Annotated in this window: 52 protein-coding genes, 5 tRNA genes and 1 pseudogene (2 of these 58 cut by a window edge); 35 read left to right on the top strand and 23 right to left on the bottom strand. The window is 59.1% G+C overall.

Features of this window, described 5'->3' with window-relative positions:
- Together tal and dusA are read right to left on the bottom strand one after the other, a co-directional pair.
- Positions 1-99: the beginning of a transaldolase gene (tal, locus tag PMI01S_RS03535; RefSeq protein WP_084318046.1), read on the bottom strand. 828 nt of this gene lie to the left of the window's left edge; the window shows 99 of its 927 coding nt (coding positions 1-99); it begins with the start codon at positions 97-99; its stop codon lies off the left edge, out of view.
- A gap of 178 nt (positions 100-277) precedes the next feature.
- A complete protein-coding gene (gene dusA / locus PMI01S_RS03530) occupies positions 278-1,273 on the bottom strand; it encodes a tRNA dihydrouridine(20/20a) synthase DusA (RefSeq protein WP_084318045.1) in 996 nt (331 codons plus the stop codon).
- A 319-nt stretch (positions 1,274-1,592) separates the two neighbouring features.
- Between dusA and PMI01S_RS03525 the strand changes: the two genes are divergently transcribed.
- On the top strand, positions 1,593-2,897 hold the full coding sequence (locus PMI01S_RS03525; protein ID WP_084318044.1) for an SIR2 family NAD-dependent protein deacylase: 1,305 nt from the start codon (positions 1,593-1,595) through the stop codon (positions 2,895-2,897).
- 209 nt (positions 2,898-3,106) lie between these two features.
- Here PMI01S_RS03525 and PMI01S_RS03520 read toward each other — a convergent pair whose 3' ends face one another.
- Positions 3,107-3,376, bottom strand: a complete 270-nt coding sequence (locus tag PMI01S_RS03520) for a short-chain dehydrogenase (RefSeq protein ID WP_084318043.1) — start codon at positions 3,374-3,376, stop codon at positions 3,107-3,109.
- 326 nt (positions 3,377-3,702) lie between these two features.
- On the opposite strand from PMI01S_RS03520, the gene PMI01S_RS03515 reads away from it, so the two are divergent.
- Positions 3,703-3,921, top strand: coding sequence for a hypothetical protein (locus PMI01S_RS03515; RefSeq protein WP_084318042.1), 219 nt, complete (start codon positions 3,703-3,705; stop codon positions 3,919-3,921).
- A gap of 108 nt (positions 3,922-4,029) precedes the next feature.
- Here the strand turns inward: PMI01S_RS03515 and PMI01S_RS03510 are convergent, their stop codons facing one another.
- The 8 genes from PMI01S_RS03510 to PMI01S_RS03475 form a co-directional block, all read right to left on the bottom strand.
- Positions 4,030-4,815, bottom strand: coding sequence for a transporter substrate-binding domain-containing protein (locus PMI01S_RS03510; RefSeq protein ID WP_084318041.1), 786 nt, complete (start codon positions 4,813-4,815; stop codon positions 4,030-4,032).
- An 84-nt stretch (positions 4,816-4,899) separates the two neighbouring features.
- Positions 4,900-5,169: a heavy-metal-associated domain-containing protein gene (locus PMI01S_RS03505; protein ID WP_084318040.1), complete on the bottom strand. Its 270-nt coding sequence runs from the start codon at positions 5,167-5,169 to the stop codon at positions 4,900-4,902.
- Between the two features lie 91 nt (positions 5,170-5,260).
- Positions 5,261-5,683 (bottom strand): hypothetical protein, encoded by a 423-nt coding sequence (locus tag PMI01S_RS03500; RefSeq protein ID WP_084318039.1) that lies wholly within the window; start codon positions 5,681-5,683, stop codon positions 5,261-5,263.
- A gap of 282 nt (positions 5,684-5,965) precedes the next feature.
- On the bottom strand, positions 5,966-6,901 hold the full coding sequence (gene copD / locus PMI01S_RS03495; protein ID WP_084318038.1) for a copper homeostasis membrane protein CopD: 936 nt from the start codon (positions 6,899-6,901) through the stop codon (positions 5,966-5,968).
- A gap of 3 nt (positions 6,902-6,904) precedes the next feature.
- Positions 6,905-7,276: a copper homeostasis periplasmic binding protein CopC gene (copC, locus tag PMI01S_RS03490; RefSeq protein ID WP_084318037.1), complete on the bottom strand. Its 372-nt coding sequence runs from the start codon at positions 7,274-7,276 to the stop codon at positions 6,905-6,907.
- Between the two features lie 55 nt (positions 7,277-7,331).
- On the bottom strand, positions 7,332-8,219 hold the full coding sequence (locus tag PMI01S_RS03485; protein ID WP_084318036.1) for a copper resistance protein B: 888 nt from the start codon (positions 8,217-8,219) through the stop codon (positions 7,332-7,334).
- An 11-nt stretch (positions 8,220-8,230) separates the two neighbouring features.
- Positions 8,231-9,928 carry a copper resistance system multicopper oxidase gene (locus PMI01S_RS03480; RefSeq protein ID WP_084318035.1) on the bottom strand — a complete coding sequence of 566 codons (1,698 nt, stop codon included), beginning with the start codon at positions 9,926-9,928 and terminating at the stop codon, positions 8,231-8,233.
- Between the two features lie 114 nt (positions 9,929-10,042).
- Positions 10,043-10,747 (bottom strand): murein L,D-transpeptidase catalytic domain family protein, encoded by a 705-nt coding sequence (locus PMI01S_RS03475; RefSeq protein WP_084318034.1) that lies wholly within the window; start codon positions 10,745-10,747, stop codon positions 10,043-10,045.
- Positions 10,748-10,828: 81 nt separating this feature from the next.
- Between PMI01S_RS03475 and PMI01S_RS03470 the strand changes: the two genes are divergently transcribed.
- Positions 10,829-12,568, top strand: a complete 1,740-nt coding sequence (locus PMI01S_RS03470; protein ID WP_084318033.1) for a L,D-transpeptidase family protein — start codon at positions 10,829-10,831, stop codon at positions 12,566-12,568.
- Positions 12,569-12,618: 50 nt separating this feature from the next.
- Here PMI01S_RS03470 and PMI01S_RS03465 read toward each other — a convergent pair whose 3' ends face one another.
- Positions 12,619-13,461, bottom strand: a complete 843-nt coding sequence (locus PMI01S_RS03465) for a LysR substrate-binding domain-containing protein (RefSeq protein ID WP_084318032.1) — start codon at positions 13,459-13,461, stop codon at positions 12,619-12,621.
- A gap of 108 nt (positions 13,462-13,569) precedes the next feature.
- On the opposite strand from PMI01S_RS03465, the gene PMI01S_RS03460 reads away from it, so the two are divergent.
- From PMI01S_RS03460 to PMI01S_RS03450, 3 genes are all read left to right on the top strand, one after another.
- Positions 13,570-14,274 (top strand): haloacid dehalogenase type II, encoded by a 705-nt coding sequence (locus PMI01S_RS03460; RefSeq protein WP_084318031.1) that lies wholly within the window; start codon positions 13,570-13,572, stop codon positions 14,272-14,274.
- A 16-nt stretch (positions 14,275-14,290) separates the two neighbouring features.
- The gene (locus PMI01S_RS03455; protein ID WP_084318030.1) at positions 14,291-15,082 is read left to right on the top strand and encodes an aldolase; all 792 of its coding nucleotides are present in this window, start codon (positions 14,291-14,293) and stop codon (positions 15,080-15,082) included.
- A 65-nt stretch (positions 15,083-15,147) separates the two neighbouring features.
- Entirely contained in the window at positions 15,148-16,719 is a 1,572-nt protein-coding gene (locus PMI01S_RS03450; RefSeq protein WP_084318029.1) for a sensor domain-containing diguanylate cyclase, read from the top strand.
- A gap of 34 nt (positions 16,720-16,753) precedes the next feature.
- On the opposite strand, the pseudogene PMI01S_RS03445 reads toward PMI01S_RS03450, so the two are convergent.
- A pseudogene (locus tag PMI01S_RS03445) lies at positions 16,754-17,032 on the bottom strand (GNAT family N-acetyltransferase); the annotation flags it as partial.
- A gap of 173 nt (positions 17,033-17,205) precedes the next feature.
- On the opposite strand from PMI01S_RS03445, the gene PMI01S_RS03440 reads away from it, so the two are divergent.
- Positions 17,206-18,000 carry an exodeoxyribonuclease III gene (locus PMI01S_RS03440; protein ID WP_084318028.1) on the top strand — a complete coding sequence of 265 codons (795 nt, stop codon included), beginning with the start codon at positions 17,206-17,208 and terminating at the stop codon, positions 17,998-18,000.
- A 111-nt stretch (positions 18,001-18,111) separates the two neighbouring features.
- A complete protein-coding gene (locus PMI01S_RS03435; RefSeq protein ID WP_084318027.1) occupies positions 18,112-18,939 on the top strand; it encodes an arylamine N-acetyltransferase family protein in 828 nt (275 codons plus the stop codon).
- Here the strand turns inward: PMI01S_RS03435 and PMI01S_RS03430 are convergent.
- On the bottom strand, positions 18,936-19,253 hold the full coding sequence (locus tag PMI01S_RS03430; RefSeq protein WP_084318026.1) for a BrnA antitoxin family protein: 318 nt from the start codon (positions 19,251-19,253) through the stop codon (positions 18,936-18,938). The two genes, PMI01S_RS03435 and PMI01S_RS03430, sit on opposite strands and share 4 nt — an antisense overlap.
- Before the next feature lie 3 nt (positions 19,254-19,256).
- Positions 19,257-19,538, bottom strand: coding sequence for a BrnT family toxin (locus PMI01S_RS03425; RefSeq protein WP_084318025.1), 282 nt, complete (start codon positions 19,536-19,538; stop codon positions 19,257-19,259).
- A gap of 246 nt (positions 19,539-19,784) precedes the next feature.
- Here PMI01S_RS03425 and PMI01S_RS03420 point away from each other — a divergent pair, with 246 nt between their 5' ends.
- On the top strand, positions 19,785-21,302 hold the full coding sequence (locus PMI01S_RS03420) for a nucleobase:cation symporter-2 family protein (RefSeq protein ID WP_084318024.1): 1,518 nt from the start codon (positions 19,785-19,787) through the stop codon (positions 21,300-21,302).
- Between the two features lie 307 nt (positions 21,303-21,609).
- Here PMI01S_RS03420 and PMI01S_RS03415 read toward each other — a convergent pair.
- Positions 21,610-21,685, bottom strand: a tRNA-Asn gene (locus tag PMI01S_RS03415).
- A gap of 227 nt (positions 21,686-21,912) precedes the next feature.
- Between PMI01S_RS03415 and PMI01S_RS03410 the strand changes: the two genes are divergently transcribed.
- Positions 21,913-22,143 carry a hypothetical protein gene (locus PMI01S_RS03410; RefSeq protein ID WP_084318023.1) on the top strand — a complete coding sequence of 77 codons (231 nt, stop codon included), beginning with the start codon at positions 21,913-21,915 and terminating at the stop codon, positions 22,141-22,143.
- Here PMI01S_RS03410 and PMI01S_RS03405 read toward each other — a convergent pair.
- Entirely contained in the window at positions 22,140-22,349 is a 210-nt protein-coding gene (locus tag PMI01S_RS03405) for a hypothetical protein (RefSeq protein WP_084318022.1), read from the bottom strand. The two genes, PMI01S_RS03410 and PMI01S_RS03405, sit on opposite strands and share 4 nt — an antisense overlap.
- 225 nt (positions 22,350-22,574) lie before the next feature.
- Positions 22,575-23,771 carry an amino acid aminotransferase gene (locus PMI01S_RS03400; protein ID WP_084318021.1) on the bottom strand — a complete coding sequence of 399 codons (1,197 nt, stop codon included), beginning with the start codon at positions 23,769-23,771 and terminating at the stop codon, positions 22,575-22,577.
- A gap of 338 nt (positions 23,772-24,109) precedes the next feature.
- Between PMI01S_RS03400 and uvrB the strand changes: the two genes are divergently transcribed.
- Positions 24,110-26,125, top strand: a complete 2,016-nt coding sequence (gene uvrB / locus PMI01S_RS03395; RefSeq protein ID WP_084318020.1) for an excinuclease ABC subunit UvrB — start codon at positions 24,110-24,112, stop codon at positions 26,123-26,125.
- Positions 26,126-26,257: 132 nt separating this feature from the next.
- Here uvrB and PMI01S_RS03390 read toward each other — a convergent pair whose 3' ends face one another.
- A complete protein-coding gene (locus PMI01S_RS03390; protein ID WP_084318019.1) occupies positions 26,258-27,808 on the bottom strand; it encodes an MDR family MFS transporter in 1,551 nt (516 codons plus the stop codon).
- Positions 27,798-28,847: an HlyD family secretion protein gene (locus tag PMI01S_RS03385; protein ID WP_084318018.1), complete on the bottom strand. Its 1,050-nt coding sequence runs from the start codon at positions 28,845-28,847 to the stop codon at positions 27,798-27,800. Before PMI01S_RS03385 ends, PMI01S_RS03390 begins: the two co-directional genes overlap by 11 nt.
- 220 nt (positions 28,848-29,067) lie before the next feature.
- Between PMI01S_RS03385 and gltX the strand changes: the two genes are divergently transcribed.
- From gltX to PMI01S_RS03335, 10 genes are all read left to right on the top strand, one after another.
- Entirely contained in the window at positions 29,068-30,549 is a 1,482-nt protein-coding gene (gltX, locus tag PMI01S_RS03380; protein WP_084318017.1) for a glutamate--tRNA ligase, read from the top strand.
- A 236-nt stretch (positions 30,550-30,785) separates the two neighbouring features.
- Positions 30,786-30,861: transfer RNA gene (locus tag PMI01S_RS03375), tRNA-Ala, on the top strand.
- A gap of 79 nt (positions 30,862-30,940) precedes the next feature.
- A tRNA-Glu gene (locus tag PMI01S_RS03370) sits at positions 30,941-31,016 on the top strand.
- A gap of 53 nt (positions 31,017-31,069) precedes the next feature.
- Positions 31,070-31,145 (top strand) — tRNA-Ala (locus PMI01S_RS03365).
- Positions 31,146-31,225: 80 nt separating this feature from the next.
- Positions 31,226-31,301 (top strand) — tRNA-Glu (locus PMI01S_RS03360).
- Between the two features lie 184 nt (positions 31,302-31,485).
- Positions 31,486-32,025 (top strand): TetR/AcrR family transcriptional regulator, encoded by a 540-nt coding sequence (locus PMI01S_RS03355; RefSeq protein ID WP_084318016.1) that lies wholly within the window; start codon positions 31,486-31,488, stop codon positions 32,023-32,025.
- Between the two features lie 32 nt (positions 32,026-32,057).
- Positions 32,058-32,891 (top strand): alpha/beta fold hydrolase, encoded by an 834-nt coding sequence (locus PMI01S_RS03350; RefSeq protein ID WP_084318015.1) that lies wholly within the window; start codon positions 32,058-32,060, stop codon positions 32,889-32,891.
- Between the two features lie 48 nt (positions 32,892-32,939).
- Complete coding sequence (locus PMI01S_RS03345) at positions 32,940-33,377, top strand: acyl-CoA thioesterase (protein WP_084318014.1); 438 nt, start codon at positions 32,940-32,942, stop codon at positions 33,375-33,377.
- A gap of 88 nt (positions 33,378-33,465) precedes the next feature.
- On the top strand, positions 33,466-34,425 hold the full coding sequence (locus PMI01S_RS03340) for a tRNA dihydrouridine synthase (protein WP_084318013.1): 960 nt from the start codon (positions 33,466-33,468) through the stop codon (positions 34,423-34,425).
- A 121-nt stretch (positions 34,426-34,546) separates the two neighbouring features.
- The gene (locus PMI01S_RS03335; protein ID WP_084318012.1) at positions 34,547-34,993 is read left to right on the top strand and encodes an Hsp20 family protein; all 447 of its coding nucleotides are present in this window, start codon (positions 34,547-34,549) and stop codon (positions 34,991-34,993) included.
- 157 nt (positions 34,994-35,150) lie between these two features.
- Here PMI01S_RS03335 and PMI01S_RS03330 read toward each other — a convergent pair whose 3' ends face one another.
- The gene (locus PMI01S_RS03330; RefSeq protein ID WP_084318011.1) at positions 35,151-38,429 is read right to left on the bottom strand and encodes a bifunctional diguanylate cyclase/phosphodiesterase; all 3,279 of its coding nucleotides are present in this window, start codon (positions 38,427-38,429) and stop codon (positions 35,151-35,153) included.
- Positions 38,430-38,495: 66 nt separating this feature from the next.
- Positions 38,496-39,386 carry a LysR family transcriptional regulator gene (locus PMI01S_RS03325; RefSeq protein WP_084318010.1) on the bottom strand — a complete coding sequence of 297 codons (891 nt, stop codon included), beginning with the start codon at positions 39,384-39,386 and terminating at the stop codon, positions 38,496-38,498.
- Positions 39,387-39,532: 146 nt separating this feature from the next.
- Here PMI01S_RS03325 and leuC point away from each other — a divergent pair, with 146 nt between their 5' ends.
- The 7 genes from leuC to PMI01S_RS03290 all read left to right on the top strand — a co-directional run bounded on the left by leuC (position 39,533) and on the right by PMI01S_RS03290 (position 48,906).
- On the top strand, positions 39,533-40,951 hold the full coding sequence (leuC, locus tag PMI01S_RS03320) for a 3-isopropylmalate dehydratase large subunit (RefSeq protein ID WP_084318009.1): 1,419 nt from the start codon (positions 39,533-39,535) through the stop codon (positions 40,949-40,951).
- Positions 40,952-40,961: 10 nt separating this feature from the next.
- Positions 40,962-41,606, top strand: coding sequence for a 3-isopropylmalate dehydratase small subunit (gene leuD / locus PMI01S_RS03315; RefSeq protein ID WP_084318008.1), 645 nt, complete (start codon positions 40,962-40,964; stop codon positions 41,604-41,606).
- An 89-nt stretch (positions 41,607-41,695) separates the two neighbouring features.
- Complete coding sequence (locus PMI01S_RS03310; protein WP_084318007.1) at positions 41,696-42,463, top strand: class I SAM-dependent methyltransferase; 768 nt, start codon at positions 41,696-41,698, stop codon at positions 42,461-42,463.
- Positions 42,464-42,514: 51 nt separating this feature from the next.
- Positions 42,515-43,597 (top strand): 3-isopropylmalate dehydrogenase, encoded by a 1,083-nt coding sequence (leuB, locus tag PMI01S_RS03305; RefSeq protein ID WP_084318006.1) that lies wholly within the window; start codon positions 42,515-42,517, stop codon positions 43,595-43,597.
- A 68-nt stretch (positions 43,598-43,665) separates the two neighbouring features.
- Positions 43,666-44,778 carry an aspartate-semialdehyde dehydrogenase gene (gene asd / locus PMI01S_RS03300; protein WP_046026895.1) on the top strand — a complete coding sequence of 371 codons (1,113 nt, stop codon included), beginning with the start codon at positions 43,666-43,668 and terminating at the stop codon, positions 44,776-44,778.
- A 266-nt stretch (positions 44,779-45,044) separates the two neighbouring features.
- Positions 45,045-46,055 carry an aspartate-semialdehyde dehydrogenase gene (locus PMI01S_RS03295; RefSeq protein WP_084318005.1) on the top strand — a complete coding sequence of 337 codons (1,011 nt, stop codon included), beginning with the start codon at positions 45,045-45,047 and terminating at the stop codon, positions 46,053-46,055.
- A 208-nt stretch (positions 46,056-46,263) separates the two neighbouring features.
- Positions 46,264-48,906, top strand: a complete 2,643-nt coding sequence (locus tag PMI01S_RS03290) for a FimV/HubP family polar landmark protein (RefSeq protein ID WP_084318004.1) — start codon at positions 46,264-46,266, stop codon at positions 48,904-48,906.
- A 108-nt stretch (positions 48,907-49,014) separates the two neighbouring features.
- Here PMI01S_RS03290 and PMI01S_RS03285 read toward each other — a convergent pair whose 3' ends face one another.
- Positions 49,015-49,674 carry a M24 family metallopeptidase gene (locus tag PMI01S_RS03285; RefSeq protein WP_084318057.1) on the bottom strand — a complete coding sequence of 220 codons (660 nt, stop codon included), beginning with the start codon at positions 49,672-49,674 and terminating at the stop codon, positions 49,015-49,017.
- 188 nt (positions 49,675-49,862) lie between these two features.
- On the opposite strand from PMI01S_RS03285, the gene truA reads away from it, so the two are divergent.
- The 7 genes from truA to purF all read left to right on the top strand — a co-directional run.
- Complete coding sequence (gene truA, locus PMI01S_RS03280) at positions 49,863-50,687, top strand: tRNA pseudouridine(38-40) synthase TruA (protein ID WP_084318003.1); 825 nt, start codon at positions 49,863-49,865, stop codon at positions 50,685-50,687.
- 63 nt (positions 50,688-50,750) lie between these two features.
- Positions 50,751-51,374, top strand: a complete 624-nt coding sequence (locus tag PMI01S_RS03275) for a phosphoribosylanthranilate isomerase (RefSeq protein ID WP_084318002.1) — start codon at positions 50,751-50,753, stop codon at positions 51,372-51,374.
- Positions 51,375-51,680: 306 nt separating this feature from the next.
- Positions 51,681-52,601: an acetyl-CoA carboxylase, carboxyltransferase subunit beta gene (gene accD, locus PMI01S_RS03270; RefSeq protein WP_008028281.1), complete on the top strand. Its 921-nt coding sequence runs from the start codon at positions 51,681-51,683 to the stop codon at positions 52,599-52,601.
- Positions 52,598-53,905 (top strand): bifunctional tetrahydrofolate synthase/dihydrofolate synthase, encoded by a 1,308-nt coding sequence (folC, locus tag PMI01S_RS03265; protein WP_084318001.1) that lies wholly within the window; start codon positions 52,598-52,600, stop codon positions 53,903-53,905. Before accD ends, folC begins: the two co-directional genes overlap by 4 nt.
- On the top strand, positions 53,889-54,554 hold the full coding sequence (locus PMI01S_RS03260; protein ID WP_084318000.1) for an SPOR domain-containing protein: 666 nt from the start codon (positions 53,889-53,891) through the stop codon (positions 54,552-54,554). Before folC ends, PMI01S_RS03260 begins: the two co-directional genes overlap by 17 nt.
- A 98-nt stretch (positions 54,555-54,652) precedes the next feature.
- Positions 54,653-55,213, top strand: coding sequence for a CvpA family protein (locus PMI01S_RS03255; RefSeq protein WP_008028275.1), 561 nt, complete (start codon positions 54,653-54,655; stop codon positions 55,211-55,213).
- Between the two features lie 41 nt (positions 55,214-55,254).
- Positions 55,255-55,689, top strand: partial view of an amidophosphoribosyltransferase gene (gene purF / locus PMI01S_RS03250; RefSeq protein WP_007935163.1) — the beginning only. The gene runs 1,071 nt beyond the window's last position; the window shows 435 of its 1,506 coding nt (coding positions 1-435); its start codon is at positions 55,255-55,257; its stop codon lies beyond the right edge, outside the window.

The raw sequence follows: 55,689 nt of genomic DNA, 5'->3' as shown, positions 1-55,689 counted from the left end.
GGTAGCGTCCACCGGTTTTACGCGAGCAATTGCTTCGAAGTCGCCGGTGTCGGCAACCACGGTGGTCATCTGTTTGAGTTGTTCCAGCTTGGAAGTCATGGGCGTGCTCTGTCCTATGGGTCTAATGACATTACCCGAGCGCTGACAGCCACTCAAGGGCGCATGTACGTATCGAAGTCCCCAGCGGCAACAACCTGAAAACGGCTGTTTGAATGGCGGGGCGCGGTGTCCGTAAATACGATGCCAAATCCGGGCGCAGGTTCAACCGGGGTGACCGTTAGCGTCCTTCAAGCAACTCCGCCGCCTGATCCAGCAACACCAAAGGCTCTTTAGCCTTATGAATATCCACCGACAACAACTGCCGAAACTTGCGCGCCCCCGGAAACCCGGTACCCAGCCCCAGCACATGCCGAGTGATGTGGTGCATCGAGCCGCCTGCATCAATATGCGCCGCTATATAAGGCCGCAGCTGCGCCAGCGCCTCGGCCCGGCTAATCACCGGCGCCGTGCTGCCGAACAGTTGCTGATCCACCTCAGCCATCACATAAGGATTGTGATACGCCTCACGACCGAGCATCACGCCATCGAACGTCTGCAAATGCTCGTGACAGGCCTCCAGCGTCTTGATCCCGCCGTTGAGAATAATCTCCAGCTCCGGAAAATCCTTCTTCAACTGCGCCGCCACGTCATAGCGAAGGGGCGGGATGTCGCGGTTCTCCTTAGGCGACAACCCCTCCAGAATCGCGATCCGCGCATGCACCGTAAAACTGGTGCACCCGGCATCGCGAACCGTGCCGACGAAATCACACAACTCCTGGTAACTGTCCCGCCCGTTGATCCCGATCCGGTGTTTCACGGTCACAGGAATTGACACCGCATCGCGCATCGCCTTCACACAATCAGCCACTAACTGCGGATGCCCCATCAACACCGCGCCAATCATATTGTTCTGCACCCGATCACTCGGGCAGCCGACATTCAGATTCACCTCGTCGTAACCATGCTCCTGCGCCATGCGCGCGCAAGCGGCCAGGTCCAGCGGGACGCTGCCGCCGAGTTGCAGGGCGAGCGGGTGTTCGGCTTCGTTGTGACGCAGGAAGCGGTCGTGATCGCCGTTGAGCAGCGCGCCGGTGGTGACCATTTCGGTGTAGAGGAGGGCGTGCTTGGAGAGCAGGCGCAGGAAGAAACGGCAGTGGCGGTCAGTCCAATCCATCATCGGGGCGACGGAGAAGCGGCGGGAGAGTGGGGCGGGTACTGCGTCGGTCACGGACATTGGGAATCTGGAATCGGTGGGGCTGGGAGGTGGGGAGTTTATCAGGATTGAGTCAGCGTGGTTGAGGCGAGTCTTGCTACGATTGGTTAATGCAATAGCTTTGAGGCATTAGAGGAGTGAGGTTGAATCGCGGTAATTAAAATTGGTCTGTTTTTCCCAAAGTGCGAGGGTGGGTTGGGACGGCTCTCTTTTAATGTGTGGGCTGATTAGGCTGGAGTGAATCGTCAGTGGGATGGCATTATGCCTGCATAGGCGATATATTTTAATTCTACGCATTAGTATGATTCTTATATTTGGACAGGATTGACAAGGAAGACGTATGAGTGAGTTTTTTGAAATTGCATATGCAGCGGCATCAAATCGGCTTTGTTTACTCACAGGAACTGGCTTCTCAAAAGCAGTATCCGACAAGAAAGCTCCAGGCTGGCAGGAGTTGTTAGAGGAGGTCTGTCAATTAACCAGAGAACCAGAAAAACTCATAAAGGCACTATTTCCGGAAAAAGACAAAGCGTTATTAAGTCTGGAGGAGGCAGCTCAAGTTATTTCAATTGAGCTGACGAGGGTGGGTAAAGATATTCACGAAGAAATTGCTGCAATTATCTCGAAGTTAAAGCTTGCAGGTAATACTGGGGAGATTTCTGCATTTCTAAAAAAATACTCACTCAGGGTAGTGACAACGAACTATGATAAGTTGATAGAGGAGCTGGTAGGGAAGAGTGAGTGTCACTCAATTACTCCAGGTTTACCTGTTCCAAGATCTCAGTCAAGAGTAAAGGTCTACCATGTGCATGGGTCTGTCGATTCTCCTCAAAATATGGTAGTGACTTCGGATGATTATTTTAAGTTTATTAATACTGAGTCGTATTTTTCAAGAAAGTTAAGTACGGTGCTGCATGAGAATACTGTTGTAATTCTAGGTTATTCTTTAGGGGATACAAACTTAAAAGCTATTTTGAGCGATTATAAGGGCTTTTCAAGAAATCATTTTATAGGGTCCAACATATTCTTTGTTTCGAGGCAAAAGGTTAGTCAGCCAGTAAAGGACTATTATGCGCACTGCTATGGTATTCGGGTGCTTGATGGGACGGAAGTGGAAAGTTTTTTTGCTAGTCTAAATAAAGCAATGCCAAATGCAGAGCTGAAAGCAAAGACTTCGGTAGAAAATATTAATAAGGTTATTTTTGAAGGAAGATCTTTCACAGATAGCTATTTACAGATTGAGAATTCTTTTTTCGAAATAATCTCATCTCTTGCAGCGATCGGTTTGAGTATCAATGATAAACGAGTTGTGATAGCACTAGAAAAAATAATAGCCACCAAAATCGAGTTAACTCAAGTGCCTAGTGCGTGGGCTCAATACGAGCACTTAGCCCGCTGGTTGATCTACTTGGGAAGTATTCTTGAACTTAAAGGGACGGCGTTAGAGGAGACTTACTTAAAGGCAGCGCTGCGGTCAATGGAAACGATGAGTAAGGAATATACTTATGGTTACTCATGGCATGCTTTTAAATCTTGGGACGCCCGCTGGCACGGGATTGTTTCACCGAATAGAGCGTTGATTCGGCAACATGTTGAGCTCAAGGGAACTAGAAGTGATGCATTGGCTATAGTGAACAAAGGGTAGCGCAGATGTCTATTTTCTAGAGTAGAAACGTAAAGGATCTTTTTTCCGTTATAAAAGTCCGTTGTGCGGGGTTATCGTTTTTGTTGGCGGTCGGAACGGAGATGCAGAAGTGTGTGTGTTCATGCAGATCAGCTAAAGTGACTGAAAGTCAGTTTTTTCTACCAGCCCTAGGGCGAAAGGGCGCTCGAGAAGGGCGCCCATTTGTCACGTCAGGACCGCTCAGCATCCATACGTCGAGCAACAACATCCAGCACATCACAACCATCACGCAACGGTATGCAGCAAAGCATTGCGAAATCGCTGAGTATCACCGAATCCGTAGTGATGTCCCCGCGCATTGCGAGGTTTTCCAGGATCTGCGTTACCGCGCCAATTCGGTAGCGTGCGGTGCTAAGCAGTGAATGCAACGGTTGGGTGGTGTTTACATACAGCGAGGGAAGGTCGTCGGCGTTGCTGGTTAAAGCCATATATTCGTTCATAAGTGAAGCTCCGTTAATTCAAGGGATCTATCACTCCAATTGCAACGAGTCGCCAAACCCGCACGCCATTTTGGCGTTGGTTGGACTATAGGCTTCATGAGAAAAACGCAGCAATGGCCAGACGTACGGACCATTCCGAGTGTTGTGTAGGACTTTGCTCTTTTGACAGTTTTTCAAGGGGCGCGCTTTTCTAGCATCAAGAAACCGCAGTAGCTGAACCAAGGCTGTCGTCCTGCGAAGTTTCATAATCCCCCGTGGCTTCCCGGCCTACGATGACGATTAGAGCTCGCATCACCACGCCCCCAGCCCACAGGGAAACCGAAAAAATGATCTCAAACCTCTACAAAGTCTTGCTGGTCGCCGGTGCGTTGCTATTGAGTGCCTGTTCGGGCGCGAGCACCCATAGCAACTATTCAGAAGACCTCGAGCCGTCTGCCGGCTTTGGTCCGGGCCCTACCAATAATCACAGTCAGTTGAATTTCCATGGCAGTGCGCTAGGTAACAGTTTCGGCGAGTACAGCTCGGGGTTGTTGCACGACGACTAAGGTGTGACGCAACGGCGCGGTATTCCTGCCGTTGCGTGTTCTCCGAGGAGGCGGGGCGACTGCTGCGCATTCAAACGCAGGATCCGCCAGCAACTACAGGAGATACGACTATTTGGTCTCAGGCGTAGCAATCCACTCACCCAAAACCTTCTGGTACTTCCCCGTCACCTTGGCCAGGTGCAGCCACTGATCCACATACAACTTCCAAGTCATGTCATCACGCGGCAACAGGTAAGCCTTCTCCCCATACTGCATGAACTGCCCCGGATTCACCGCGCACAAACCAGGCTTGAGCTTCTGCTGATACAACGCTTCCGACGCATCCGTGATCATTACGTCCGCCTTCTTGTCCAGCAGCTCCTGAAAGATGGTCACGTTGTCGTGAAGGCTCAATTGCGCTTTGGGCAGGAAGGCGTGAACAAAGGCTTCATTGGTGCCGCCGGCCGGTTCGACCAAACGAACCGAAGGCCGGTTGATTTGCTCGACGGTCTGATACAGCGCCTGATCCTCGCAGCGCACGAGGGGGACTTTGCCGTCGACATCCAGCGTGGTGCTGAAGAAGGCTTTTTTCTGCCGCTCAAGCGTGACCGAAATCCCGCCCATGCCGATGTCGCATTTGCCCGCCAGCATGTCGGGCATCAGGGTTTTCCAGGTGGTCTGCACCCATTCGACCTTGACGCCCAGGCTGTCGGCCAGTGAACGGGCCATGGTGATGTCGATGCCCGAGTATTCGCCGTCCTCGGCTTTAAACGTGTAGGGCTTGTAATCACCCGTGGTGCACACGCGCAGTTGGCCTTGCTGGATGACGCTGTCCAAATGCGATTGCTCTGCCTGAGCGGCAAACGATAGAGCGAGCAGGCCACCGAGCATCATTGCGATGTTTATGTTTTTCATTGTTATCCGGCTTCCATGATGGAGTGGGGCTGAGAGTACCTACTTTCTGCCGCACCGCTCAACTTCATCCTCGCCGGGGTGGACTCAGTGACAGCAGCAACTTGACCCGCCGCAGCCAGATTTCTTCTTTACGCCTTGATGTTTGTCTTCTGTCAGTACGCTGGCTGGATACCCTGCCTCCTTCAATGCCGATAGCAGAACTTCGCTCTCGGCATCTCCAGCCACCTTGACCCGACTGGACGCCAGATCGACAGTCACTTCACCCACCCCGGCGAGCGGCTGCAGCGCGGCGTTAATGTGTTTGACGCAGCTCCCGCAGTTCATGCCTTCGACTTGCAGTTCAGTGCTGTTCATTGTGTAAGCCTCTTTTACTGTGAGTGGCAGGTGGCGTGAGTCGATCGTTGACCTTGCCGCGATGGCAAGGCGAAGCGCGTCTTTGAGGGCGTTAGTTGCTCATCGGCATCTTCATCATGCTCGACTGCTCATCCATCATTTTCATCATCATGCCCATCATCTGGTCCGAGCGATCCTTGCCGTCGGACATGCCTTTGCCCATTCCCATTCCCATGCCTTGGCAGTGGTTGTGCATCATGCCCAGGCTATCCTTCATCGTGGCCAAGCCTTCTTGCATGGCGGCCCGGCGTTCGGCCGGGGTTTTGGCGGCGATCATTTTTTCGTGGGCCGCCTGCATTTTTTTCATCTGTTCGCTCATGGCCTTGTCTTGTGTCGCAGCGGCGGGGGCGGGGGTTGCGGCGGCGGTGGTCGGTGCGGTTGACGGTGTGTCGGGGTGATGTTCCTCGACGGCCAGAGCAACCAATGGGCTACTGATGAGCAGTGCGGCGACGAGTGCTTTGAGGTGCGTATGCATGGCAATCTCCAGTGAGTCAGGGACGTACAGGAATTGAGCTGAGCTTAAGAGGCGAAGCCACAGGGAGCGTCCGGAATTCCGGACGCTCGGAGGATTGTTTTAATTGTTGAAACGAACGAAACGCAGGCGTACTGGCGGCCAAGGTGCGAGTACTTGGCGGATCAGCAGCGGTAGGTGAGTGCGGAACCAGAGCATAGTGTGTACCCGATCCGAGGGAGTTTTTTGAGCTTAGTCCCGAGCAAGAGGCAATCGTTGATCCATATCAACTGGAGCCCCTTTACGTTATTCCGCGCTCATTTCCATCTCTGGACTCAATGTCCCCAGCCAGGCCACCAACCCTACAATCAACACCGCCGCCACCAACTCCACGACCACACTGCGTCGCAATGCATTCGCCGCTACCCGGTATTGCCTGTCCCGCAGCGACCGTTCCAAAAGTGGCCCGAGTTGAAACCGATTCAACGCGGCCAGCACCAGCATCCCGGCAAATAACACTACTTTGATAAATAGCAAAATCCCGTAGGTACTGAGAAACACCTCGTCCAGTTCAGGGCCGACGATGAACAGGTAGTTCACGATTCCCGTTACGGTGATTACGACAACAATCACCGCGCCCACCCATTCAAACCGTTTGACAGCACGGACGAGCAGCCGGATGCGCGCTTCGCTTTGCAGTGAGTTGATCCTCGCTAACAAGGCAAATGCGATCAACCCACCCAGCCACGCCCCCGCCGCCAGCAGATGCAAGATGTCGGTGATGAAATGCCAATACCGCAGGCTTCCTTCATCCATCGCGCCATGACCGTTCCAGGCCAGGCTGGCGAGGGCGATGCCTCCAGCAGCGGACGCGATCAGCAGACTGACGCCGGGGGCTCGTTGGTTGAACATAACCGCCAAGCCGCCGACAACCAGCGCGACAACGCGAACCGTCCAGGCCAGTCCCACGTCTGTCTCAAACACCATCATCTCGATATGCGGACGCAGCTCGGCAAAATCCGACTCGCCGCTCATGGCGCTGGCCATCATCACCATGCTGGCGACGGAAAACAGCACGCCCAGCAACGCTGCCCCCGTCAACATCGACCGAAACGGCAGCGCCGCCCCTGACACCCGTTCCTGTTCTTTCAGGCTATAGAGCCCAAACAGCGCCAAGCCAAACAGCAACATCAAATCCACATACAACCCAAAGCGCAGTGCAATGCTGACCGAGTCGCTCATCAATCACTTCACTTTGAACGTAACGTTGCCGGTGATCGGGTGAGTGTCCGACGACACCGCGCGCCATTCGACTTTGTAGGTGCCGGCAGGCAGTGGCGAAAGCGGTGTGATGACCATGGTTTTCGGGTCGCTGCCACCGGACACTTTGGCTTTCATGGGCATGGGGGAGTGCGCCATGCCGGGCATTTCGGTCATGACCAGTTTCGCGCCGGAAAACTGGGTCATGAGGCTTTCGGAAAAGTGCAGTTCAATTTTGCCGGGTGCTGCGCCATCCGCACCTTCTGCCGGAGTGGAGGAAAGCAGTTTTGGGTGCGCTTGAGCGAGTGCGCTCATGAGCAGTCCAATGGCAACAGCGGTCGTTTTAATCATGCGCATGCGAGGCCTCTTACCGCTTCAAGCGGTTGTTTTTTTGGTTGTTGAGTGAGTGCGTTCAGAACCACAAGCGAACACCGAGGACCAGGCGTGCTTCGCTGCGATCCTCACCTTCATCGTTGGCGTAGTCGGCGGTTTTACCGTAGGTGCGGTTCCAGGTCACGCCGATATAGGGCGCGATCTCCCGGCGAATTTCATAGCGCAGCCGCAGCCCGGCTTCGGTGTTGGACAGCCCGGAACCGATACCCCGTTGCGGATCGTTTTTGCCATAGACATTGAGCTCGGCGGTCGGCTGCAGGATCAGCCGATTGGTCAGCAGGATGTCGTAGTCACCTTCCAGCCGCACGGCGGTCTGGCCGCCTTCGCCGATGAATGCCGTGGCCTCGGTTTCAAAGTTGTACAACGCCATGCCTTGCACGCCGAACGCGGCCCATGTCTGTGGGGCGCCGGGTTTGAAATCCTGGCGCACGCCGGTTACCACGTCCCACCATGGGGAGATTGCATGCCCCCATAGGGCCTGGATTTCGGCGTCTTCGGTTTTGCCGTTGGTGCGTTCGCCTTCGGAGCGCAGCCACAGGCGGTCGATGTCGCCGCCGATCCAGCCGGAGAGATCCCAGGCCAGAGTGCTGCCGTTGTCAGCGTCCTGCCATTCGAGTTTGTCGGCGAGGAAGTAATAGTTGAGCGCGGTGTCATGCACGCCGTGGCCGGTCGGGCTGGCATACACGGCGGCCCGGTCGGCATCGGTTAGCACCGGGATCGGCGTGCGGCTTTCGGTCGGCGCGGCGGGCTGCATCTGGCCGTCGTCCATGCTTTGCATTTGGCTATGGTCCATGCCCTGCATCTGGCTGTGATCCATGTTCTGCATGTCGTCGGTGGCGGCCATCGCCGAAGAAAGGGTCAGGCTCGCGGTCACGAGTGCCAAAGAGAGGGGGGTGAGTCTGGTCATGGGTAGGCGTCTCATTCTTCCACGCGAACTTCACGGAACATGCCCATTTCCATGTGGTACAGGAGATGGCAGTGATAGGCCCAGCGGCCGAGCGCATCGGCGGTTACCCGATAGCTGCGCCGGGAGCCGGGGGGCATGTCGATGGTGTGTTTGCGCACCATGAACTGACCGTTCTCGTCTTCGAGGTCGCTCCACATGCCATGCAGATGGATCGGGTGGGTCATCATCGTGTCGTTGACCAGCACCACCCGAACCCGCTCGCCATATTTGAGGCGCAGAGGTTCGGCGTCGGAGAACTTCACACCGTTGAACGACCAGGCAAATTTTTCCATGTGGCCGGTAAGGTGCAGTTCAATCGTGCGGCTCGGGTCGCGGCCGTCCGGGTCTTCGAAGGTGCTACGAAGGTCGGAATAGGTCAGGACGCGGCGGCCGTTGTTGCGCAGGCCGAGGCCGGGATCGTCGAGTTTGGGGGCGGTGGTCATGGCTTGCATGTCCACCAGCGGGTTGTCTTTTTCTGTCTCTGGATGAGACTGCATACCGGGCATGGCCATGGCGCTGTGATCCATGCCCGCCATGCTGCCGTGGTCCATCCCGCCCATGCCCATGTCATCCATGGTCACCAGCGGTCGAGGGTCCAGCGGTGGTACCGGCGCGGATAAACCAGCCTTCGCTGCAAGCGTGCCGCGTGCAAAGCCAGTCCGATCCATTGACTGGGCGAACAAGGTGTAAGCCGCTTCGGTCGGCTCGACAATCACATCGAAGGTCTCCGCCACCGCAATGCGAAACTCATCGACACTCACCGGCTTGACGTGCAGCCCATCTGCAGCGACCACCGTCATCTTCAGCCCCGGAATGCGCACGTCGAAATACGTCATGGCGGAGCCGTTGATGAAGCGCAGGCGCAACTTTTCGCCCGGCCGGAACACGCCTGTCCAGTTCGAGTCCGGCGCCTGGCCGTTCATCAAGTAGGTGTAGGTGGCACCGCTGACGTCGGCGAGGTCTGTGGGATTCATCTTCATTTCGGCCCACATCTTTCGATCGGCGACCGTGGAAGCCCAACCTTTCTCGCTGACGTCGTGGATGAAATCGCCCACGGTGCGCTTGTTGTAGTTGTAGTAATCGGACTGCTTTTTCAGGGTGTTCATCAAGCTGGCCGCGTCTTCGTCGGTCCAGTCGGTCAGCATTACCACGTAATCGCGGTCGTACTGGAAAGGCTCCGGCTCCTTGGCGTCGATCACCAGCGGACCATAAACGCCCGACTGTTCCTGAAGACCCGAATGGCTGTGATACCAATAGGTGCCGTTCTGCCGGAGCTGGAATGTGTAAACGTACACGCCGCCGGGTTCGATGCCGTGAAAGCTCAGCCCCGGCACGCCGTCCATGTTGGCTGGCAGCAAAATGCCGTGCCAGTGAATGGAGGTGTTTTCCTTGAGTCTGTTTTTCACCCGCAGCGTGACCGTGTCGCCTTCACGCCAGCGCAGCAATGGGCCGGGGATACCGCCGTTGATGGTTATCGCGGTGCGCGGATTGCCGGTGATGTTGACCGGGGTTTCGCCGATGAACAGGTCGAAATCGGTGCCGGCCAACACCTGCGGTTCGCCAGGGCTGGTGATCGCCCACACAGGCGTGCGCCATAAACCGAGGCCGCCGAGCAGCCCGCCCGCAGCGAGCCCTTTCACGAAGGTGCGTCTTGAAGTGGTGGAGTGCATGCTGTTTTTATTCCCGGTCCGTCAGTTGGGAGACAACTTGACGACGAGTCTAGCGAGCGATGCCTTTCAGCAGACTGAGGCGCGGATTACAGTTTTGACAGGTTCATGTTGTATTCAGCGGTTGCTCGTGGATTTTGATGCCGTGGCCACGGTCCCACTGCCACAGTTGATAAACGAAGATTTCTTCAACCAGCGCTGATCCGGGTAGTACGAAAACAACAACTGCCCGCCTTTCATCGAATCAATCAGCTTGTGCGCAATCGCCGGTCGCACGGCCGGGCAGCCCAGGCTTCGACCAATCCGCCCGTTCGCCCGCGCCAGCACCGGGCTGACATAAGGCGCGCCATGAATCACGATTGCCCGGTCAAACGCATTGTCGTTGAAACCCGGCTCCAGGCCTTCCATGCGCAGCGAATAACCGTTTTGCCCGACATAGCTCTGCTGCGTGCGATACAAGCCGAGGCTGGTGGCAAAGCTTTCATTTTGATTGGAGAAGTTGACGGCCATGTTTTCGCCGCTGTTGCGACCATGGGCGACCAGTTCATGAAACAGCAACTTGCGCTTCTTTAAATCGAACACCCACAGGCGCTGTTCGGTCGAAGGCAGGGAATAATCGATCACCGCAAGTCTTTGGACAGGAGCAGCACCTTGCGCGATGCTGCATTGCGAGGCACGAACGGCGAGGTCGATGACCTTGGCGTTGGCTTTCGGGGCCGCTTTGATGAGGGCGGCCGCGAGCGAATCGGCGTAGGCTAACGGTACGGACATTGCAGTCAAAAGCAGGGCCGGCAGCAGATAGCCAATACGTAGTGGCGCCATATAGATGTCTCATCATGTTAAGTTCGAGTCTAGCAGTGCTTTGAAAGCCAGGCGTTGAATGCGGGAGATTAAGGATTATCCATGGTGCTTTTAACAAGGTTATTCGTCATAAGCCGCATATTTTTTATGGGCTTTCTGATCAGCGGCACGGCGCTAGCGGAAACTTCGCCGATTGAGCCGACAATTGCGCCTAGCTCCGTTATCGACGCTGCAGTGGAAGATAACGTCGGACAAGCGATTCAGGCATCGCTTGAGCCGCTGAAAACCGCGTTTCCACCGTTGCTGACCGCGCCGCGTCATCGTCGGGTGGATGTCAGTCGTCTGGTCATGGATTTCTATACCCATCGCGCTTATCGCGCAGCGTGGACGGATGACCGCGACGTCGCACAATTGATCGCCAGCCTGAGCGCGACTGACGCCGATGGTTTGAACCCGGCGGATTTTCATATTGATGAGCTGGTCCGATCCCAGGCCACGATGCAGACCACGCCGGTCACGCCCGAGCAACGGGCGGCCTTTGATCTGGCGACGACGCATACCTTTATTACTGCGCTGCTGCAGTTGCGGCGGGGCAAGGTCGATCCGTCGCGGCTCGATATTCATTGGAATTTTGACGCCAATGGCGTCGACCCGCGCGACGACGTCAATGCGTTCTTCGCTGCGCTCGACCAACACGATGTAGCAAAGGCTTTTGCCCTGGCTCCGCCGCAAGAAGCGGTGTACGGGGGCTTGCGTCAGGCGCTGGCGCAATTGCGCGGTATTCGCGATCGGGGCGGCTGGCCGAAGGTGGTTGTGGACCATTCGCTCAAACCTGGCATGGACGAACCGGCTGTCGCGCAGTTGCGCGCGAGGTTGGTCGCGGCAGGTTTTCTCGATCCGCGATTGATCCACGGCACAAAGTACGACGGTGCCGTCACCGCTGCGGTGAAAAAATATCAGAACGAGCAATACCTCGGTGTGGATGGCATGGCGGGGGCGACCACGCTGGCAGCGTTGAATGTGCCGGTTGACGCACGCATCGACCAGGTGCGGGTCAACATGGAGCGGGCGCGTTGGCTGCTTTATAAACTTCAAGGCACGTTCGTGATCGTCGATATCGCCGGTTATAAAGTGGCGATGTACCGCGATGGTCAGCCGATCTGGCGCTCTCGGGTGCAGGTCGGTAAAGCGGCGCGCAATACACCGATCTTCCAGGCGCAGATTACCTACATCACTTTTAATCCGACCTGGACAGTACCGCCGACGATCCTCAAGGAAGACGTGCTGCCGAAGATCAAGAGCAATCCCGGTTACCTGGCCGCCAACCATATTCGCGTGATCGACCGCGAAGGCAACGAGCTGGATCCTGCGGGTGTCGACTGGACCAACCCGCGGGGCATCAGCTTGCGACAGGATGCCGGGCCCGAGAGTTCGCTGGGTCAGGTGGTGATCCGCTTTCCCAACGACTATGCGATTTACCTGCACGACACGCCGCATCGCGAGTTGTTTGCCAAGACTGTCCGCGCAACCAGTTCGGGCTGCATCCGGGTGGAGAATCCGCTGCAACTGGTGGAGTTGTTGTTCAACGACCCGGTCAAGTGGAACAGCGCCGGTATTCAGAAACAGTTGGCCAATGGCAAGACCGAGAACATTCGGCTGCCGGTGAAAGTGCCGGTGTTGTTGGCCTATTGGACAGTCGATCTGGGCAGCGACGGGCGGGTGGCGTTCAAACCTGATGTGTATGGCTACGATGAGCCCGTGCTGCGGGCATTGAATCGACCTGCGCAAATGCCGGTGTTGAATCTGCATGCGGCGACGGCCTCGGTGGGGACTGGGCCGTAACAGGGTCGAATCCGGGAGCGGGGCGTTCATGGCGCGCCCATTCCTCCTGATCAAGCCCGGCCCAACTCCTCCCGCAAAAACTCCACCAGCCCTCGCTGCAGTCCAGTCAGTGCGCCTTCGCGACTGATCAGCGCCAATTCCGTCGGCGGTAATTCGGGCAGATCGGTGCACACGGTGTGCTCTGGCAGCACCGCCGAAACGGGCAGCACCGAGAGGCCCAATCCGGAGGCCACCGCCGCTTGAATCCCCGTCAGGCTGTGGCTGCCAAACGCAACCCGCCACGGCCGCTGAGCCACATCCAGCAGGCGGATCGCCCGTCGCCGGTAAATGCACCCCTGGGGGAACAGCGCCAATGGCAAAACGCCCTGGGCGGAGTCGACCCCCGCACCTTTGACCCACACCAGCGCTTCCGGCCACGCTGCCCAGCAGGGGCCGCTGTCCGGTTCACGCTTGACCAGTGCAATGTCGATGGCGCCCGTTGCGAGTTTCTGTTTGAGATCGGTACTCATGCCGCTGACGGTTTCCAGCCGCGCTTCAGGTCGGCTGCGGTTGAAGCCGGCGAGGATCGCGGCCATGCGCCGTGCGTCAAAGTCCTCCGGTACGCCAATACGCAGGATCTCCAGGTCGAGGTCGCTGGCGAGGGCTTCCACCGCCTCCGAAGACAGGGCCAGCAGGCGCCGGGCATAGTGAATCAGCATCTCGCCGTGCTCGGTGACGCTGATGTTCTGCCCGGTGCGATCGCGAAGCAGCAGCGCATGGCCGACCAGTTCTTCCAGTTTGCGAACCTGTTGGCTCACGGTGGACTGGGTGCGGTGTACGCGTTCGGCGGCGCGGGTGAAGCTGCCTTCGTCCACCACGCAGACGAAGGTCTTGAGCAGTTCGAGATCGAGCATGGCGGCTTCCTTGATATTCGATTTATCACTGACAAGTCGATATTAATTTAATTTCACACTATCACTGTTGGCTCGTAACCTGAAGATCACCTTTCAAAGGACACGACCATGACACTCAAAAACTCTCCACGCCCCCAGTGGCTGACCTTCGATTGCTACGGCACGCTGATTCAATGGGATGAAGGTTTGAAAGCCGTGGCCGCGCAGATCCTGCGCGACAAGGGTGATCACCCTGTCGATGTCAATCGCCTGATCGAGGTGTACGACCGGCACGAACACCGGCTGGAGCAGACTCCGCCGCATCGTTCGTTCCGTCAGTTGAGCACCCTTGGGTTGCACATGGCGCTGGAGGAGTTGGGGTTGGCGAGTTCGGCCGAAGACAGTCAACGGCTGGCGGCGGCTATCCCGAAGATGCCGCCGTTTCCCGAGGTGATCGACACGCTCGCCCGGCTCAAGACGATGGGTTTCAAGGTGTGCATCGTGTCCAACACCGATGACGACATCATCGCCGGCAACGTCGCGCAACTCGGCGGGCACATCGATCGGGTCATCACCGCCCAGCAGGCCGGCGCCTACAAGCCGAATCCGCAGCTGTTCGACTACGCTCACGCGCAACTGGGCGTCAGTCGCGATCAGGTGGTGCACATCTGCGCAAGCCCGACGCTGGACCACACCGCCGCGCGCGATATGCATTTTCGCTGTGTATGGATCGATCGCGGCACCGGTCGTCAATTGCTGCCCGACTATCAACCCGATGCGATATTGAGCACGCTGGACCAAGTCGTGCCCCTGTTCGAATCCCTTGGCTGGTAACCCCGGAGTCATTGCCATGGCACACACCCTTGAAGGCGGTTCCCGTTCTGCGCGTTACACCAACCTGAACCTGGACTCGCCGGCTGTCATCACGGCGCGCACGGAACTGGCGGCGTGCTTTCAACTGGCGGCGCTGCATGGGCTGGAGGAGGGGATCTGCAACCACTTTTCCGCCATGGTGCCGGGGCGCGATGATCTGTTTTTCGTGAACCCCTACGGCTACGCGTTTGCAGAGGTCACCGCAGACAACCTGCTGGTCTGCGACTTCCACGGCAATGTCGTGGCCGGCGAAGGCCAACCGGAGGCGACCGCGTTCTACATCCACGCGCGCCTGCATAAACAGCTGCCGAGGGTGAAAGTGGCGTTCCACACGCACATGCCCCACGCCACGGCGTTGTGTTTGCTGCAAGGCCCGCCGTTATTGTGGCTGGGGCAAACAGCGTTGAAATTCTACGGGCGTACGGCGGTGGACGAGGACTACAACGGCCTGGCTCTCGATGAGTCCGAAGGTGACCGGATTGCCCGCGTCATGGGCAATGCCGACGTCCTGTTCCTGAAAAACCACGGCGTGATCGTCGCAGGGCCGACCATCGCCGAAGCCTGGGACGATCTGTATTACCTGGAGCGCGCCGCCCAGGTGCAATTGATGGCGATGGCGACCCAGCGCGATCTCAAGCCGGTGCCCCCCGACATTGCGCAACGTGCCTACGAACAAATGCGCCTGGGCGATGCAGACAGTGCGCAAGCACATTTGCGCAGTGCGATGCGACGCCTGTCCAAAGGACAATTGCCCCGCACCATCCCGTAGACTAAGCTCGCAAACATTAAGGGTTTTGGGCCTTTGCCCATGCCTTACCCTTGCAGGACGAGCGTTTGCCTATCTCCCATGACGACCCGCGCCACGCCAGTGGCGTCACTTTGAAACGGTTACCCCTGCGCAAAGCGGCGGTGCTGTTTATTGTGGTGGTGTGTCTGTGCCTGTGTGGTTTGCTTTATCTGCAACTGGAGCAATCGCGCCGGCACGATCTGGCGGTGGCCGAAGTGGCGTCATCGAACCTCACGCGCGCCATGGCGCAGCAGGCCGAAGACACGTTCATGAAAGCCGACCTGGTACTGACCAGCCTGGCGGACTGGATTCAGGTTGATGGGTTCGTGCCGGCGCAGATCCCGCGTCTGCAAAAAACGTTTGCCCGACGGGTGCAGGCGCTCAGTCAGTTGCACGGGATTTTCCTGTTCGATCGAAAGGGGCAATGGGTTGTCACCTCATTCGAGGATTTACCCCGTGGTCCCGGCGTGGCGGACCGCGATTACTTCCTGTTTCATCAGCAGAACGTATCGTCCCTGGCGCACATCGGCCCCGCGATTCGCAGTCGCGTGAATGGCGAGTGGATCATTCCGGTTTCCAAGCGGGTGAATGACAAGGACGGCCATTTTCATGGCGTTTTGCTGGCCGGCATCAAAATGTCCTACTTCGATCAGTTTTTCAAAAGCTTCAGCATCGATGACGACGGCTCCATTTTCCTGGCGCTGACCGACGGAACGCTGCTGGCGCGACGGCCGTTTGTGGAATCACAGATTGGCCAGTCACTGGCCAAAGGGGAAATTTTCAGCAAGTACCTGTCGGGCTCAATGTCCGGCAACGCCATGATCGGTTCTTTACTCGATGGCACCGTTCGCTTGCATGGCTACCGGCAACTCGACGCCTATCCGCTGGTAGTGTCCGCGGCCTCATCCAGGGATTCGATTCTCAAGGGCTGGTATGACACAGCGTTTAAATCCAGCGTCATTGTGGCGCTGGTTGTGCTGGGCGTGGGGCTGTTCGGTTGGGTGTTCGTGCGCCAGGTGCGCCTTGGTGAACGGGTCGAGAAGGATTTGCGCAAGGCCAAGGACGCGCTGAATCTGATCGCGACCCATGACAGTCTCACCGGCCTGGCCAATCGCCGCCTATTCGAACAGGCGCTGGACCTCGAGTTTGGCCGTGGCATCCGACAGTCGAGTTCGTTGAGCCTGATCATGCTCGATATCGATTACTTCAAGCGCTACAACGATGCTTACGGCCACGTCGCGGGTGACCATTGCCTGGCCGAAGTGGCGAGAGTGGTGAAAAGTTGCTGCCATCGAGCCACTGATCTGGCTGTGCGTTATGGCGGTGAGGAGTTTGCTGTGTTACTGCCGAATACGGATATTCATGGCGCGATGGTCATTGCCGAGCAGATCCGCCGCAGCATCATGACCTGCAACATCAACCACAGCGGTGCGCCCAGCGGTTACTTGACGGTCAGCCTCGGTTGTCATGCCTTCGTACCGACGCGCCTGGACAGCACCGAAGTGTTCATCGAGCGCGCCGACGCGGCGTTGTATCAGGCCAAGCATTCCGGGCGAAACCGTTCGGCGGTGCTGTCGATGGACGGTAGTGTCGGGGAACTGATGCGCTCTGATCGTTGAGGTGGCTTGAGGTTCGGGGAAGTGACCGTTGATTTCAGGTGACGGGCCGTCCCTGCGTATTCGCCGCCAGTTTCTGTTCGAGCCTCTGCTGCACTTGCGGCCACTCATCATCGATGATGCTGAACCGCACCGAGTTGCGCTTGCGACCGTCCGGCATGATCCGTTCGTGGCGCACGATACCTTCCTGCTGCGCCCCTGGCCTGAGGATTGCGTTGCGTGATTTCTGATTGTTTTCGTCGGTGGTGAATTGCACCCGCACACAGTCCGGCACGTCGAAGGCAAAGCGCAGCATCAGGTATTTGGCTTCGGTGTTGCAGCGGGCGCAGGCTGATTCCGTGGCCTTTCAGCATGGTTTCCATGAGAGCGGTTTTCTCGGCAGATCGGGTGGGCGTCGTGCGTCTATTACGCCGTACTTGAGATAGCCGACGCAACCACCGGAATGCCAGGATGTTACACACTGAAGACACATGTCCGGAGCGCTGGCCCATGAAGAATCTGCGGATCGCAACGTTCAACGTCAATGGCATGCGCGCCCGGCTGCCTAACCTGCTGGCCTGGCTGGAGCGGGAGAAACCGGACATCGCCTGCCTGCAGGAACTCAAGTCGGTGGACAGTGCATTTCCTGCCGCAGAACTTGAGGCTGCCGGCTACGGCGCGATATGGCAGGGGCAGTCATCGTGGAACGGGGTGGCGATTCTGGCGCGGGATGCGCAACCACTGGAGAGTCGCCGTGGTTTGCCAGGCGACGACAGTGATACCCACAGTCGGTATCTGGAGGCCGCCGTGCACGGTGTCCTTGTGGGCTGCCTGTATCTGCCGAACGGCAATCCGCAGCCGGGGCCGAAGTTCGATTACAAGCTGGCCTGGTTCGAGCGGCTGATCGCCTACGCCAAGGATCTCCAGAGCAGCGAACACCCGGTGGTGCTGGCCGGCGACTATAACGTGGTGCCGACAGACCTGGACATCTACAACCCGAGGTCCTGGCTCAAGGATGCGCTGCTGCAACCGCAAAGCCGCGAGTGTTATCAACGATTGCTGGATCAGGGGTGGACCGATTCCCTGCGTCATCTGTATCCGGAGGCTCGGCTTTACACCTTCTGGGACTACTTCCGACAACACTGGCAGAAAAATTCCGGGTTGCGCATCGATCATCTGTTGCTCAACCCGGCACTGAGTCCTTACCTGCAAGAGGCCGGTGTCGATGCCTGGGTGCGCAACGAGCCGCATGCCAGCGACCATGCACCGGCGTGGATTCAACTGGGCTCGCGCAAGCGCCGTTGATTGTCCGTGAGTGGCGATTGGCGAAATCAATTGTCGGTCGAACCGCTTTATCCCTTATACATGGCGGCCATCGGCGGAAAGATCCGCGGCCCAGTTCATAAGGACCGAGCAATGAGCGAGCCACGCCTGAACAATCTTGCGTTGTACCTGCAACGTCTGGGTTTCGACGCGCCACCGGCGCCAACCCTGGAAACCCTGCGTCAGTTGCAGTTTCGTCACACCGGAGTGTTCCCGTTCGAGAACCTCACCACCCTGTCTGGCGAGCCGGTACTCATCGATTTACCGTCCATCGAGCAAAAAGTCCTGCACGATGGCCGCGGTGGTTACTGCTACGAACTCAACAACGTGTTCCTGGCCCTGCTTCAGGCGTTGGGCTTCGACGCCCGCGGCATCTCCGGCCGCGTGGTCATGGGCCAGCCCGAGGGCGCCTGGACCGCGCGTACGCACCGCTTGAGCCTGGTCACCCTGGAGGGCGTGCGCTACATCACCGACGTCGGCTTCGGCGGCATGGTCCCGACCGCGCCACTGCTGCTCGACACTCCGGACGAGCAACTCACCCCTCACGAACCCTATCGAATCGAACACCACGCAGACGGCTACACCCTGCGCGCCAACGTCGCCGGTGAATGGCGACCGATGTACATCTTTGACCTGCAACGCCAGGAAGACATCGATTACACCGTCGGCAACTGGTATGTCTCAACCCATCCTGAATCATCCTTTGCCAAACAGCTGATGGTGGCGCGGACGGGGGAAGGTTGGCGGCGCACGCTGAACAACGGCAGTTTTGCGATCCACCGGATCGGCAGCGAGAGCGAGCGGCGGCAGATCACGGCGGTGGCTGATCTGGTCCGGTTGCTGGAGAGCGAGTTCGGCATTCGAGTGCCTGAACACGCACATTTGAAGCAGGTGCTTGGGCGGTTGATCGAACCGGATTAGGGGCGAGCGTCAGGCTCCATCACTCGATGGATTTCGCTGACGGCGTCCAGCAACGTTTTCTCCAGGTTTTTCAGGTCGGAGGGCGTTATCCCTTTTTTGAGCTGCCCGGTCTCTGCAGTTTTGTTTTTGTCACTGAGCAGCGCGTGCCGCAGTGTGTTGTTGATCACCGTCTGGTACCCATATCCCTCGTTTTCCGCGAGCGCACGAGCGGCGTCTATGACCGCTTCATCCAGCATGATGGTAATGCGGGTTTTGCCTTTGCCGGGGGCAACTGCCCCACGCTTGGCATTGCTGAAGTCGTATTCATCTTTCATCTCTCAAGCCTCCAGATATTGGCGACGCTCGTTTTTTGTGGCGAGGCGCGCAGAAATGATTCGAACGAAATTCGGATCGCGGTAGGTGTACGCGACGACCAGCAAGCGGGCTTTGGCGTCCAGCCCCATGATGATCCATCGTTGCTCGTCATGAAGATCATCCTGGAGCGCCAGCGCTCGTTCGTCATGGAACACGGCCTCAGTCTCTGCGAGGCTGATGCCTTGATGCTTCAGTTTGTTCGCCGCGTTCTTTGCCTTGTGGTACTGAATTTCGAATGGCTTCATTATGCATACTTTATACGTATAAAAAAGAGGGCGACCACTACCGATGGTCGCCAGGAACTCAAAAGACTAGCGGGGGATACGAGGAGGGCTGGGACGGATATATTTCAGGGTTTATTGAACGATGCTGTGGGTGTGGATGGACACATGTCCATAATCTGACTGATTAGTTGTATACAACTCTATAGACATTTGTCCTGAGTCTTGCATACAGTGTGCGCATAACAAAAACCAGGGAACCCCCCAACCATGAAAACGCCCCATGTTTCACACCAACGGCCTGAGGACGAAAACCTCGGGGTCGGCGCGAATATGGCTTACGGCCTGCAACATGTTCTGACCATGTATGGCGGTATCGTCGCGGTGCCTTTGATCATCGGCCAGGCGGCCGGGCTCTCGCCAGCGGACATCGGTTTGTTGATTGCTGCTTCATTGTTTGCGGGGGGCTTGGCGACATTGCTGCAGACCCTCGGTTTACCGTTTTTCGGCTGCCAGTTGCCGCTGGTGCAAGGCGTGTCGTTCTCCGGCGTCGCGACCATGGTGGCGATTGTCAGCAGTGGTGGGGAGGGCGGGTTTCAGTCGATTCTCGGGGCGGTGATTGCCGCGTCGCTAATCGGTTTGTTGATCACACCGGTGTTCTCGCGAATCACCAAATTCTTCCCGCCGCTGGTGACGGGCATCGTGATCACGACCATTGGCCTGACGCTGATGCCGGTGGCCGCGCGCTGGGCCATGGGCGGTAACAGCCATGCGGCGGATTTCGGCAGCATGGCGAACATCGGTCTGGCGGCGGTGACGCTGGTGCTGGTGCTGTTGCTGAGCAAGGTCGGCAGCGCGACGATCTCCCGTTTGTCGATCCTGCTGGCGATGGTCATCGGCACCGTTATCGCGGTGTTTCTCGGCATGGCAGACTTCTCGTCCGTCACCCAGGGCCCGATGTTCGGCTTCCCGACGCCGTTCCACTTCGGCATGCCGACCTTCCACTTTGCTGCGATTCTGTCGATGTGCATCGTGGTCATGGTGACGCTGGTGGAAACCTCGGCGGACATCCTCGCCGTCGGTGAAATCATCGGCACCAAGGTCGACTCCAAACGCCTGGGCAACGGCTTGCGCGCCGACATGCTGTCGAGCATGATCGCGCCGATTTTCGGCTCCTTCACCCAAAGCGCGTTCGCCCAGAACGTCGGGTTGGTGGCGGTGACCGGGATCAAGAGCCGTTTCGTGGTGGCCACCGGCGGTTTGTTCCTCGTGATCCTGGGCTTGTTGCCCTTCATGGGCCGGGTCATCGCCGCCGTGCCGACTTCGGTGCTGGGTGGTGCCGGTATCGTGCTGTTCGGTACCGTGGCGGCCAGCGGTATTCGTACATTGTCCAAGGTCGACTACCGCAACAACGTCAACCTGATCATCGTCGCCACCTCCATCGGTTTCGGCATGATTCCCATCGCCGCCCCAAATTTCTACGACCAGTTCCCAAGCTGGTTCGCGACGATCTTTCACTCGGGTATCAGCTCCTCGGCGATCATGGCCATCGTGTTGAACCTGACCTTCAACCACCTCACTGCCGGCAATTCGGATCAGCAATCGGTGTTTGCGGCGGGTACTGAGCGGGTCCTGCGTTATCAGGATCTGGCCGCGTTGCGCGAGGGGGATTATTTCAGCGAAGGTAAATTGCATGACTGCGACGGGAAAGAGATCCCGGTGGTGGAGGTGGATCATGGGCATGGAGAGCCGCGGGCGATGCCTGCGAAAAGCAGTGAACATGTCTGACGGCTGGAAAGGCCGGAGCGAGTGACAGGTTGACACTCGCTCCGACGTAAATTCAAAGGGTGTCCTTCGGGGCGCCTTTTTCGTGCGGCTTTTACTGGGGCAAGGCCCACTTGGGCACGGTCCCTTGCAGGAGCCGGCTTGCTGGCGATGGTCGTTAACGATAACGCGTGAAACCAGGCTCACCGCAGCGCACTTGCGTCCATCGCCAGCAAGCCGGCTCCTACAGGCTTGCGGATCAGCCAATTTTTCATCGGCCACAAAAAAGCCCCTGAACCTTTCGATTCAGAGGCTTTTCGTTATTGCTGTCTGGCTCCACGACCTGGACTCGAACCAGGGACCCAGTGATTAACAGTCACTTGCTCTACCAACTGAGCTATCGCGGAATGGCGTGTATGTTACTGATTCAAAAAGAGAAGTCAAGCACCTGTTAACAACGCGAGGGATTCATCGGGACGGGCGGTGGTTTATCGGCGATTGGCGGTTACCAGAACAGCGCCAGAGGTCTACCATGGCCGCCCGGAAGTGGTTGCACGCGCTGCCGGCCATTCGCCGAAAAGGTACGCGCCATGAATTACCCAGCCCTCGCATTCCGACGCAACGAGGTGTTCGCATGAGCATCGCACAGATCAGCCTGCCCAAAGGGGTTGGCCCCCACGCCGAAAAACTGTTCGACGCCATCACTCAGGCCAGCACCGCTGACGAATTGAACCGCGCTGGCGGCAAGGCCGAAGGTTTTGTCCTGGGTCTGGAAAGCACCAAGGCCATCAAAAGCCAGATCGCCGAATCGCTGTACGTCGCCTATGACGATGCGGCCAGCCAGCGCGCGACCGAACTGGCTTAACCGCCGAACGTCACGGTGGCGAGCATCAGTTTGGCGTAAAGCAACGTCGCGCCCAGTTGCACCAGCCACAAGGCCAGTCCGCCGAGAAACACACCCGCAGCCACTTGCAGCACCAGGTTATTGCTGCGTTTGGCCGGGACGCGGGGGATGAAGTCATTCAGGTCATCCAAGTCATCGCGCTCAGCGCGCAGGTCATCGTTTTTCATTTGGGCTCTCGTCAGAATTCTCGGGTGTACATAAAACGTTGTAGGAGCCGGCTTGCTGGCGAAGAGGCCATCACAGTCAACATTGATGCTGGCTGGTCTACCGCTATCGCCAGCAAGCCGGCTCCTACAAGGTCGATGTGTGCAGTCTAGAGGGGTTGGGATTTATCTGAGCCAAATAAAAACGGGAAGCCTCATGGCTTCCCGTTATGTTTAGTGCTCGACGACTCAGATCACCGCAACGATGGCCTTGGTCACGACGTCGATGTTGCTCTGGTTCAGCGCGGCAACGCAGATGCGGCCGGTGTCCAGGGCGTAGATGCCGAACTCGCTGCGCAGACGGGTCACTTGCTCAACCGTGAGGCCGGAGTAAGAGAACATGCCGCGCTGACGACCCACAAAGCTGAAATCACGCTGTGGCGCGTTTTTCGCCAACAGGTCAACCATCTGGGTGCGCATGCCGCGAATCCGCAGGCGCATTTCGGCCAGCTCTTCTTCCCACTTGGCCCGCAGTTCCGGGCTGTTCAACACCGCGGCGACGATGCTTGCACCGTGGGTCGGCGGGTTGGAGTAGTTGGTGCGGATCACGCGTTTGACTTGCGACAGCACGCGCGCGCTTTCTTCTTTCGACTCGCTGACGATCGACAGGGCGCCAACGCGCTCGCCGTACAGCGAGAAGGATTTGGAGAACGAGCTGGAGACGAAGAAGGTCAGGCCCGATTCAGCGAACAGACGCACGGCGGCGGCGTCTTCGTCTATGCCATCGCCGAAACCTTGATACGCCATGTCGAGGAATGGCACGTGGTTTTTCGCTTTCACTACTTCAAGAACGTTTTTCCAGTCCGCCGGGCTGAGGTCTACGCCGGTCGGGTTGTGGCAGCACGCGTGCAGCACAACGATCGAGCCGGACGGCAGGGCGTTCAGGTCTTCCAGCAGGCCGACACGGTTAACGTCGTGGGTGGCGGCGTCGTAGTAACGATAGTTCTGCACCGGGAAACCGGCCGTTTCGAACAGCGCGCGGTGGTTTTCCCAGCTTGGGTCGCTGATCGCCACGACGGCGTTCGGCAGCAGTTGCTTGAGGAAGTCGGCACCGATTTTCAGTGCACCAGTACCGCCAACGGCTTGAGTGGTGATGACACGGCCAGCCGCGATCAGCGGCGAGTCATTGCCGAACAGCAGTTTCTGAACGGCCTGGTCGTAAGCAGCGATGCCGTCGATCGGCAAGTAGCCACGGGAAGCGTGTTGAGCGACGCGAATCGTCTCGGCTTCGACAACGGCGCGCAGGAGTGGAATTCGCCCCTCCTCGTTGCAGTAAACACCGACCCCCAGGTTGACCTTGTTGGTACGGGTATCGGCGTTGAATGCTTCGTTGAGGCCCAGGATTGGATCGCGTGGTGCCATTTCGACAGCGGAGAACAGGCTCATTTTTGCGGCGGCTCTGAATGGAGAGTGGAGGGACGTGTCGCGCTCCAGCCGAATGCACTAGAGCGGTGCACAAACGGGGAGCTAGTATAGAGGCCATCTGCGATTGATGGCGACAGTCGATTCGGCTTTTACTGTAAGTTTTTCCGATTATTTTTCGACCGTTAGTCGATTGATCCCGTCAAAGACTTCAAGGGATGTAGGACGTTTGCCTTGAAAGCGCGGGCAATCGACTCCACATTGAGCACAATCCAGTTTTTTCCTCGGGCGACGTCGGTCGTTTGTGGTCTTTTTCGTTGCTGTCCGGTTTGCCCGGACGGGCGCGACCCAGAGGGTATTTCATGTCTGAATTCCAGCTAGTCACCCGCTTCGAGCCCGCCGGCGATCAGCCGGAAGCCATTCGCCTGATGGTCGAGGGCATCGAAGCCGGGCTGGCACACCAGACGTTGCTCGGTGTGACCGGCTCGGGCAAGACATTCAGCATCGCCAACGTCATCGCCCAGGTTCAGCGCCCGACGCTGGTGCTGGCCCCGAACAAGACCCTGGCCGCGCAGTTGTACGGTGAATTCAAGGCGTTTTTTCCGAACAACGCCGTCGAGTACTTCGTTTCCTACTACGACTACTACCAGCCCGAAGCCTACGTGCCGTCCTCGGACACCTTCATCGAGAAAGATGCCTCGATCAACGATCACATCGAGCAGATGCGACTCTCGGCGACCAAAGCGTTGCTGGAGCGCAAGGACGCGATCATCGTCACCACGGTGTCGTGCATCTACGGTCTGGGCAGCCCGGAAACCTATTTGAAAATGGTGCTGCACGTGGATCGGGGCGACAAGCTCGATCAGCGCGCCTTGCTGCGTCGCCTGGCGGACCTGCAATACACCCGCAACGATATGGAATTCGCCCGCGCGACCTTCCGCGTGCGCGGTGATGTGATCGACATTCACCCGGCAGAATCCGATTTCGAAGCGATCCGCATCGAACTGTTCGATGACGAAGTCGAGAGCCTGTCCGCCTTCGACCCGCTGACCGGCGAGGTGATTCGCAAGCTGCCGCGCTTCACCTTCTACCCGAAAAGCCACTACGTAACGCCGCGAGAAACCCTGCTCGATGCCATCGAAGGGATCAAGGTCGAGTTGCAGGAGCGTCTGGAATACCTGCGCTCCAACAACAAACTGGTGGAAGCGCAACGTCTTGAGCAACGCACGCGTTTCGACCTGGAGATGATCCTCGAACTGGGCTACTGCAACGGCATCGAAAACTACTCGCGCTACCTCTCGGGCCGTGCCTCCGGTGAGGCGCCGCCGACCTTGTTCGATTACTTGCCGGCCGACGCCTTGCTGGTGATCGACGAATCCCACGTCAGCGTGCCGCAGGTCGGCGCCATGTATAAGGGCGACCGCTCACGCAAAGAAACGCTGGTGGAGTACGGCTTCCGTCTGCCCTCGGCGCTGGACAACCGGCCAATGCGCTTCGACGAGTTCGAAGGCATCAGCCCACAGACGATTTTTGTCTCGGCCACGCCGGGCAACTACGAGGCGGAACATGCTGGACGGGTGGTCGAGCAACTGGTGCGCCCGACCGGCCTGGTGGACCCGCAAATCGAAATCCGTCCGGCGCTGACCCAGGTCGACGATTTGCTGTCGGAAATCACCAAGCGCGTCGCCCTCGAAGAGCGGGTGTTGGTCACCACATTGACCAAGCGCATGTCCGAAGACTTGACCGATTACCTGGCCGACCACGGCGTGCGGGTGCGCTATCTGCACTCGGACATCGACACCGTGGAGCGCGTGGAAATCATCCGTGATTTGCGCCTCGGCACGTTCGATGTGCTGGTGGGGATCAACCTGCTGCGCGAAGGCCTGGACATGCCGGAGGTGTCGCTGGTGGCGATCCTCGATGCGGACAAGGAAGGCTTCCTGCGTTCCGAGCGTTCGCTGATCCAGACCATCGGTCGCGCGGCGCGTAACCTCAACGGCCGGGCGATTCTCTATGCAGACCGGATCACCGGCTCCATGGAGCGGGCGATCGGCGAAACCGAGCGTCGTCGCGACAAGCAGATCGCCTTCAACCTGGCCAACGGCATTACACCGAAGGGTGTGTTCAAGGACGTTGCCGACATCATGGAAGGCGCCACCGTGCCCGGCTCGCGCAGCAAGAAGCGCAAAGGCATGGCCAAGGCCGCCGAGGAGAGCGCCAAGTACGAAGCCGAATTGCGTTCGCCGGGAGAAGTCGCCAAGCGTATCAAGGCGCTGGAAGAGAAGATGTACCAATTGGCGCGCGACCTGGAATTCGAAGCGGCGGCGCAGATGCGTGATGAGATTACCAAGCTTCGGGAGCGGTTGATCGCTGTTTGATCTCTAGCGCCTGACTGGCCTCATCGCGAGCAAGCCCGCTCCCACAGTTGACCGAGTTGCTTGGGCGGACGCGGTCTAGTGTGGGAGCGGGCTTGCTCGCGATGAGGCCAGTCAGGGCGATACAAATATCAACTAGTGCGCCTCGCCAGCCTTCAACCCCGCCGGCAGCTTCCTGGTCAGCAACACCGCCAGCATGCTGATCCCCAACGCAATCCCGACAAAATGAAACGCATCGTTGTAAGCCATGATCGACGCCTGCTGATGGGCGATCTCACTGAGCTTGCCCAGCGCCGCCGTTTCGCTGCCCAACCGGTCCGTCAGCGACGCCATACGCTCGGCGACCTGCGGGTTGCTCGGCACGATGGATTCACGCAAATAATCAAAGTAGGTCTTGGTCCGGGCATCCAGCAGCGTGGCGAGGAGGGCGATGCCGATCGCGCCGCCGAGGTTGCGCAGGATGTTGAACAGGCTCGACGCCGACCCCGCATCCTGCGGCAGGATGTACGCGGTGGCGATCAGCGAGATTGTCACCATGATCAACGGCTGCCCCAGCGCGCGGATGATCTGGATCTGATTGAACTGCGGCCCGGCAAAATCCGGGTTCAGCACACCCGAGGAAAAACTCGCCAACCCGAATAGCCCGAACCCCAGCGTGCACAGCCATTTCGGCGAAATGACCTTCATCAGTTTCGGCACCAGCGGAATCAAAAACAGCTGGGGCACGCCCATCCACATGATCACTTCGCCGATCTGCAGGGCGTTGTAATTCTGGATCTGCGCCAGGTACAGCGGCAACAGATAGATCGAACCGTACAACCCGACCCCCATCCCGATGCTGGAAATGCTCGATAAGCCGAAGTTTCGATTACCGAGGATACCGAGGTTGATCAGCGGGTTGGGCTTGGAAAACTGCACGATCACAAAGGTGATCAGGCTGACCAGGGCGATACTGCCGAGCCCGACGATCAGGTCCGATTCCAGCCAGTCCTTGCGGTGGCCTTCCTCCAGAAACACCTGCAAACAACCGAGGCCGATACCAAGGGTGACAATGCCCGTGTAGTCAGTGCTTTTCAGCAGTTCCCAGTGCGCTTCTTTCTTTTCCAGGCCATACATCAGGCCGGCGATCATGATCAGGCCCGGCGGGATATTGATGTAGAAAATGTATTCCCAGCCCCAGTTTTCCGTCAGCCAGCCGCCGAGCGTCGGGCCGATGGAGGGCGCGAACGTTGCGGTCATGGCGAACATCGCCATGCCTTTGGCGCGGTGGTGTTCGGGAAGTTTGATCAGCGTCAGGGTGAACGCCAGAGGGATCAGCGCGCCGCCGGTGAAGCCCTGCAGCGCGCGGAAAATGATCATGCTTTCCAGGCTCCACGCCATGGAGCAGAGCAGGGAGGCTGCAAGAAACCCGAGTGAGACCCACACGGCCAGACGGCGTGCCGAGAGCAGTTGCACGAGCCACGCCGTCAGCGGAATCATGATGATCTCCGCGACCAGGTACGACGTGGAAATCCATGAGCCTTCTTCCAGGGTCGCCGACAGCGCGCCCTGAATATCCTTGAGCGACGAGTTGGTGATTTGAATGTCGAGCACCGCCATGAACGCGCCGAGCATCACGCTCATCACCGCGATCCAGTCCCGCCGGGTCGGTTCGCCGGCGGGGCGGATCAGTTGATCACCGGCCATCGTCAGGGGCGTCTTTGATGTTCACTTTGGCGGTGACCGACATGCCCGGACGAATCTTGCCGTGCAGCGGGCTGTCCGCGGCGAAGGTCAGTTTTACCGGAATCCGTTGTACGACTTTGGTGAAGTTGCCGGTGGCATTGTCCGGCGGCAACAGGCTGAACTGCGCGCCTGAGGCCGCGAACAGGCTGTCGACCCGCGCTTCAATCGGCGTGTCGCTGTAGGCGTCGAACGTCAGTTCGGCTTTCTGGCCGGGCTGCATGCGGCCAATCTGGGTTTCCTTGAAGTTGGCCTGAATCCAGATGTCCTGGTCGGGGACGATCGACATCAGATACGCACCGGGCTGCACATATTGGCCTTCGCGAGCGGCACGCTGGCCGATCAGGCCGCTGATGGGGGCGTGGATTTCGCTGCGGGTCAGGTTCAGTTCCGCTTGGGCCAGATCGGTTTTGGCGTTGGCGATCATAGCGTCGAGGCGTTTGATTTCCGCGCTCAGGGAATTGACTTGCTGGCGCTGACTTTGAGCGTCCGCCTGGGCCTTGGTCACCTGCGAGCGGGCGATGTGGTTGTCGGCGGAGAGGGTGGTTACCCGCTCTTCGGAAACGTAGCCCGGTTTGCGCAGGGTTTGCGCGCGGGACAAATCGATTTGCGAGCGACCGAGGCTGGCCTGGCTGGACGCCACTTGCGCTTCGCTTGCGGCAATCAGGCTGGCCTGCTGGGTCAGTTTGCTCTGGGCTTGCAGGCGTTCGGCCTGGCGGGTGGCGAGAGCGGCGTTGGCGCGGTCGACGGCGAGGTGGAAGTCATCGCCTTCGAGCTTGATCAGCAGCTGACCTTTCTCGACGTGCTGGTTGTCCTGCACCAGTACCTGATCGATGCGCGCGCCCAACTGGCTCGACACACGGGTGATCTCGCCCTGAACGTAGGCGTTGTCGGTGCTTTCATAAAACCGTCCCTTGAAGAACCATTGGGCAAAAAAGCCCCCGGCAATCAGCAGGACGATCAACAGGAAAATAAACAGGCGACGCTTGAGTTGGGCAGGCATGGGGCAAACTGTAGTCGAGAAATTGTAAGGAAAGTTATCAGCAGGCGAATTTGGCATACAGTCGATAGTGGGTAAATGCCATCGGCTGATAATCCATCATTCACCCCGGCCCGAGCCCGTTGTAGACGCAAACTTGGCTTAAATGCCCTGCTCACTGGAGCCGGGCGGGCAACGCCTGTTACCATTCGCCCTTTGTTTTATCTTCATTTCGAGACTTGCCATGACCACCGTCCGCACGCGCATCGCGCCATCGCCTACCGGGGACCCCCACGTAGGTACCGCTTACATCGCTTTGTTCAACTACTGCTTTGCCAAGCAGCACGGCGGTGAGTTCATCCTGCGGATCGAAGACACCGATCAGTTGCGTTCGACCCGCGAGTCCGAACAGCAGATTTTCGACGCCCTGCGCTGGTTGGGCATCGACTGGAGCGAAGGCCCGGACGTCGGCGGCCCGCACGGTCCGTACCGTCAAAGCGAGCGCGGTGACATCTATCAGAAGTATTGCCAGCAACTGGTCGAGATGGGTCACGCGTTCCCGTGCTTCTGCACCGCCGAAGAGCTGGATCAGATGCGCGCCGAACAAATGGCTCGCGGCGAAACCCCGCGTTACGACGGTCGTGCACTGTTGCTCTCCAAGGAAGAAGTCGCGCGCCGTCTGGCCGCTGGCGAGCCGCACGTGATCCGCATGAAAGTGCCGAGCGAAGGCGTGTGCGTGGTGCCGGACATGCTGCGTGGCGACGTCGAGATCCCGTGGGATCGCATGGACATGCAAGTGCTGATGAAGACCGACGGCCTGCCGACGTACTTCCTGGCCAACGTGGTGGATGACCACCTGATGGGCATCACCCACGTTCTGCGCGGTGAAGAATGGCTGCCTTCGGCACCGAAACTGATTCTGCTGTACGAATACTTCGGCTGGGAACAACCGGAGCTGTGCTACATGCCGCTGCTGCGTAACCCGGACAAGAGCAAGCTGTCCAAGCGCAAGAATCCGACCTCGGTGACGTTCTACGAGCGCATGGGTTTCATGCCGGAAGCGATGCTCAACTACCTCGGGCGCATGGGCTGGTCGATGCCGGACGAGCGCGAAAAGTTCTCGCTGCAGGAAATGGTCGACAACTTCGACCTGAGCCGCGTCTCCCTCGGCGGGCCGATTTTCGACATCGAGAAGCTGTCCTGGCTCAACGGCCAGTGGCTGCGTGACTTGCCGGTGGAAGAATTCGCCTCGCGCTTGCAGACCTGGGCACTGAACCCTGAATACATGATGAAGATTGCACCGCACGTGCAGGGCCGCGTTGAAACCTTCAGCCAGGTCGCACCGCTGGCCGGTTTCTTCTTCGCCGGTGGCGTGAACCCGGATGCCAAGCTGTTTGAATCGAAGAAGCTGTCGGGTGATCAGGTTCGTCAGTTGATGCAGTTGATCCTGTGGAAACTGGAAAGCCTGCGTCAGTGGGAAAAGGACAGCATCACGGCGACGATTCAAGCGGTGGTCGAATCCCTGGAGCTGAAGCTGCGTGACGCCATGCCGCTGATGTTCGCTGCGATCACTGGGCAGGCGAGCTCGGTGTCGGTGCTCGATGCGATGGAAATCCTCGGCCCGGACCTGACGCGTTTCCGTCTGCGTCAGGCTATCGACTTGCTCGGTGGCGTGTCGAAGAAGGAAAACAAGGAGTGGGAAAAACTGCTGGCGAATATCGCCTGATTCCTTGATGTCCCGAAAAGATTGCAGGCTACGCCAGCTCCTGCATTTGAAATGCAATCCCCCTGTAGGAGCTGCCGAAGGCTGCGATCTTTTGATCTTGCTTTTGGCAGCATCCCCGTTTTTCGGGGAGAGGCGGTAAGTGATTGTTATGTCGGCAAAAAACTTTGAAATATTTTAAAAATAAGTTTGACAGCCTTTCGAAGCGCCATTAAGATTCGCCCCGTCCTCAGCGATGAGGGGCTATAGCTCAGCTGGGAGAGCGCTTGCATGGCATGCAAGAGGTCGACGGTTCGATCCCGTCTAGCTCCACCAATTTACACTTCAAGGTCTGGCCACACTGGCCTTGAGGCGATCAACACTCAGTGTTGATCTGTTGTATAGAAGGGTTTGCGTCCCCTTCGTCTAGTGGCCTAGGACACCGCCCTTTCACGGCGGTAACAGGGGTTCGAGTCCCCTAGGGGACGCCAGTTTTACAGAAGCGATGTTGCAAGATGTCGCTCCGCCGCGAGGCGAAAAATCCGGGGCTATAGCTCAGCTGGGAGAGCGCTTGCATGGCATGCAAGAGGTCGACGGTTCGATCCCGTCTAGCTCCACCAATTTTACAGTTCAAGGTCTGGCCACACCGGCCTTGAATCGATCAGCTCTCAGCACTGATCAGTTGTATAGAAGGTTTTGCGTCCCCTTCGTCTAGTGGCCTAGGACACCGCCCTTTCACGGCGGTAACAGGGGTTCGAGTCCCCTAGGGGACGCCACGATTACCCGCTCTGCGGGATTTTATAAGGGTCATTCAATTATTGAATGGCCCTTTTGTTTGTCTGGCGTTTGGCCAAACCCCCTCATTTCTTTCAAACTGTGCTTCAGACCAGCGGTCACACTCACGACTTGCGTAAAATTATTATGAGAATAATATTCTAGTCGTAATATTCGGAGGCAACGATGAACGATAAAAAAGCTCAAACCCGCGAACGCATCCTCAAGGCCGCCAGCGCAGCGCTGATTCAGCGCGGCCCGGCCGAACCGAGCGTGGGCGAAGTGATGGGCGCAGCCGGCCTGACGGTTGGCGGCTTCTATGCGCACTTCGAAAGCAAGGACGCGATGATGCTGGAAGCGTTCAAGCAACTGCTCGGTCATCGCCGTGGCCTGATCGCCGACATGGACGCCGAATTGACCGGCGAAGAGCGTCGCGCCTTGGTGGCGGCGTTTTACCTGTCACGCAAACACCGTGATTCCTCTGAGTCGGCGTGCCCGATCCCGGCGTCTGTCGGCGAGCTGGGGCGTCTGCCGGACGCGTTTCGTGTGGCGTTGAATGAGCATGTGGAGATGATGGTCGCGCAGTTGGCGGCCAGCCCGGAAGACACCGACAAAGCCTTGGCCGACATGGCTTTGATGGTGGGTGGTTTGGCTCTGGCGCGGGCGTTGGGGCCAGGAGATTTGTCCGATCGATTGCTGCGTGCCGCCAAGTCGGCGGTGTTATGACCTGAAGGCAAATGGCTTGAGGAGTGAGAGCGATGAGCACGTTAAAGTGGGTTCGTGGCGTTAATGGCACCTTGGGCTGGTTTGCACCGAAACTGGTCGCGAGCAAAATGCGACTGGCCTTCATGACGCCGCGGGATCTGCCGCCGCGTGACTGGGAACTGCCGCTGCTGGCGAAATCCGAGCGCATCACTTTACGCTTTGGCCTGTCGGCGTTGCGCTGGGGACAAGGTCCTGCGGTGTTGCTGATGCACGGTTGGGAAGGGCGGCCGACGCAGTTCGCCAGCCTGATCACTGCGCTGGTTGATGCCGGTTACACCGTCGTTGCGTTGGACGGGCCTGCGCATGGTCGTTCGCCGGGCAACGAAGCAAACGTCGTGCTGTTCGCCCGAGCCATGCTCGAGGCTGCCGCCGAGCTGCCACCGCTGCAGGCGGTCATCGGACACTCGATGGGCGGTGCCAGCGCCATGCTCGCCGTCCAGTTGGGTTTGCGCACTGAAACCCTGGTGACGATTGCGGCTCCGGCGCGGATTCTCGGGGTGCTGCGTGGTTTTGCCCGCTATGTGCGACTGCCGCCCAAAGCCCGCTCGGCGTTCATTCGCCAGGTTGAAAAAGACGTTGGCATGCGTGCCGCTGCGCTGGATGTCTCGCACTATCAACTCGACATGCCTGGCCTGATCGTTCACGCCGAAGACGACTGCTTTGTTCCGGTCAAGGAATCCCAGCTGATTCACGAAGCCTGGTTCGACAGCCGTCTGTTGCGACTGAAAGAAGGCGGTCATCAGCGGGTACTGGCTGACCCTCGGGTGATTGATGGCGTGTTATCACTGCTGGCCGGCCGCAGCCTGCAATCGCGCCAATCGGCCTGAGCATCCGTTACACTGCCCCGGTCGACATAATCTGACCGGGAGTGGGGCATGGGCTGGGATCGGGCAACGCCATTTATCATTGATCTGGAAGTGGGCGCCGAGGACATCGACGGGTTGGGTCACGCGAATAATGCGGTGTACGTGACCTGGCTCGAGCGCTGCGCCTGGCGCCACTCTCAGCGGCTCGGCCTGGATCTGGTCGAGTACCGGCGGCTTGATCGGGCGATGGCGGTGGTGCGGCACGAGATCGATTACCTGGCTGCGGCCTACGAGGGCGATGAGTTGCAATTGGCGACCTGGATCGTCGATTGGGATCAGCGCCTGAAAATGACCCGGCACTTCCAGCTGAAGCGCCCGAGCGACAACACCACATTGCTGCGTGCGCAGACCACGTTTGTCTGTATCGAACTGTCCACGGGCAAACCCAAGCGCATGCCGGCGGAGTTTATCGAAGGTTACGGCCCTGCGTTGCAGCTAACGAACTGACCCGATCCCGGCAGCTCCTACAGGTGGTTATCTTTTCGATTGTGAAACCCAGTAAACTGCCGCACGTTTTTCGTCGAGTGTGTTTTTCATGCAAATTGCTTTGGCACCCATGGAGGGGTTGGTCGACAACATCCTGCGGGACGTGCTGACCCGTGTGGGCGGTATCGATTGGTGCGTGACCGAGTTCATCCGGATCAACGATCAGTTGCTCACGCCTGCCTACTTCCACAAGTTCGGTCCTGAACTGCTGACGGGTGCGCGCACCGCGTCTGGCGTGCCGTTGCGCGTGCAGCTGTTGGGTTCCGATCCGGTGTGCCTGGCGGAAAACGCCGCGCTGGCCTGCGAATTGGGTTCTGAAGTCATCGACCTGAACTTCGGTTGCCCGGCCAAAACCGTCAACAAATCGCGCGGTGGTGCGGTGCTGCTCAAAGAGCCCGAGCTGCTGAACCAGATCGTCGAGCATGTCCGTCGCGCCGTTCCAGCGCACATTCCAGTCACCGCGAAAATGCGTCTGGGCTTCGACAGCCCGGACGGTTCGCTGGTCTGCGCCACCGCCTTGGCCGAGGGCGGCGCGGCACACATCGTGGTGCATGCGCGGACCAAGATGGACGGTTACAAACCGCCGGCACATTGGGAGTGGATACCCCGCGTGCAGGAAGTGGTCAAGGTGCCGGTGTTCGCCAATGGTGATATCTGGAGCGTTGAAGACTGGCGCCGTTGCCGCGAAATCAGTGGCGTGGAAGACATCATGCTCGGCCGCGGGCTGGTGTCGCGTCCGGACCTGGCCCGGCAAATCGCTGCCGCCCGTGCCGGTGAAGAAGTGGTCGAGATGACTTGGGCGGAGCTGTTGCCGCTGATACAGGACTTCTGGCTGCAGGCCAAGGCGCAGATGACAGCGCGTCAATCGCCGGGTCGCCTGAAGCAGTGGCTGGCCATGCTGACGCGCAATTATCCCGAAGCCGTTGAGTTGTTTACCGAGCTGCGCCGTGAAACCGAACTGGATCAGGTCTCGCGATTGCTGGGTTTGCAGGTGTTGGAAGCGGCTTGAAAAAATTCTGAAAAACTCTCTTGAAAAGCAATCAGCGGTCCTTATTTATGGATTACGCGATGCCGAATTCGGGTCGCGGAGACAAAAAAACTTGCTGATATGTTTTCAGGAGATTTGAATCATGAGCACTGCATTTTCGATGGCACCACTGTTCCGTTCCTCGGTGGGTTTCGACCGTTTCAACGATCTGTTCGAAACCGCCCTGCGCAACGAGCCAGGCAGCACCTACCCACCTTACAACGTTGAAAAACACGGCGACGACCAATACCGCATCGTCATAGCGGCCGCCGGATTCCAGGAAGAAGACCTGGAGTTGCAAGTGGAAAAAGGTGTGCTGACCATCAGTGGCGGCAAACGTGACGCGAACGAAGAAGTCACTTATCTGTACCAAGGCATCGCACAGCGGGCCTTCAAACTGTCCTTCCGTCTGGCGGACCATATCGAAATCAAGGCCGCCGACCTGAGCAACGGTCTGTTGAGTATCGACCTGTTGCGGGTGGTTCCGGAAGAGGCGAAAGCCAAACGCATCCCGATCAACGGGACACAAAAACCAGCCCTGCAGCACTAAGGCAGGGCAGTGAAAAGGGCGCCAATGGCGCCCTTTTTTTGTGCCTTGTCCCGTCCCGTAGGAGCTGCCGAAGGCTGCGATCTTTTGATCTTTACGCCGGTAATCACAATGCAAGATCAAAAGATCGCAGTCTTCGGCAGCTCCTGCACCGTCCGCGTTATTTAAGAAGCTTCTGGAACGCCTCCACCGGCAGCGGCGAGCTGTGCAAATACCCCTGATAAAAATGGCAGCCCAGCCCCTGCAGGAACTCAAGCTGTTCCGGGGTCTCCACCCCTTCGGCAATCACTTTCAATTCCAGGCTGCGGGCCATGGCGACGATGGCGCGGATGATCTCGGCGTCGTTGGGGTCGGTGGTGGCGTCGCGGATGAATGACTGGTCGATTTTCAGCGTGTCGACCGGCAGTCGCTTGAGGTAGGTCAACGAGGAGTAACCGGTGCCGAAGTCATCCATGGCGAAGCTTACGCCGAGCTTTTTCAGGCGACGCATTTTGCTGATGGTGTCTTCCAGATTCTGGATGACGATGCCTTCGGTGATTTCCAGTTTCAGCAGCGAGCAGGGGAGGCCGTGGCTGACGAGGCTGTGCTCGATGCGCTCGACGAAGTCGTTCTGGCGGAATTGCCGCGGGCTGATGTTCACACAAAGGCTGAAATCCAACGGGTTGATCAGGCCCTTGGCGATCAATTGTTTGAAGGCTGAGCACACTTCGTCGACGATCCAGGTGCCGACCTCCAGAATCAACCCGCTGTCTTCCAGCACCTTGATGAATTCGGTCGGCGATTGTGCGCCGAGCTCCGGATGGCTCCAGCGCACCAGCGCTTCGGCACCGACGATGCGGTTGTTGCGAGCGTCCACCTGAGGCTGGTAATGCACCTCGAACTCACCCCGGGAAAGAGCCAGGCGCAAGTCGGTTTCCATGCGCAGGCGTTCACTGGCGGCCTTTTGCATGGTGTTGTGGTACATCTGCGTGGTGTTGCGCCCTGAATCCTTGGCCCGATAAAGCGCGATGTCGGCGCGCTTGAGCAGGTCGGTCGGGGTCGAGCCGTGATCGGGAATCAGCGCGATGCCGATACTTGGCGTCACTTGCAGGCGTTGACCATCCAGGAACATCGGTTCGGACAACAGTTCACGCAAGGTGTCCGCAAGTTCGCGGACCTGGGCGCTGACTTCATTGCGCGAACCTTCCAGGCCGCTGAGCAACACCACGAACTCATCGCCGCCCAGCCGCGCGACGGTGTCTTCCATGCGCACACTGGCTTCAAGGCGGGCGGTGATGATCTTCAGCACCGTGTCGCCCACGGGGTGGCCGAGCGAGTCGTTGATGTGCTTGAAGTGGTCGAGATCGAGAAACATCAGGGCGCCACGCAGGTTGTGGCGTTTGAGCAGGGCGATCTGCTGGCTCAGGCGGTCCATCAACAGTGCGCGGTTGGGCAGGTTGGTCAGCGGGTCGTGGTAGGCCAGGTGACGGATCTGCGCTTCGGCGTTTTTCAGCAGGCTGACGTCCCGCGCGGTCAGCAGCAGGCAAGCGGTTTCGTTGAGCGTGATCGGTTCCACCGAGACTTCGACGGTCAGCAGTTCGCCGCGCTTGTTGCGGCCGAGCATCTCCTGGTGATGCACCCGGCCCTTGATCTGTAGTTCGGCCAACAGCGCCGAGCGTTGTTTTTCTTCGGCCCAGATGCCGACCTGGTACACCGTGCGGCCGACCACCTCATCGGCGCGATAGCCGGTCAGGCGGCAGAAACCATCGTTGACCTCCAGATAGCGCCCTGTGTCGCGTTCGGTAATGGTGATAGCGTCGGGACTGGAGTGGAAAGCCTTGGCGAACTTCTCTTCGCTGGCCTTGAGCGCCGCTTCCGAGCGTTGTTGCTGGGTGATGTCGCGCAAGGTGGTAACGATGCACGGCTGGTCGCCGACGCTGATCTGGCGGCTGGAAATCACGCAGGTCAGCGATTGGCCGTCCTTGTGCTGAACGAGAATGGCGACGTTGTTCAGGCCTTGTTCGCGGATGACTTGTTCGATCCGGCGCAGGCTTTTTGCCGACGCGTCCCACAGGCCGATTTCGTCGGCGCTGCGACCAATCACCTCGGCGGTGTTCCAGCCGAAAGTCTGGGTGAAACTGGAGTTGATTTCGATGAACTGGCCGGTGTCCTGGCGGGTGACGCAAATCGGGTCCGGACTGACCTGGAACAGGGTGGCAAATTTCTCTTCGGAAGCGACCAGCATCTGCTCGCGCTCGACCTGATCGGTAATGTCGAGCAAGGTGCCGGCCATGCGCAACGGCGCGCCGTTATCATCGCGGTAGAGGCGGGCGCGGCTTTCCAGGTAGCGCGAAGTGCCATCTTCCATTTGTACGCGGTAAGTCAATTGATAGTTGCCCGCCGGACCTTCGCGCAGGCTGCGATAGGCATCGCGCATGCTGTCGCGTTCTTCGCCGGGCACGCCTTCGAAAAACTCTTCGAAGGACTCATGGAACGGCTTGGGTTCCAGCCCGTGCAACTGGGCGGCCCGGGCCGAGCCATAGAGCATGCCGCTGGGAATGTGCCAGTCCCAGGTGCCGAGTTGGGCTGAATCCAGCGCCAGATCGAGGCGCTCCTGGCTGTCTTTCAGGGCGAGTTCGGCGGCCTTGCGTTCGGTGGTGTCGAGGAAGGTGCTGAGCAGATAGGGTTGGCCTTCGAGTTCTACTTTTTGCGCGCTGAGGATGCCGTCGTGGATCTGGCCATTGCTGGCGCGGAACTGCACTTCCATGTTGATCAGCTCGCCTTTGGCCTTGGTCGCCTTGACCAGTTTATCGCGTTGTTCCGGGTGCACCCACAGGCCCAGTTCTATCGTGGTGCGGCCAATCGCGTTCTGCACCGGCCAGCCGAACAGGCTTTCGAAATACTGGTTGGCCTCGGTGATCAGGCCGTCTTCCTGGCGGGTTAGAAGTACCATGTTCGGACACAGGTGAAACAGCGTCGCGAAACGTTTTTCCGAGCTGCTCAGTGCCTGTTCACGCTGGCGCTGGTGGGTGATTTCGCGGATCACCCCGATCATGCGCGGCCGACCGTGTTTGTCCGGCAGCAAACTGCCATTGATCTCCAGCCAGTGAAGGCTGCCATCGGGCCAGCGAATGCGGTGGTGCATTGCCTGCTCCAGCGGAGCGCCGGCAATTACGGCATGGAACGCGCGAATGGTTTTGGCCCGGTCTTCAGGCGGCAGCAGGTCGAGGTATTCCAGGTCGGCGGGCAATGGCAGCCGGGGGTCGAAGCCGAACAAGGCCTGCGTACCCCGCGACCAACTGATCTGCCCGCGCTCGATGTCCCAATACCAGGCGCCCAGACGCGCTCCGTTGAGCGCGGCCAGCAACTGAGGCGCGCTTTCCCAGCTTTGCTCGGACCGTTTCGGGTCAAGCGCCTGTATACGCGGCATTGGCGGAATACGGTCAACGGATTTCGGCATTGGCAGGCCTTGGGCTGAATTGGGCGTTAGGCACAGGATTTCGCGGCTCTATAGGATTAGCACAAATTAGCCTTGAGTCCCTGGCAGATCGATTTGTGCATCCAGCAAGGCCATAAAAGCCCGTGCTGCGTTCGACAGCGTCCGTTCGGTGTGCAAGATATAGCCTAGCTGGCGAGTCAGTTGTATGCCCGGCAAAGGTATTCGTGCAACTTGATCGTCGAGCATGGTGCGCGGCAATACGCTCCAGGCCAGGCCGATCGAGACCATCATCTTGATGGTTTCCAGATAATTCGTGCTCATGGCGATATTCGGCGTCAAGCCTTGCGCTTCGAACAGTCGCTGGACGATATGGTGAGTAAAGGTGTTGCCGCCGGGAAACACGGCCGGATGCAGGGCGATGTCTGCCAGGGTTACCGCGCCATTGCTGATCAGCGAATGCTCTGGCGCGACCACGAAATCCAGCGGGTCGTCCCACACCGGCGTGGCCTTGACCAGTGCGTGGGGCTCCGGCGCCAGGGTGATGACGGCAAGCTCGGCGCGACCATGGAGGATTTCTTCGTAGGCCACTTCCGAATCGAGGAACTGAATATCCAGCGCGACTTGTGGGTAACGGCGGGTGAACTCCCTTAATAGGGGGGGCAAACGGTGCAGGCCGATGTGGTGACTGGTGGCCAGGGTCAGGCGACCGCTCACTTCGCCGGTCAGGTTGGTCAGGGCACGGCGGGTGTCGTCCAGCACGTTCAGAATCTGATAGGCCCGCGGCAGCAGGGCGCGACCGGCTTCCGTCAGCCCGACTTCGCGCCCCAGGCGGTCAAACAGGCGCACCTTCAATTGCTGCTCGAGCCCGGCAATCCGCTTGCTGATCGCCGGTTGCGTCAGGTGCAGCCGTTCACCGGCGCCGGAGAAGCTTCCGGTCTCGGCGATGGCAATAAAAGCATTGAGGTTGGCGAGGTCCATTGCTGTATTCCAGTTGGTTATCCAAAGCATAAAAAATATGAATTTGAGTTATTTAATGTAACCCCCTAGGATCGACCTCACAAGCCAAAGGGTTATTGAATTGTTCAAAGCCCAGGGCATAGAAACAAGCTGATGAGGACCGTCTGATGGCCGGCAAAACGCTTTACGACAAGCTTTGGGAATCCCATGAAGTGAAACGGCGCGACGATGGGTCGTCGCTGATCTATATCGACCGCCACATCATCCATGAAGTGACTTCGCCCCAAGCTTTCGAAGGCCTGCGCCTGGCCGGGCGCAAGCCTTGGCGCGTCGACTCGATCATTGCCACTCCGGACCACAACGTACCGACCACTCCGGATCGCAAGGGCGGCATCGAAGCGATTACCGACCAGGTCTCGCGTTTGCAGGTTCAGACCCTTGATGACTACTGCGACGAATATGGCATCACCGAATTCAAAATGAATGACGTGCGTCAGGGCATCGTTCACGTAATCGGTCCGGAGCAGGGTGCTACCTTGCCGGGCATGACCGTGGTCTGCGGCGACTCGCACACCTCGACTCACGGCGCGTTTGGCGCCCTGGCCCACGGCATCGGCACTTCCGAGGTCGAGCACGTGTTCGCCACGCAGTGCCTGGTCGCCAAGAAAATGAAGAACATGCTGGTGTCGGTCGAAGGCAAACTGCCGTTCGGTGTGACCGCCAAGGACATCGTGCTCGCGGTCATCGGCAAGATCGGCACCGCCGGCGGTAATGGCCACGCCATCGAGTTTGCCGGCAGCGCCATTCGCGACTTGTCTATCGAAGGCCGCATGACCATCTGCAACATGTCCATCGAGGCCGGCGCTCGCGTAGGTCTGGTGGCGGCGGATGAAAAAACCGTGGCGTACGTGAAAGGCCGTCCGTTTGCCCCGAAAGGCGCGGAATGGGACCTGGCTGTCGAAGCCTGGAAAGACCTGGTTTCCGACGCTGATGCGGTGTTTGACACCGTCGTCGAACTCGACGCCACTCAGATCAAACCGCAAGTCAGCTGGGGCACTTCGCCCGAGATGGTTCTGGCGGTCGATCAGAACGTGCCGGACCCGGCGAAGGAAATGGACCTGGTCAAACGCGGTTCCATCGAACGCGCCTTGAAGTACATGGGGCTGACCGCCAATCAGGCGATCACCGACATTCAACTGGACCGCGTATTCATTGGCTCCTGCACCAACTCTCGGATCGAAGACCTGCGCGCTGCAGCGGTGATTGCCAAGGGCCGCAAGGTCGCTTCGACCATCAAGCAAGCCATCGTGGTGCCGGGCTCGGGCCTGGTGAAGGCGCAAGCCGAGGCCGAAGGCCTGGACAAGATTTTCCTCGAGGCCGGTTTTGAGTGGCGCGAACCGGGTTGCTCGATGTGCCTGGCGATGAACCCGGATCGTTTGGAGTCGGGCGAACATTGCGCGTCGACGTCCAACCGCAACTTCGAAGGGCGTCAGGGCGCCGGTGGCCGTACGCACCTGGTCAGCCCGGCCATGGCCGCGGCGGCTGCCGTCAACGGTCGTTTCATCGACGTTCGCGAACTGATCTGAGGAACCGCACATGAGAGCTTTTACCCAACACACCGGTTTGGTCGCGCCATTGGATCGTGCCAACGTCGACACCGACCAGATCATTCCGAAGCAGTTTTTGAAGTCGATCAAGCGCACCGGTTTTGGCCCGAACCTGTTTGACGAATGGCGCTACCTGGACGTGGGTTATGCCTATCAGGACAACTCCAAGCGTCCGCTGAACAAGGATTTCGTCCTCAACGCCGAGCGTTACCAGGGCGCCAGCGTATTGTTGGCCCGCGAGAACTTCGGTTGCGGCTCCAGCCGCGAGCACGCGCCATGGGCGCTGGAAGAGTACGGTTTCCGCAGCATCATTGCGCCGAGCTATGCCGACATCTTCTACAACAACAGCTTCAAGAACGGCTTGCTGCCGATCATCTTGAGCGACGCTGAAGTGGATGAACTGTTCCAGCAAGTCGAGGCGAATCCAGGCTATGAATTGAAGATCGACCTGCAAGCCCAGACCGTGACCCGGCCGGACGGCAAGGTCTACAGCTTCGAGCTTGACGAGTTCCGCAAGCACTGCCTGGTCAACGGCCTCGATGACATCGGCCTGACCTTGCAGGACCACGAGGCGATTGCGACGTTCGAAGCCAAGCACCGTGCGAGCCAGCCGTGGTTGTTTCGCGACGCGTGATTGATCCGAAATTGATGTAGGTATGGCTGGCCTCTTCGCGAGCAAGTCGAAGACGGCAGATCAGACAACACAAATATCAGGACATAACTATGACCAGCACCGCCCAACACACTCAGGTTGTACAAAAGCAATTCGGTGAACAGGCCTCGGCCTATCTGAGCAGCGCCGTTCACGCTCAAGGCACCGAATTCGCACTGCTACAAGCCGAAGTGGCCGGGAAGGGCGATGCCCGGGTGCTGGACCTGGGTTGCGGCGCCGGTCATGTGAGTTTCCACGTGGCCTCGCTGGTCAAGGAAGTGGTGGCCTACGACCTCTCGCAGCAAATGCTCGACGTGGTCGCCGCCGCAGCCGTTGATCGGGGTTTGACTAATGTGACCACGGCCCTCGGCGCCGCCGAACGCCTGCCGTTCGCCGATGGTGAGTTCGATTTCGTCTTCAGCCGTTATTCGGCGCACCATTGGAGCGATCTCGGCCTGGCCCTGCGCGAAGTCCGCCGGGTGCTGAAGCCGGGTGGCGTGGCGGCGTTCGTCGACGTGTTGTCACCGGGCAGCCCGTTGTTCGACACTTACCTGCAAAGCGTCGAAGTGCTGCGCGACACCAGCCATGTGCGCGATTATTCCGCGGGTGAATGGTTGCGCCAGGTCAGCGAAGCGGGGTTGCACACTCGCAGCACCACGCGTCAACGCCTGCGTCTGGAGTACAACAGCTGGGTCGAGCGCATGCGCACACCACAAGTGATGCGCGCTGCGATCCGCGAGTTGCAGCAGTCGATGGGCAACGAAGTACGCGAATATTTTGAGATTGAGGCCGATGGTTCGTTCAGTACCGATGTGCTGGTACTGATGGCCGAGCGATAGAATTTTTCCGGGAGCGCCTCAGGGCGCTCCGACTGATGACATGAGGAAAGCATGAGCAAGCAGATTCTGATTCTCCCAGGTGACGGTATTGGCCCGGAAATCATGGCCGAAGCGGTCAAGGTGCTGGAACTGGCCAATGACAAGTACAGCCTGGGCTTCGAACTGAGCCACGACGTGATCGGTGGCGCTGCCATCGACAAGCACGGCGTGCCTCTGGCCGACGAAACCCTGGAGCGAGCCCGTGCAGCCGACGCCGTCTTGCTGGGCGCCGTGGGCGGTCCGAAATGGGACACCATCGAGCGTGACATCCGCCCTGAGCGCGGTCTGCTGAAAATCCGTGCGCAACTGGGCCTGTTCGGCAACCTGCGCCCGGCGATCCTGTACCCGCAACTGGCCGAGGCTTCCAGCCTGAAAGCCGACATCGTTTCCGGTCTGGACATCCTGATCGTTCGCGAACTGACCGGCGGTATCTACTTCGGCACGCCACGCGGCACCCGCACCCTGGAAAACGGCGAGCGTCAGTCCTACGACACGCTGCCGTATAGCGAAAGCGAAATCCGCCGCATCGCCCGTGTCGGTTTCGACATGGCCATGGTGCGTGGCAAGAAGCTGTGCTCGGTGGACAAGGCCAACGTCCTGGCTTCCAGCCAGTTGTGGCGTGAAATCGTCGAGGAAGTGGCCAAGGATTACCCTGAAGTCGAACTGAGCCACATGTACGTCGACAACGCCGCCATGCAGCTGGTGCGTGCGCCAAAGCAGTTCGACGTGATCGTCACCGACAACATGTTCGGCGACATCCTGTCCGACCAGGCGTCGATGCTTACCGGTTCCATCGGCATGCTGCCGTCGGCGTCCCTGGATACCAACAACAAGGGCATGTACGAGCCTTGCCATGGCTCTGCGCCGGACATCGCGGGCAAAGGCATTGCCAACCCGCTGGCGACCATTTTGTCGGTGTCGATGATGTTGCGTTACAGCTTCAACCAGTCGGATGCAGCGGATGCAATCGAGAAAGCCGTGAGCCTGGTGCTGGATCAGGGGCTGCGCACGGGCGACATCTGGTCGACCGGTTGCACTAAAGTCGGTACGCAGGAAATGGGTGACGCAGTAGTCGCCGCGCTGCGGAATCTGTAATCTCTCGGGCCCGCTGCCACTTTCCACTTCGAAAGCAGCGGCCCACTTTTCAAGAAGGTGTAGTTGCGATGAAACGTGTAGGTCTGATCGGTTGGCGCGGTATGGTCGGTTCCGTGCTCATGCAGCGGATGCTGGAAGAGCAGGATTTCGATCTTATCGAGCCGGTGTTTTTCACCACTTCCAATGTCGGTGGCCAAGGCCCGTCCGTGGGCAAGGACATTGCTCCGCTCAAGGACGCTTACAGCATTGAAGAGCTGAAAACCCTCGACGTGATTCTGACCTGCCAGGGTGGCGACTACACCAGCGAAGTCTTCCCGAAGCTGCGCGAAGCCGGCTGGCAGGGTTACTGGATCGACGCCGCTTCCAGCCTGCGCATGCAGGATGACGCGGTGATCGTGCTGGACCCGGTGAACCGCAAGGTCATCGACCAGCAGCTCGACGCGGGCACCAAGAACTACATCGGCGGCAACTGCACCGTCAGCCTGATGCTGATGGGCCTGGGCGGTCTGTTCGAAGCCGGTCTGGTCGAGTGGATGAGCGCCATGACTTATCAGGCGGCCTCCGGTGCCGGCGCGCAGAACATGCGTGAACTGATCAAGCAAATGGGCGCGACCCACGCCGCTGTCGCCGATCAACTGGCCGACCCGGCCAGCGCCATCCTCGACATCGACCGCCGTGTAGCCGAAGCCATGCGCAGCGACGCGTACCCGACCGAAAACTTCGGCGTACCGCTGGCCGGCAGCCTGATCCCGTGGATCGACAAGGAACTGCCGAACGGCCAGAGCCGCGAAGAGTGGAAGGCCCAGGCCGAGACCAACAAGATCCTCGGTCGCTTCAAGAGCCCGATCCCGGTGGATGGCATCTGCGTGCGCATCGGCGCCATGCGCTGCCACAGCCAGGCGTTGACCATCAAGTTGAACAAAGATGTGCCGATCGCCGACATCGAAGGGCTGATCAGCCAGCACAACCCTTGGGTCAAACTGGTGCCGAACAACCGCGACATCAGCATGCAGGAGCTGAGCCCGACGAAGGTCACCGGCACCCTGAATGTTCCGGTTGGCCGTCTGCGCAAGCTGAACATGGGTTCGCAGTTCGTCGGCGCGTTCACCGTTGGCGACCAGCTGCTGTGGGGCGCGGCCGAGCCGCTGCGTCGCATGCTGCGGATTCTGCTTGAGCGTTGATTGATTGAAGTAATCAAAGAACCCGCGCCTTGAAAGAGGTGCGGGTTTTTTTATTCCCGACAGCCTGAGAGTCTTTGGGTGCCTGGCAGGCCGCCTTCGCGAGCAAGCCCGCTCCCACATTTGATCTCCAGTGTTCACACGGTCAATGTGGGAGCGGGCTTGCTCGCGATGAGGCCGGTACAGCCACTACAAATTCCCCGTCGAATTGCCTGCACGCCACCCACCCGGTAAAGTGCCGCTCCCCCCGTTTCGCCAGAGGTAGAACCATGAGCCAGTCCTTTGATATTGCCGTGATCGGCGCCACCGGTACTGTCGGCGAAACGCTCGTGCAGATTCTCGAAGAACGCGACTTTCCGGTCGGCAACCTGCACCTGCTGGCCAGCAGTGAATCCGCCGGGCATTCGGTGCCGTTTCGCGGCAAGAACGTGCGGGTGCGGGAAGTGGACGAGTTCGACTTCAGCAAAGTGCAGTTGGTGTTTTTCGCCGCAGGCCCGGCGGTGACCTTGAGTTTTGCCTCGCGCGCCACGGCCGCCGGTTGCTCGTTGATCGATCTGTCGGGCGCCTTGCCGGCCGATCAGGCACCACAAGTGGTGCCGGAAGCCAATGCCCAGGTGTTGGCCGGTCTGAAAAAACCGTTCCAGGTCAGCAGTCCAAGCCCTTCGGCCACCACCTTGGCCGTAGTGCTCGCACCGTTGCTCGGTCTGCTCGACCTGCAGCGCGTCAATGTGACCGCCAGTCTGGCCGTCTCTGCCCAGGGCCGCGAAGCCGTCACTGAACTGGCCCGGCAAACCGCCGAACTGCTCAATGTGCGTCCTCTGGAGCCGACTTTCTTCGATCGGCAGATGGCTTTCAACCTGCTGGCGCAAGTCGGCAAGCCGGATGAACAGGGCCATACGCTGCTGGAAAAACGCCTGGTGCGTGAGCTGCGTCAGGTCATGGCTTTGCCTTTATTAAAGATTTCCGCCACTTGCATTCAAGCCCCGGTGTTTTTTGGCGATAGCTTTAGCGTGACCTTGCAGTCAGCAAGCGCTGTGGACCTGGCGAAAATCAACGAAGCGCTGGAAGACGCGCCGGGGATTGAACTGGTGGAAGCCGGCGATTATCCGACCGCGGTCGGCGACGCAGTGGGGCAGGATGTGGTCTACGTCGGTCGGGTTCGGGCTGGAATCGACGACCCGTCGGAACTTAATTTGTGGCTGACGTCAGATAACGTACGCAAAGGCGCGGCGCTCAATGCTGTGCAGGTGGCTGAATTGTTGATAAAAGACCTGCTGTAAAAGATACTTGGCAGCAATTTGCAGAATGATTCTGGCCGGGCGCCGTGCCTGGCCGGATTGCTGAAGGCGAGTCACCCTGCGGGGCTTTCCGGGGCATGAAAGAAATGATCGCGCGCGACGACCCTTCGCCGCCGCGCGCAATGCCTTACGGCAGCGACTATCAACACCTTCTCGCTGGCCGAGGAATGTTCAGACAAAGGATGAGGCTATGGTTCAAGTTCGCAAACTGGTGTTAGCAATAGCGGCCGCCTCGGCGCTGTCCTCCGGTATGGCGCATGCGCTCGGGCTCGGGGAATTGACCCTGAAATCGTCGCTGAACCAGCCGCTGGTAGCAGAAATCGAGCTGCTCGACGTCAAGGACCTCACCGCTGCCGAAGTGGTGCCGAGCCTGGCGTCGCCGGAAGATTTCGCCAAGGCCGGTGTCGATCGCCAGGCGTTTCTCAACGACCTGAGCTTCACCCCGGTGCTTAACGCCAGTGGCAAAAGCGTCCTGCGTGTGACGTCCAGCAAGCCGTTGTCCGAACCGATGGTGAAATTCCTGGTTCAGGTGATGTGGCCCAACGGTCGCCTGTTGCGCGATTACAGCGTGCTGCTCGATCCGTCCAAATTCTCGCCGCAAACCGCTGAAGCGGCTGCGCAACCGGCACCGACCCAGACGGTCACTTCTCCCGTGACCGGCGCCTCCAAGCCGACCCAATACACCACCACGCCGCGCGATACCCTGTGGGAAATCGCCGCGAAGGCGCGTAATGGCGGCTCGGTTCAGCAAACCATGCTGGCCATCCAGGCGCTGAACCCGGATGCCTTCATCAACGGCAACATCAACCTGCTGAAGACCGGTCAGGTCCTGCGCCTGCCGGATCAGACACAGGCCACCAGCGTGCCGCAACCCAAGGCCATTGCTGAAGTCGCCGCGCAGAACACCGCGTGGCGTCAGGGCCGTCGCTATGTCGCCAAGCCTGGAACAGGGCAGCAGCAACTCGACGCGACCAAACGCGCTCGCAGTGAAGGTGCTCCTGCGCAGCCTGCCAGGGACAATTTGAGCCTGGTGTCCGCCGAGTCCGGCAAAGCGGGTAGCAAAGGTGCAGCAGGCGATGCCAAAGCCTTGAGCAACAAGCTGGCCGTGACCCAGGAAAGCCTCGACACGACCCGTCGTGACAACGCTGAACTGAAAAGCCGCATGACCGATCTGCAAAGCCAGCTGGACAAGCTGCAGCGCCTGATCGAGCTGAAGAACAATCAACTGGCCAAATTGCAGGCTGAAGGTGCTGCGGGTGCGCCGGCTGCTGCGACCACGGCGCCGGCCATCTCGGCCGAATTGAGCCCTGCGCCTGTCGACGGCGCGCCGGCAACGCCAGCGCCTTCGGCTGCGGCCCCTGAAGCAACGCCGGCCCCGGCCGAGACGCCAGCCGAGCCAGCGCCTGCAACATCCGACGACCAGAAGTTCAACGAACTGCTGACCAATCCGTGGTTGCTGGGCATGGTCGGTGGCGGGGCGGTGGTTCTGCTGCTGTTGCTGCTGTTGCTGGCCCGTCGCCGCAAAGCCCAGCAGGAAGCCGAAAAACACCTGCGCATGGCCCGGGCGTTGTCCGAGGAGCAGGAATTCTCTGCTGATCTGGACTTGCCTGAAAGCAGCTTCGAAGGTCTGGAAGTGCCGCCGCCAAGCGTGAAACTCGCGACCGCGCCGGCCCCTGCACCTGCGCCGACCCCGGCTCCAGCGCCAGCTCCAGCTCCAGCTCCAGTGATTGAGCCCGTGGTGGTAACGCCGCCGATCGCTGCGCCACTGGTCGCGCCTGCCGCTGATCGCGATGACGACGTGCTGACCAAGGCGCAATCGCACATGGCCGCCGGTCGCCTGAATCAGGCTGCTGCGTTGCTGGAAGAGGGCATCAAACAAGAACCTCAGCGCAGTGACCTGCGTCTGAAGCTGATGGAAGTCTACGGTCAGCAGGGCGATCGCGATGCGTTCGTGGCTCAGGAGCGTCAGCTCGTGGCCAACGGCGAAAACTTCGCCCGTGTCGAAGAGCTGAAAAGTCGCTTCCCGGCCATGGCCGTCGTCGTGGCGGGTGGTCTGGCTGCTGCGGCTGTCGCTGCGGAACTGGACGCCCAATACGTTCAGGATCTGTTGAAGGACGAGCCCGAAGAACCGGCACCGGCCCTGGCTGATGACGACTTCGACAGCGCGTTTGATCTGAGTCTGGATGATCTGGAAAACGCTTCTCCGGCGGTGGCTGCACCTGAGCCGACGCCTTCGCCAGAAGCTTTGGCCGAACTGGACGATTTCCCGCTGGACGACGACCTGAGCTTTGAGTCGGTGCTGGCGCAGCAGACTGAAATCAAGGAAAACCTCGACGACCTGTCGGACTTCGATCTGGACATGGACCTCGGTGGGGATGCGTCGCCGGGGATCCTCGCTGAAGACGATTTCCTGTTGAGCCTGGATGATGACGTCAAGGACTTGCCTGCCGCTGAAGTGCCGGCCACTCCCGAGGTAGCGCTGGATGATCTGGAGCTGCCGGCGGATTTCGATCTGTCGCTGGCCGATGAAATGGACGCTCCGGATGCATTCGCGGCTGAACTGGATGACGTCAACGCCGAGCTGGATCGTCTGTCCCAGACCATTGGCGAACCGTCCTTTACGGCAGAAGACGCATTGGCTTCCGCCGCTGACGAGCCGGAATTCGATTTCCTCTCCGGCACCGACGAAGTCGCCACCAAACTTGACCTGGCCCAGGCCTACATCGACATGGGCGACGCCGACGGCGCACGGGACATCCTCAACGAAGTCGTGACCGAGGGTGATGCGGGTCAGAAGAGCGAAGCCAAGGAAATGCTTTCGCGTCTGGCTTGAGTGATCGAAAAAGCGTAAAAAAACGGCAGCCCTTTGAGGCTGCCGTTTTTGTTTCTGGATCACCGCAATACCCCTCTGGGAGCACGCCCGCTCCCAGATTCGATTTTCTTAAGCCAACAAATCCTCATAAAACGCACCAAACGGCCGGGTAGGGTGGGCGATCTGGATTTCCAGAATCCACAGCCCGACATTCGGGCACTCCTCAAAATTGCCCAAATCCCCGGCACGGTAAATCGCATGGGGAAAATCACTGACCCGGTGCCCCTTGATCTCCAGGTTCAGCTTCCAGCCCATCGCCGTCGCCTGCTCGTCGGCATAACGGTACAGCTCGAGGCCGGCCACCTGCCGGGTGCGCCAGTAATCGTGAACCTGATCGAACAACGTCTTGGCTGCCGCCGCGCATGCCTTCATCTCGGGATCGTCGCCGACGACAAACGTTGCGCCAGAGTCGCCTTCGTGGCGATCCCAGACTACGCCGAGATCGATAAAGAAAATGTCGTTCTCAGCCAGTACCGGATCGCCTTCAGAGCGTTGCTTGAAGGTTTTCAGGGTGTTTTCGCCAAAACGGATCTTCGAGGGGTGCCAGATGCGGTCCATCCCCAGCTCGTTCAATACGTCAAGGCTCATGGCCAGCGCCTCGGATTCGCGCATGCCGGGTTTGATGCGTCGGGCCATCTCGTCGATGGCTTCCCACGTCTTGCGTTTGGCATGCAGCATGCCTTCCAGGCTGTAAGCCAGGCCGACGGCTTCTTTGAGGAGTGCAGTCATCATCAGGTCTCGGTGGGTTTCTGTTTTTCGTTGTATAGGTATCTATATAGCGAAGTCTGCATGGGGGCTGCAACGGCACAAACATCACACGCCTCTGGCGTCCCGGTCCGACGGCCTTATAATACCCGCCTTTGCGTACATCAGCAGGCTGTCACTCCTTGGCAAATATAGATAACCCGGCCGCCGAAATGGCGGCCGACGGCTTTTTCCGCATCGCCTTGGGCGTTGAATACAAAGGCTCGCGCTTTCGCGGCTGGCAGCGTCAGGCGTCCGGTGTGCTCACGGTGCAGGAAACCCTGGAAAAGGCCTTGTCCAAAGTCGCCGACTCACCGGTGTCGCTGCTCTGCGCCGGGCGTACGGACGCGGGCGTGCATGCCTGCGGTCAGGTGGTGCATTTCGACACGCAGGTCGAGCGCTCGATGAAAGCCTGGGTCATGGGCGCCAACATCAACTTGCCCCACGACGTCAGTGTCAGCTGGGCCAAGGTCATGCCGGCGCATTTTCATGCGCGGTTCAAGGCCATCGCCCGGCGTTATCGCTACGTGATCTACAACGATCAGATCCGCCCGGCGCACCTGAACGAAGAAATCACCTGGAATCACCGTCCCCTCGACGTCGAGCGCATGGCCGAGGCCGCGCAATACCTGGTCGGCACCCACGACTTCAGCGCTTTCCGTGCGGGTCAGTGCCAGGCCAAGTCGCCGATCAAGGAACTGCATCACCTGCGCGTCACGCGCCACGGCAAGATGATCGTGCTGGACATTCGCGCCAGCGCCTTCCTGCACCACATGGTGCGCAACATTGCCGGCGTACTGATGACCATTGGCGCCGGCGAGCGTCCGGTGGAGTGGATGAAAGAAGTGCTGGAGAGCCGGGTTCGCCGTTCCGGCGGGGTGACGGCGCATCCGTTCGGCCTGTATCTGGTGCAGGTCGAGTACCGCGACGAGTTCGAATTGCCCGAGCGTTACATTGGTCCACACTTCCTGACCGGTTTCGCCGAACTTGACGGCTGACGCCCTCGAACGCATTTGTTACCATCCGGGACTTTCCCGGATTTGCCCTGAGGTTTTATCGACATGTCAGCCGTTCGCAGCAAGATTTGCGGGATTACCCGCATAGAAGATGCGTTGGCGGCGGTCGAGGCTGGCGCGGATGCGATCGGGTTTGTGTTTTACGCCAAGAGCCCGCGGGCCGTGACGTTCCAGCAGGCGCGCGACATCATCAAGGCGCTGCCGCCGTTCGTGACCACTGTGGGCTTGTTCGTCAACGTCAGCCGCTGCGAGTTGGGAGAGTTGCTCGACGCCGTACCGCTGGACCTGTTGCAGTTCCACGGCGACGAAACCGCTGCCGACTGTGAAGGCTGGCATCGACCGTACATCAAGGCGCTGCGGGTCAAGGCCGGCGACGATATCGCGGCGGCATGCGATGCGTTTCCAAGCGCCAGCGGTATCCTGCTCGACACCTACGTTGAAGGCGTACCCGGCGGAACCGGCGAAGCATTCGACTGGTCTCTGATACCGCAAGGCTTGAGCAAGCCGATCATCCTGGCGGGCGGCTTGACGCCGGATAACGTCGCCGAAGCGATTGCAAGGGTTCGGCCGTATGCCGTAGACGTCAGTGGTGGGGTGGAGGCGAGCAAGGGCATCAAGGATCACGCAAAGATTCAGGCATTCATTAACGCGGTACGCAGCAGCTTGTAGGAGCTGTCCAGTGAAACGAGGCTGCGATCTTTTGACTTTGGTTTTCGACAAGCAAGATCAAAAGATCGCAGCCTCGTTTCACTCGACAGCTCCTACGTCGATGTGACGGCTGGCAGACTGCCGCCGTCCCAAAATGCACTGCGCTGCACAAAGCAGGCACGGCTGAGGATTGATGGGTTGTACGCAGGTCACGCTTCACTGACCCGGCCATCCACCGATCATCGCCACACACATGAATTTAGCTCAAGGGCATACGCGGGGCTGCGAACCAGAGCGTTCGGGCCGCCGGTACTGGAGAAAGAAAGCATGAGCAACTGGTTAGTAGACAAACTGATCCCTTCGATCATGCGTTCCGAGGTCAAGAAGAGCTCGGTGCCTGAAGGTCTGTGGCACAAATGCCCGTCTTGCGAGGCTGTGCTGTATCGTCCGGAGCTGGAAAAGACCCTGGACGTTTGCCCCAAGTGCAACCACCACATGCGTATCGGCGCACGCGCCCGTATCGACATTTTCCTCGACGCCGAAGGCCGCAGCGAGCTGGGTGCGGACCTGGAGCCGGTCGACCGCCTGAAATTCCGTGACGGCAAGAAGTACAAGGACCGTCTGACCGCTGCGCAAAAGCAGACTGGCGAGAAAGACGCGCTGATCTCCATGAGTGGCACGCTGCTGGGTATGCCGGTGGTGGTTTCGGCCTTCGAATTCTCCTTCATGGGCGGTTCCATGGGCGCCATCGTCGGTGAGCGCTTCGTGCGCGCCGCCAACTACGCCCTGGAAAACAAATGCCCGATGATCTGCTTTGCCGCTTCCGGTGGCGCGCGGATGCAGGAAGCCCTGATTTCCCTGATGCAAATGGCCAAGACTTCCGCGGTGCTGGCGCGTCTGCGTGAAGAGGGCATTCCGTTCATCTCCGTGCTGACCGACCCGGTCTACGGCGGCGTTTCCGCCAGCCTGGCGATGCTCGGCGACGTCATCGTCGGCGAGCCGAAAGCCCTGATCGGCTTCGCCGGTCCGCGCGTGATCGAGCAAACCGTTCGCGAAAAACTGCCGGAAGGCTTCCAGCGCAGCGAATTCCTGCTGGAGCATGGTGCGATCGACATGATCATTCACCGTCAGGAACTGCGTCCACGCCTGGGCAACCTGCTGGCGCAACTGACCGGCAAGCCGACGCCGAAATTCGTCGCGGCACCCATCGAGCCGATCGTGGTTCCGCCGGTGCCTGCCAACATATGACTGAGCGTACCCTTGGCGAGTGGCTCGCCTACCTTGAGCAGTTGCACCCTTCGGCCATCGACATGGGCCTTGAGCGCTCGCAACAGGTAGCGTCCCGCATGGGGCTGGGCAAGCCGGCGCCTCGGGTGATCACGGTCACCGGCACCAACGGCAAGGGTTCTACCTGTGCATTCGTGGCTTCGTTGTTGCGGGCGCAGGGTCTGAAAGTCGGTGTCTACAATTCTCCGCACCTGCTGCGTTACAACGAACGGGTGCAGGTCAACGGCGTCGAAGCGACTGACGCCGAGCTGTGCGAAGCCTTCGCTGCGGTAGAGGCGGGTCGTGGCGAGACGTCCCTGACGTATTTCGAGATGGGCACCCTGGCGGCGTTCTGGCTGTTTCAGCGGTCTGCGCTGGATGCCGTGGTGCTTGAAGTCGGCCTGGGTGGGCGTCTGGACACGGTCAACGTGGTGGATGCCGACATGGCGCTGGTGACCAGCATCGGCGTTGATCACGCCGATTATCTGGGCGACACTCGTGAATCCGTGGCTTTTGAGAAAGCCGGCATCTTCCGCCAGGGCGCGCCTGCGCTCTGTGGTGATCTGAATCCTCCTCAGCCTCTGCTGGACAAGGCGCGCGAGCTGGCTTGCCCGTTTTTCCTGCGTGGGCGTGATTTTGATCTCGGCGTGACCGATCACAATTGGCAATGGCGCGGTCTTGACGCTCAAGGGCGAGCAGTCGAGCTGCGGGATTTGCCGTTGCTCGATCTGCCGATGGAAAACGCCGCACTGGCGTTGCAAGCCTATCTGCTGCTCGGTTTGCCTTGGGTGGATACGCAAATCATTGAGGCCCTGAAAGCCACGAAAGTGGTCGGGCGTCTCGATCGCCGACAGTTCGACTGGCAGGGCAAGCGTCTGAACCTGTTGCTGGATGTGGGGCATAACCCTCATGCGGCCGAGTATCTGGCTCGTCGCCTGGCTGCCCGGCCACCGGTCGGCAAGCGTCTGGCGGTGTTTGGATTGCTGGCGGACAAGGACCTGGATGGTGTTGTTGGCGAATTGAATGCTAGTGTCCAGCACTGGGCTGTTGCACCGCTGGATTCACCGCGGGCGCGACCGGTTGCCGACTTGCACGGGGCGTTGCAGAACCTTGGTGCGTCGGTAGCGTCCTATGACAGTGTGGCTTCCGCCCTGGAAGGGCAGTGCGCACTGGCGACGAGCGACGACGAGATTCTGTTGTTCGGATCATTTTATTGTGTTGCCGAGGCCCTTGAATGGCTGGCCCGGCGCTCCACGGAGGAAGCGGCAAATGGCATTGCTGGATAAGGCCTACAAACAGCGCATGGTCGGCGCCCTGGTGCTGGTGGCACTGGCAGTGATTTTCCTGCCGATGCTGTTTTCCCGCCAGGATGAACAGCGTCAGGTCACAGTCGAAGCACCGGCTGCACCGCAAGCGCCTTCGGTGCCGCAGGTTCAGGTTGAGCCGGTGGTCGTGCCCGAGCCTCAAGCCTTGCCGCAAGAACCCGTGCCGAGTGATGACGATATCGCCCAGCAGGAAGAGCCATCGCTGCCGATCGCACCGACGGCGCCCGTCGCGCCTGCGCCTGCCGCGAAACCGGTAACGCCGCCTCCAGCACCGGCTCCGGTCAACAAGCCAACGACTGCGCCAAGCCAGCCGATCACTGCTGCACCGGGCAAGCCGGATACGACTCAAAGCCGCGTCGACGCCAATGGTCTGTCGGTCAGTTGGTCAGTGCAACTGGCCAGCCTGTCGAGCCGTGCCAGTGCCGAAAGCCTGCAAAAAGACCTGCGCAGTCAGGGCTATAACGCCTATATCCGCACGGCCGACGGTAAAAATCGGGTGTTCGTCGGGCCGCTGATCGAGCGTGCCGAAGCCGATCGTCTGCGCGACTTGTTGGGTCGCCAGAAGAACCTCAAGGGCTTTGTGGTGCGTTTCCAGCCTGAGCGCAATTAAAACTATCGCCCCGATTTGAAATGCACTGACAATCGCAGCTTACCGATAGCCATGGGCTCTGCTAAAATGCGCCGCCTTATCCGTCTGTAGGCTGCACTGTGCCATTTACCTGGGTTGACTGGGCGATCGTTGCAATCGTCGCCATCTCCGCATTGATCAGTCTGAGCCGCGGCTTCGTGAAAGAAGCATTGTCGCTGGTGACCTGGATCATCGCAGGAGTCGTCGCCTGGATGTTCGGTGGTGCATTGTCCGAGTACCTCGCCGGATACATCGAAACGCCATCGGCTCGTGTAATCACGGGCTGTGCCATCATGTTTGTCGCCACGTTAATCGTAGGCGCAATGATCAATTATCTTATCGGCGAGTTGGTACGCGTCACCGGGTTGTCCGGGACCGATCGATTCCTCGGCATGGCCTTCGGCGCCGCGCGTGGCGTGTTGCTGGTGGTCGTGGCGGTCGGGCTGTTGAGCCTGGGGCCGGTACAGCAGGACGGGTGGTGGCAACAGTCGCAGCTCGTGCCAAAATTTCTATTGGTCGCAGACTGGTCCAAAAACCTGATCCTTGGGTGGAGCAGTCAGTGGCTTGCCAGCGGTATCAGCGTACCCGCTGAAATACCGTTCAAGGAGCACCTCTTGCCGACGGCCAAAACGCCTCAGTGAGTTGTGTTCAGTTCAGATCCATTAAGTAGGGGTTGCGTCGCATGTGTGGCATCGTCGGTATCGTCGGTAAGTCGAACGTCAATCAGGCGCTGTATGACGCGCTAACCGTCCTCCAGCACCGCGGCCAGGACGCTGCCGGTATCGTGACCAGCCATGACGGCCGGTTATTCCTGCGCAAGGACAATGGCCTGGTGCGTGACGTGTTCCATCAGCGTCACATGCAGCGCCTGGTCGGCCACATGGGCATTGGCCATGTGCGTTATCCGACCGCGGGCAGCTCGACTTCGGCCGAAGCTCAACCGTTTTACGTCAACTCGCCTTACGGCATTACCCTGGCGCACAACGGTAACCTGACCAACGTTGAGCAGCTGGCCAAGGAGATTTACGAATCTGACCTGCGCCACGTCAACACCAACTCCGATTCGGAAGTACTGCTGAACGTGTTCGCGCACGAGCTGGCCCAGCGCGGCAAGCTG

Source organism: Pseudomonas migulae NBRC 103157 (assembly GCF_002091715.1).
GTDB lineage: Bacteria > Pseudomonadota > Gammaproteobacteria > Pseudomonadales > Pseudomonadaceae > Aquipseudomonas > Aquipseudomonas migulae_A.
This window is presented reverse-complemented; position numbering and strand designations above follow the sequence as displayed.

What these genes read in the sequence shown, in the direction of transcription:
- dusA (WP_084318045.1), bottom strand. Translation starts at nt 1,273, where the DNA reads ATGTCCGTGACCGACGCAGTACCCGCCCCACTCTCCCGCCGCTTCTCC.
- PMI01S_RS03525 (WP_084318044.1), top strand. Translation starts at nt 1,593, where the DNA reads ATGAGTGAGTTTTTTGAAATTGCATATGCAGCGGCATCAAATCGGCTT.
- PMI01S_RS03520 (WP_084318043.1), bottom strand. Translation starts at nt 3,376, where the DNA reads ATGAACGAATATATGGCTTTAACCAGCAACGCCGACGACCTTCCCTCG.
- PMI01S_RS03515 (WP_084318042.1), top strand. Translation starts at nt 3,703, where the DNA reads ATGATCTCAAACCTCTACAAAGTCTTGCTGGTCGCCGGTGCGTTGCTA.
- PMI01S_RS03510 (WP_084318041.1), bottom strand. Translation starts at nt 4,815, where the DNA reads ATGAAAAACATAAACATCGCAATGATGCTCGGTGGCCTGCTCGCTCTA.
- PMI01S_RS03505 (WP_084318040.1), bottom strand. Translation starts at nt 5,169, where the DNA reads ATGAACAGCACTGAACTGCAAGTCGAAGGCATGAACTGCGGGAGCTGC.
- PMI01S_RS03500 (WP_084318039.1), bottom strand. Translation starts at nt 5,683, where the DNA reads ATGCATACGCACCTCAAAGCACTCGTCGCCGCACTGCTCATCAGTAGC.
- copD (WP_084318038.1), bottom strand. Translation starts at nt 6,901, where the DNA reads ATGAGCGACTCGGTCAGCATTGCACTGCGCTTTGGGTTGTATGTGGAT.
- copC (WP_084318037.1), bottom strand. Translation starts at nt 7,276, where the DNA reads ATGCGCATGATTAAAACGACCGCTGTTGCCATTGGACTGCTCATGAGC.
- PMI01S_RS03485 (WP_084318036.1), bottom strand. Translation starts at nt 8,219, where the DNA reads ATGACCAGACTCACCCCCCTCTCTTTGGCACTCGTGACCGCGAGCCTG.
- PMI01S_RS03480 (WP_084318035.1), bottom strand. Translation starts at nt 9,928, where the DNA reads ATGCACTCCACCACTTCAAGACGCACCTTCGTGAAAGGGCTCGCTGCG.
- PMI01S_RS03475 (WP_084318034.1), bottom strand. Translation starts at nt 10,747, where the DNA reads ATGGCGCCACTACGTATTGGCTATCTGCTGCCGGCCCTGCTTTTGACT.
- PMI01S_RS03470 (WP_084318033.1), top strand. Translation starts at nt 10,829, where the DNA reads ATGGTGCTTTTAACAAGGTTATTCGTCATAAGCCGCATATTTTTTATG.
- PMI01S_RS03465 (WP_084318032.1), bottom strand. Translation starts at nt 13,461, where the DNA reads ATGCTCGATCTCGAACTGCTCAAGACCTTCGTCTGCGTGGTGGACGAA.
- PMI01S_RS03460 (WP_084318031.1), top strand. Translation starts at nt 13,570, where the DNA reads ATGACACTCAAAAACTCTCCACGCCCCCAGTGGCTGACCTTCGATTGC.
- PMI01S_RS03455 (WP_084318030.1), top strand. Translation starts at nt 14,291, where the DNA reads ATGGCACACACCCTTGAAGGCGGTTCCCGTTCTGCGCGTTACACCAAC.
- PMI01S_RS03440 (WP_084318028.1), top strand. Translation starts at nt 17,206, where the DNA reads ATGAAGAATCTGCGGATCGCAACGTTCAACGTCAATGGCATGCGCGCC.
- PMI01S_RS03435 (WP_084318027.1), top strand. Translation starts at nt 18,112, where the DNA reads ATGAGCGAGCCACGCCTGAACAATCTTGCGTTGTACCTGCAACGTCTG.
- PMI01S_RS03430 (WP_084318026.1), bottom strand. Translation starts at nt 19,253, where the DNA reads ATGAAAGATGAATACGACTTCAGCAATGCCAAGCGTGGGGCAGTTGCC.
- PMI01S_RS03425 (WP_084318025.1), bottom strand. Translation starts at nt 19,538, where the DNA reads ATGAAGCCATTCGAAATTCAGTACCACAAGGCAAAGAACGCGGCGAAC.
- PMI01S_RS03420 (WP_084318024.1), top strand. Translation starts at nt 19,785, where the DNA reads ATGAAAACGCCCCATGTTTCACACCAACGGCCTGAGGACGAAAACCTC.
- PMI01S_RS03410 (WP_084318023.1), top strand. Translation starts at nt 21,913, where the DNA reads ATGAGCATCGCACAGATCAGCCTGCCCAAAGGGGTTGGCCCCCACGCC.
- PMI01S_RS03405 (WP_084318022.1), bottom strand. Translation starts at nt 22,349, where the DNA reads ATGAAAAACGATGACCTGCGCGCTGAGCGCGATGACTTGGATGACCTG.
- PMI01S_RS03400 (WP_084318021.1), bottom strand. Translation starts at nt 23,771, where the DNA reads ATGAGCCTGTTCTCCGCTGTCGAAATGGCACCACGCGATCCAATCCTG.
- uvrB (WP_084318020.1), top strand. Translation starts at nt 24,110, where the DNA reads ATGTCTGAATTCCAGCTAGTCACCCGCTTCGAGCCCGCCGGCGATCAG.
- PMI01S_RS03390 (WP_084318019.1), bottom strand. Translation starts at nt 27,808, where the DNA reads ATGGCCGGTGATCAACTGATCCGCCCCGCCGGCGAACCGACCCGGCGG.
- PMI01S_RS03385 (WP_084318018.1), bottom strand. Translation starts at nt 28,847, where the DNA reads ATGCCTGCCCAACTCAAGCGTCGCCTGTTTATTTTCCTGTTGATCGTC.
- gltX (WP_084318017.1), top strand. Translation starts at nt 29,068, where the DNA reads ATGACCACCGTCCGCACGCGCATCGCGCCATCGCCTACCGGGGACCCC.
- PMI01S_RS03355 (WP_084318016.1), top strand. Translation starts at nt 31,486, where the DNA reads ATGAACGATAAAAAAGCTCAAACCCGCGAACGCATCCTCAAGGCCGCC.
- PMI01S_RS03350 (WP_084318015.1), top strand. Translation starts at nt 32,058, where the DNA reads ATGAGCACGTTAAAGTGGGTTCGTGGCGTTAATGGCACCTTGGGCTGG.
- PMI01S_RS03345 (WP_084318014.1), top strand. Translation starts at nt 32,940, where the DNA reads ATGGGCTGGGATCGGGCAACGCCATTTATCATTGATCTGGAAGTGGGC.
- PMI01S_RS03340 (WP_084318013.1), top strand. Translation starts at nt 33,466, where the DNA reads ATGCAAATTGCTTTGGCACCCATGGAGGGGTTGGTCGACAACATCCTG.
- PMI01S_RS03335 (WP_084318012.1), top strand. Translation starts at nt 34,547, where the DNA reads ATGAGCACTGCATTTTCGATGGCACCACTGTTCCGTTCCTCGGTGGGT.
- PMI01S_RS03330 (WP_084318011.1), bottom strand. Translation starts at nt 38,429, where the DNA reads ATGCCGAAATCCGTTGACCGTATTCCGCCAATGCCGCGTATACAGGCG.
- PMI01S_RS03325 (WP_084318010.1), bottom strand. Translation starts at nt 39,386, where the DNA reads ATGGACCTCGCCAACCTCAATGCTTTTATTGCCATCGCCGAGACCGGA.
- leuC (WP_084318009.1), top strand. Translation starts at nt 39,533, where the DNA reads ATGGCCGGCAAAACGCTTTACGACAAGCTTTGGGAATCCCATGAAGTG.
- leuD (WP_084318008.1), top strand. Translation starts at nt 40,962, where the DNA reads ATGAGAGCTTTTACCCAACACACCGGTTTGGTCGCGCCATTGGATCGT.
- PMI01S_RS03310 (WP_084318007.1), top strand. Translation starts at nt 41,696, where the DNA reads ATGACCAGCACCGCCCAACACACTCAGGTTGTACAAAAGCAATTCGGT.
- leuB (WP_084318006.1), top strand. Translation starts at nt 42,515, where the DNA reads ATGAGCAAGCAGATTCTGATTCTCCCAGGTGACGGTATTGGCCCGGAA.
- asd (WP_046026895.1), top strand. Translation starts at nt 43,666, where the DNA reads ATGAAACGTGTAGGTCTGATCGGTTGGCGCGGTATGGTCGGTTCCGTG.
- PMI01S_RS03295 (WP_084318005.1), top strand. Translation starts at nt 45,045, where the DNA reads ATGAGCCAGTCCTTTGATATTGCCGTGATCGGCGCCACCGGTACTGTC.
- PMI01S_RS03290 (WP_084318004.1), top strand. Translation starts at nt 46,264, where the DNA reads ATGGTTCAAGTTCGCAAACTGGTGTTAGCAATAGCGGCCGCCTCGGCG.
- PMI01S_RS03285 (WP_084318057.1), bottom strand. Translation starts at nt 49,674, where the DNA reads ATGACTGCACTCCTCAAAGAAGCCGTCGGCCTGGCTTACAGCCTGGAA.
- truA (WP_084318003.1), top strand. Translation starts at nt 49,863, where the DNA reads ATGGCGGCCGACGGCTTTTTCCGCATCGCCTTGGGCGTTGAATACAAA.
- PMI01S_RS03275 (WP_084318002.1), top strand. Translation starts at nt 50,751, where the DNA reads ATGTCAGCCGTTCGCAGCAAGATTTGCGGGATTACCCGCATAGAAGAT.
- accD (WP_008028281.1), top strand. Translation starts at nt 51,681, where the DNA reads ATGAGCAACTGGTTAGTAGACAAACTGATCCCTTCGATCATGCGTTCC.
- folC (WP_084318001.1), top strand. Translation starts at nt 52,598, where the DNA reads ATGACTGAGCGTACCCTTGGCGAGTGGCTCGCCTACCTTGAGCAGTTG.
- PMI01S_RS03260 (WP_084318000.1), top strand. Translation starts at nt 53,889, where the DNA reads ATGGCATTGCTGGATAAGGCCTACAAACAGCGCATGGTCGGCGCCCTG.